The 56269-nt window shown below is 54.4% G+C and carries 57 protein-coding genes and 2 pseudogenes (1 of these 59 cut by a window edge); 29 read left to right on the forward strand and 30 right to left on the reverse strand.

Features of this window, described 5'->3' with window-relative positions; translation table 11 throughout:
* Positions 1–125: 125 nt before the first annotated feature.
* A pseudogene (locus IXC47_RS13130) lies at positions 126–434 on the reverse strand (MFS transporter); the annotation flags it as partial.
* A gap of 579 nt (positions 435–1013) precedes the next feature.
* On the opposite strand from IXC47_RS13130, the gene IXC47_RS13135 reads away from it, so the two are divergent.
* A complete protein-coding gene (locus IXC47_RS13135; RefSeq protein ID WP_195875902.1) occupies positions 1014–2066 on the forward strand; it encodes a porin in 1053 nt (350 codons plus the stop codon).
* A 10-nt stretch (positions 2067–2076) separates the two neighbouring features.
* On the opposite strand, the gene IXC47_RS13140 is transcribed toward IXC47_RS13135, so the two are convergent.
* Positions 2077–2712: a TetR family transcriptional regulator gene (locus IXC47_RS13140; protein WP_230089553.1), complete on the reverse strand. Its 636-nt coding sequence runs from the start codon at positions 2710–2712 to the stop codon at positions 2077–2079.
* A 238-nt stretch (positions 2713–2950) separates the two neighbouring features.
* Here IXC47_RS13140 and IXC47_RS13145 point away from each other — a divergent pair, with 238 nt between their 5' ends.
* From IXC47_RS13145 to IXC47_RS13160, 4 genes are read left to right on the forward strand one after another with little or no spacing between them, the layout of a single operon-like run.
* A complete protein-coding gene (locus IXC47_RS13145; protein WP_195875904.1) occupies positions 2951–3979 on the forward strand; it encodes an aromatic ring-hydroxylating dioxygenase subunit alpha in 1029 nt (342 codons plus the stop codon).
* Positions 3976–5028 (forward strand): xylose isomerase, encoded by a 1053-nt coding sequence (locus IXC47_RS13150; RefSeq protein ID WP_195875905.1) that lies wholly within the window; start codon positions 3976–3978, stop codon positions 5026–5028. The genes IXC47_RS13145 and IXC47_RS13150 overlap by 4 nt, the downstream gene beginning before the upstream one ends.
* 37 nt (positions 5029–5065) lie before the next feature.
* Positions 5066–6295, forward strand: coding sequence for an NAD(P)/FAD-dependent oxidoreductase (locus tag IXC47_RS13155; RefSeq protein WP_195875906.1), 1230 nt, complete (start codon positions 5066–5068; stop codon positions 6293–6295).
* Between the two features lie 18 nt (positions 6296–6313).
* Entirely contained in the window at positions 6314–6634 is a 321-nt protein-coding gene (locus IXC47_RS13160; protein ID WP_195875907.1) for a 2Fe-2S iron-sulfur cluster-binding protein, read from the forward strand.
* 18 nt (positions 6635–6652) lie between these two features.
* Here IXC47_RS13160 and IXC47_RS13165 read toward each other — a convergent pair whose 3' ends face one another.
* The gene (locus tag IXC47_RS13165; protein ID WP_195875908.1) at positions 6653–7267 is read right to left on the reverse strand and encodes a flavin reductase family protein; all 615 of its coding nucleotides are present in this window, start codon (positions 7265–7267) and stop codon (positions 6653–6655) included.
* A gap of 177 nt (positions 7268–7444) precedes the next feature.
* Between IXC47_RS13165 and IXC47_RS13170 the strand changes: the two genes are divergently transcribed.
* A complete protein-coding gene (locus tag IXC47_RS13170; RefSeq protein ID WP_195875909.1) occupies positions 7445–7885 on the forward strand; it encodes a MarR family winged helix-turn-helix transcriptional regulator in 441 nt (146 codons plus the stop codon).
* Between the two features lie 48 nt (positions 7886–7933).
* Here the strand turns inward: IXC47_RS13170 and IXC47_RS13175 are convergent, their stop codons facing one another.
* Genes IXC47_RS13175 through IXC47_RS13190 form a run of 4 tightly spaced genes read right to left on the reverse strand, consistent with a single transcriptional unit; the run spans position 7934 to position 11269 of the window.
* Positions 7934–8566, reverse strand: coding sequence for an isochorismatase family protein (locus IXC47_RS13175; protein WP_195875910.1), 633 nt, complete (start codon positions 8564–8566; stop codon positions 7934–7936).
* 12 nt (positions 8567–8578) lie between these two features.
* Positions 8579–9631, reverse strand: a complete 1053-nt coding sequence (locus IXC47_RS13180) for a 2,5-dihydroxypyridine 5,6-dioxygenase (protein ID WP_195875911.1) — start codon at positions 9629–9631, stop codon at positions 8579–8581.
* Positions 9632–9663: 32 nt separating this feature from the next.
* Entirely contained in the window at positions 9664–10488 is an 825-nt protein-coding gene (locus IXC47_RS13185; RefSeq protein ID WP_195875912.1) for an alpha/beta fold hydrolase, read from the reverse strand.
* A gap of 28 nt (positions 10489–10516) precedes the next feature.
* Positions 10517–11269 (reverse strand): maleate cis-trans isomerase family protein, encoded by a 753-nt coding sequence (locus IXC47_RS13190; RefSeq protein ID WP_195875913.1) that lies wholly within the window; start codon positions 11267–11269, stop codon positions 10517–10519.
* Positions 11270–11576: 307 nt separating this feature from the next.
* Here IXC47_RS13190 and IXC47_RS13195 point away from each other — a divergent pair, with 307 nt between their 5' ends.
* The 5 genes from IXC47_RS13195 (at position 11577) to IXC47_RS13215 (ending at position 16593) form a co-directional block, all read left to right on the forward strand.
* Positions 11577–12731: an FAD-dependent monooxygenase gene (locus IXC47_RS13195; protein ID WP_195875914.1), complete on the forward strand. Its 1155-nt coding sequence runs from the start codon at positions 11577–11579 to the stop codon at positions 12729–12731.
* A 261-nt stretch (positions 12732–12992) separates the two neighbouring features.
* The gene (locus IXC47_RS13200; RefSeq protein WP_195875915.1) at positions 12993–14522 is read left to right on the forward strand and encodes a CYTH and CHAD domain-containing protein; all 1530 of its coding nucleotides are present in this window, start codon (positions 12993–12995) and stop codon (positions 14520–14522) included.
* A 189-nt stretch (positions 14523–14711) separates the two neighbouring features.
* Positions 14712–15245, forward strand: a complete 534-nt coding sequence (locus IXC47_RS13205; protein WP_175625821.1) for a DUF3455 domain-containing protein — start codon at positions 14712–14714, stop codon at positions 15243–15245.
* Positions 15245–15895 (forward strand): sigma-70 family RNA polymerase sigma factor, encoded by a 651-nt coding sequence (locus IXC47_RS13210; RefSeq protein WP_195875916.1) that lies wholly within the window; start codon positions 15245–15247, stop codon positions 15893–15895. The genes IXC47_RS13205 and IXC47_RS13210 overlap by 1 nt, the downstream gene beginning before the upstream one ends.
* The gene (locus IXC47_RS13215; RefSeq protein WP_195875917.1) at positions 15892–16593 is read left to right on the forward strand and encodes an anti-sigma factor; all 702 of its coding nucleotides are present in this window, start codon (positions 15892–15894) and stop codon (positions 16591–16593) included. Before IXC47_RS13210 ends, IXC47_RS13215 begins: the two co-directional genes overlap by 4 nt.
* A gap of 39 nt (positions 16594–16632) precedes the next feature.
* Here the strand turns inward: IXC47_RS13215 and IXC47_RS13220 are convergent, their stop codons facing one another.
* On the reverse strand, positions 16633–17574 hold the full coding sequence (locus IXC47_RS13220; protein WP_195875918.1) for a DMT family transporter: 942 nt from the start codon (positions 17572–17574) through the stop codon (positions 16633–16635).
* 100 nt (positions 17575–17674) lie between these two features.
* Between IXC47_RS13220 and IXC47_RS13225 the strand changes: the two genes are divergently transcribed.
* Positions 17675–18442 (forward strand): AraC family transcriptional regulator, encoded by a 768-nt coding sequence (locus IXC47_RS13225; RefSeq protein ID WP_195875919.1) that lies wholly within the window; start codon positions 17675–17677, stop codon positions 18440–18442.
* A 13-nt stretch (positions 18443–18455) separates the two neighbouring features.
* Here the strand turns inward: IXC47_RS13225 and IXC47_RS13230 are convergent, their stop codons facing one another.
* Genes IXC47_RS13230 through imuA form a run of 3 tightly spaced genes read right to left on the reverse strand, consistent with a single transcriptional unit; the run spans position 18456 to position 23850 of the window.
* Complete coding sequence (locus IXC47_RS13230) at positions 18456–21587, reverse strand: error-prone DNA polymerase (RefSeq protein ID WP_195875920.1); 3132 nt, start codon at positions 21585–21587, stop codon at positions 18456–18458.
* Positions 21588–21605: 18 nt separating this feature from the next.
* Positions 21606–23120, reverse strand: coding sequence for a Y-family DNA polymerase (locus IXC47_RS13235; protein WP_195875921.1), 1515 nt, complete (start codon positions 23118–23120; stop codon positions 21606–21608).
* Positions 23056–23850: a translesion DNA synthesis-associated protein ImuA gene (imuA, locus tag IXC47_RS13240; protein WP_175625828.1), complete on the reverse strand. Its 795-nt coding sequence runs from the start codon at positions 23848–23850 to the stop codon at positions 23056–23058. The genes IXC47_RS13235 and imuA overlap by 65 nt, the downstream gene beginning before the upstream one ends.
* A gap of 250 nt (positions 23851–24100) precedes the next feature.
* On the opposite strand from imuA, the gene IXC47_RS13245 reads away from it, so the two are divergent.
* Positions 24101–24691, forward strand: coding sequence for a GNAT family N-acetyltransferase (locus IXC47_RS13245; RefSeq protein WP_175625829.1), 591 nt, complete (start codon positions 24101–24103; stop codon positions 24689–24691).
* A gap of 11 nt (positions 24692–24702) precedes the next feature.
* On the opposite strand, the gene IXC47_RS13250 is transcribed toward IXC47_RS13245, so the two are convergent.
* Positions 24703–25455, reverse strand: coding sequence for a sulfite exporter TauE/SafE family protein (locus IXC47_RS13250; protein ID WP_195875922.1), 753 nt, complete (start codon positions 25453–25455; stop codon positions 24703–24705).
* Positions 25456–25645: 190 nt separating this feature from the next.
* Here IXC47_RS13250 and IXC47_RS13255 point away from each other — a divergent pair, with 190 nt between their 5' ends.
* The gene (locus tag IXC47_RS13255; RefSeq protein ID WP_175625831.1) at positions 25646–26626 is read left to right on the forward strand and encodes a formylglycine-generating enzyme family protein; all 981 of its coding nucleotides are present in this window, start codon (positions 25646–25648) and stop codon (positions 26624–26626) included.
* 18 nt (positions 26627–26644) lie between these two features.
* On the opposite strand, the gene IXC47_RS13260 is transcribed toward IXC47_RS13255, so the two are convergent.
* From IXC47_RS13260 to IXC47_RS13280, 5 genes are all read right to left on the reverse strand, one after another.
* Positions 26645–27559, reverse strand: coding sequence for an NAD(P)/FAD-dependent oxidoreductase (locus IXC47_RS13260; protein WP_195875923.1), 915 nt, complete (start codon positions 27557–27559; stop codon positions 26645–26647).
* A complete protein-coding gene (locus IXC47_RS13265; RefSeq protein WP_175625833.1) occupies positions 27556–27999 on the reverse strand; it encodes an Rrf2 family transcriptional regulator in 444 nt (147 codons plus the stop codon). Before IXC47_RS13265 ends, IXC47_RS13260 begins: the two co-directional genes overlap by 4 nt.
* 81 nt (positions 28000–28080) lie before the next feature.
* The gene (locus tag IXC47_RS13270) at positions 28081–28395 is read right to left on the reverse strand and encodes a chaperone modulator CbpM (RefSeq protein ID WP_195875924.1); all 315 of its coding nucleotides are present in this window, start codon (positions 28393–28395) and stop codon (positions 28081–28083) included.
* Between the two features lie 12 nt (positions 28396–28407).
* Positions 28408–29352 carry a DnaJ C-terminal domain-containing protein gene (locus IXC47_RS13275; protein ID WP_175625835.1) on the reverse strand — a complete coding sequence of 315 codons (945 nt, stop codon included), beginning with the start codon at positions 29350–29352 and terminating at the stop codon, positions 28408–28410.
* Between the two features lie 68 nt (positions 29353–29420).
* Entirely contained in the window at positions 29421–30116 is a 696-nt protein-coding gene (locus IXC47_RS13280) for a VIT1/CCC1 transporter family protein (RefSeq protein WP_175625836.1), read from the reverse strand.
* Positions 30117–30311: 195 nt separating this feature from the next.
* Between IXC47_RS13280 and IXC47_RS13285 the strand changes: the two genes are divergently transcribed.
* The 4 genes from IXC47_RS13285 to asd all read left to right on the forward strand — a co-directional run bounded on the left by IXC47_RS13285 (position 30312) and on the right by asd (position 34795).
* Positions 30312–31484 (forward strand): NAD(P)H-dependent flavin oxidoreductase, encoded by a 1173-nt coding sequence (locus tag IXC47_RS13285; RefSeq protein ID WP_195875925.1) that lies wholly within the window; start codon positions 30312–30314, stop codon positions 31482–31484.
* Between the two features lie 122 nt (positions 31485–31606).
* Positions 31607–33526, forward strand: a complete 1920-nt coding sequence (locus IXC47_RS13290; RefSeq protein WP_195875926.1) for an AsmA family protein — start codon at positions 31607–31609, stop codon at positions 33524–33526.
* Positions 33527–33631: 105 nt separating this feature from the next.
* Positions 33632–33859, forward strand: a complete 228-nt coding sequence (locus tag IXC47_RS13295) for a hypothetical protein (protein WP_175625839.1) — start codon at positions 33632–33634, stop codon at positions 33857–33859.
* A 60-nt stretch (positions 33860–33919) separates the two neighbouring features.
* Positions 33920–34795 carry an archaetidylserine decarboxylase gene (asd, locus tag IXC47_RS13300; RefSeq protein WP_195875927.1) on the forward strand — a complete coding sequence of 292 codons (876 nt, stop codon included), beginning with the start codon at positions 33920–33922 and terminating at the stop codon, positions 34793–34795.
* A 41-nt stretch (positions 34796–34836) separates the two neighbouring features.
* On the opposite strand, the gene IXC47_RS13305 is transcribed toward asd, so the two are convergent.
* Positions 34837–35022 (reverse strand): hypothetical protein, encoded by a 186-nt coding sequence (locus tag IXC47_RS13305; protein ID WP_124572397.1) that lies wholly within the window; start codon positions 35020–35022, stop codon positions 34837–34839.
* 149 nt (positions 35023–35171) lie between these two features.
* Between IXC47_RS13305 and IXC47_RS13310 the strand changes: the two genes are divergently transcribed.
* Both IXC47_RS13310 and IXC47_RS13315 read left to right on the forward strand, forming a co-directional pair.
* Positions 35172–36101: a DedA family protein/thiosulfate sulfurtransferase GlpE gene (locus tag IXC47_RS13310; protein ID WP_175625841.1), complete on the forward strand. Its 930-nt coding sequence runs from the start codon at positions 35172–35174 to the stop codon at positions 36099–36101.
* 21 nt (positions 36102–36122) lie between these two features.
* The gene (locus IXC47_RS13315; RefSeq protein ID WP_175625842.1) at positions 36123–36803 is read left to right on the forward strand and encodes a MarC family protein; all 681 of its coding nucleotides are present in this window, start codon (positions 36123–36125) and stop codon (positions 36801–36803) included.
* A gap of 25 nt (positions 36804–36828) precedes the next feature.
* Here the strand turns inward: IXC47_RS13315 and IXC47_RS13320 are convergent, their stop codons facing one another.
* The 5 genes from IXC47_RS13320 to fmdA all read right to left on the reverse strand — a co-directional run bounded on the left by IXC47_RS13320 (position 36829) and on the right by fmdA (position 40119).
* Positions 36829–37365 carry an SRPBCC family protein gene (locus IXC47_RS13320; RefSeq protein WP_195875928.1) on the reverse strand — a complete coding sequence of 179 codons (537 nt, stop codon included), beginning with the start codon at positions 37363–37365 and terminating at the stop codon, positions 36829–36831.
* Positions 37365–37703 carry an ArsR/SmtB family transcription factor gene (locus IXC47_RS13325; RefSeq protein WP_175625844.1) on the reverse strand — a complete coding sequence of 113 codons (339 nt, stop codon included), beginning with the start codon at positions 37701–37703 and terminating at the stop codon, positions 37365–37367. Before IXC47_RS13325 ends, IXC47_RS13320 begins: the two co-directional genes overlap by 1 nt.
* A 144-nt stretch (positions 37704–37847) precedes the next feature.
* Positions 37848–38363 carry an AmiS/UreI family transporter gene (locus tag IXC47_RS13330; RefSeq protein ID WP_175625845.1) on the reverse strand — a complete coding sequence of 172 codons (516 nt, stop codon included), beginning with the start codon at positions 38361–38363 and terminating at the stop codon, positions 37848–37850.
* Positions 38364–38526: 163 nt separating this feature from the next.
* Positions 38527–38874, reverse strand: coding sequence for a zinc ribbon domain-containing protein (locus IXC47_RS13335; RefSeq protein ID WP_175625846.1), 348 nt, complete (start codon positions 38872–38874; stop codon positions 38527–38529).
* Between the two features lie 12 nt (positions 38875–38886).
* Positions 38887–40119, reverse strand: coding sequence for a formamidase (fmdA, locus tag IXC47_RS13340; protein ID WP_124572390.1), 1233 nt, complete (start codon positions 40117–40119; stop codon positions 38887–38889).
* Between the two features lie 373 nt (positions 40120–40492).
* Here fmdA and IXC47_RS13345 point away from each other — a divergent pair, with 373 nt between their 5' ends.
* Positions 40493–43870 (forward strand): hybrid sensor histidine kinase/response regulator, encoded by a 3378-nt coding sequence (locus IXC47_RS13345; RefSeq protein ID WP_195875929.1) that lies wholly within the window; start codon positions 40493–40495, stop codon positions 43868–43870.
* Positions 43845–44792 carry a response regulator gene (locus IXC47_RS13350; RefSeq protein WP_175625848.1) on the forward strand — a complete coding sequence of 316 codons (948 nt, stop codon included), beginning with the start codon at positions 43845–43847 and terminating at the stop codon, positions 44790–44792. Before IXC47_RS13345 ends, IXC47_RS13350 begins: the two co-directional genes overlap by 26 nt.
* 217 nt (positions 44793–45009) lie before the next feature.
* On the opposite strand, the gene IXC47_RS13355 is transcribed toward IXC47_RS13350, so the two are convergent.
* The 3 genes from IXC47_RS13355 to IXC47_RS13365 form a co-directional block, all read right to left on the reverse strand.
* The gene (locus tag IXC47_RS13355) at positions 45010–45429 is read right to left on the reverse strand and encodes a GreA/GreB family elongation factor (RefSeq protein WP_175625849.1); all 420 of its coding nucleotides are present in this window, start codon (positions 45427–45429) and stop codon (positions 45010–45012) included.
* A gap of 156 nt (positions 45430–45585) precedes the next feature.
* Positions 45586–45750, reverse strand: a complete 165-nt coding sequence (locus IXC47_RS13360) for a hypothetical protein (protein ID WP_175625850.1) — start codon at positions 45748–45750, stop codon at positions 45586–45588.
* 87 nt (positions 45751–45837) lie between these two features.
* Positions 45838–46632, reverse strand: coding sequence for an aminoglycoside phosphotransferase family protein (locus IXC47_RS13365; protein ID WP_195875930.1), 795 nt, complete (start codon positions 46630–46632; stop codon positions 45838–45840).
* A 96-nt stretch (positions 46633–46728) separates the two neighbouring features.
* Between IXC47_RS13365 and IXC47_RS13370 the strand changes: the two genes are divergently transcribed.
* Positions 46729–47184: an NUDIX hydrolase gene (locus IXC47_RS13370; protein WP_175625852.1), complete on the forward strand. Its 456-nt coding sequence runs from the start codon at positions 46729–46731 to the stop codon at positions 47182–47184.
* On the opposite strand, the gene IXC47_RS13375 is transcribed toward IXC47_RS13370, so the two are convergent.
* A complete protein-coding gene (locus tag IXC47_RS13375; RefSeq protein ID WP_175625853.1) occupies positions 47177–47902 on the reverse strand; it encodes a sulfite exporter TauE/SafE family protein in 726 nt (241 codons plus the stop codon). The genes IXC47_RS13370 and IXC47_RS13375 overlap by 8 nt on opposite strands.
* Before the next feature lie 149 nt (positions 47903–48051).
* Here IXC47_RS13375 and smpB point away from each other — a divergent pair, with 149 nt between their 5' ends.
* The 4 genes from smpB to IXC47_RS13395 all read left to right on the forward strand — a co-directional run bounded on the left by smpB (position 48052) and on the right by IXC47_RS13395 (position 50762).
* The gene (gene smpB, locus IXC47_RS13380) at positions 48052–48501 is read left to right on the forward strand and encodes an SsrA-binding protein SmpB (RefSeq protein WP_124572385.1); all 450 of its coding nucleotides are present in this window, start codon (positions 48052–48054) and stop codon (positions 48499–48501) included.
* 23 nt (positions 48502–48524) lie between these two features.
* The gene (locus IXC47_RS13385; protein WP_195875931.1) at positions 48525–48980 is read left to right on the forward strand and encodes a VOC family protein; all 456 of its coding nucleotides are present in this window, start codon (positions 48525–48527) and stop codon (positions 48978–48980) included.
* Between the two features lie 195 nt (positions 48981–49175).
* A complete protein-coding gene (locus IXC47_RS13390) occupies positions 49176–49673 on the forward strand; it encodes a hypothetical protein (RefSeq protein ID WP_195875932.1) in 498 nt (165 codons plus the stop codon).
* A gap of 24 nt (positions 49674–49697) precedes the next feature.
* Positions 49698–50762 (forward strand): hypothetical protein, encoded by a 1065-nt coding sequence (locus IXC47_RS13395; protein WP_195875933.1) that lies wholly within the window; start codon positions 49698–49700, stop codon positions 50760–50762.
* Positions 50763–50778: 16 nt separating this feature from the next.
* Here IXC47_RS13395 and IXC47_RS13400 read toward each other — a convergent pair whose 3' ends face one another.
* Positions 50779–51396, reverse strand: coding sequence for an FMN-dependent NADH-azoreductase (locus tag IXC47_RS13400; protein ID WP_195875934.1), 618 nt, complete (start codon positions 51394–51396; stop codon positions 50779–50781).
* A 32-nt stretch (positions 51397–51428) separates the two neighbouring features.
* Entirely contained in the window at positions 51429–54101 is a 2673-nt protein-coding gene (gene aceE, locus IXC47_RS13405; RefSeq protein ID WP_195875935.1) for a pyruvate dehydrogenase (acetyl-transferring), homodimeric type, read from the reverse strand.
* Positions 54102–54276: 175 nt separating this feature from the next.
* Here aceE and IXC47_RS13410 point away from each other — a divergent pair, with 175 nt between their 5' ends.
* Complete coding sequence (locus IXC47_RS13410; RefSeq protein WP_195875936.1) at positions 54277–54720, forward strand: MarR family winged helix-turn-helix transcriptional regulator; 444 nt, start codon at positions 54277–54279, stop codon at positions 54718–54720.
* 26 nt (positions 54721–54746) lie between these two features.
* On the opposite strand, the pseudogene IXC47_RS13415 reads toward IXC47_RS13410, so the two are convergent.
* A pseudogene (locus tag IXC47_RS13415) lies at positions 54747–55726 on the reverse strand (AraC family transcriptional regulator).
* Between the two features lie 100 nt (positions 55727–55826).
* On the opposite strand from IXC47_RS13415, the gene IXC47_RS13420 reads away from it, so the two are divergent.
* On the forward strand, positions 55827–56269 hold the 5' end (the start) of the coding sequence (locus tag IXC47_RS13420) for an MFS transporter (protein WP_195875937.1). 790 nt of this gene lie beyond the right edge of the window; only the first 443 of its 1233 coding nucleotides appear in the window; its start codon is at positions 55827–55829; its stop codon lies beyond the right edge, outside the window.

A 56269-nucleotide genomic window follows, 5' to 3' on the forward strand; every position in this document is an offset into this window, starting at 1 on the left:
GGCATCATTTGCCGCAGAATGGCTTCCTTGCGTTCAGCTGAGTAGCGCTTCACTATCTGTCTTTTGCTCCGCCCCCTCTATGATTTCAATAAATCAGATGACGCGACAACTATCCTGACACAGGGGGTAATCATGATGCGGGCTATCCACAGGCGCGCGCCCATTTTTTGCAAAATGATATTGCTGGGTACTTCAAACATGATGTAGCCGATAAAAAACAGGCCGGCACCCAGTGCATATATTTCCTCGCTGAAGTTGAGGTCGCCCAACATTTGCAGCTTCGCCAGGCCGACGTTGATTCGATCCAGATAGGCTGCCAGATAGCACAGGCAGAAAAATGGCACGATGCGCCAGGTTACTTTGCGATAAACATCGGCCGTCTTTTCTGAATCTGCTACCGATGTTGGTAAACCTTCCTTGTATTGGTATGACATCTCCGCTCCTCATCATTCTTGTACTTGCATAGCATTAGATTTCTTGATGTCCAAGTGTACGTTCGTTTTTACGTTAATTTTGGACTGACTTTTTTCTTGCTTCGGTGCGTCTCCTCCATCATCCCAATCAACGATTCCCCGGTTTTTCAAGGTCAGCAGATTAGGCGATTTAATTAGTGTACACACCATAAATAATAAAATAAAGAATCTTCGTTTAAATTAATTGAGTATTCGCTCAACTAATATATAAATGTATTTATGCCTTTTATACATGTGGAAATGTTGTGTATTTGTGTATGTGTGATGATGCCGCTAAAAATATAAAAGAATTCTTGCTTTGCACTTTGTTTTGATTAAATATAGCGTATACGCTATAAATTGATGTGGTTCGAAGTAGTGGGTTAGGTTCGTTCCGTGTCAGGTTCGTGCCATGGAAATGGTCTGTCGGCGTTGTTGTTTTATGGATGTGTTGAGCTTTGAGGAGTGATGTGGAAAATAATTTGGGCTAGATGCCTTAACTAAATCGCCTGGGCCTACTGTGCCTGGTCGATTCTGTTTCGCGTAAGGAGGAGGATGACTATGACTAATAAAAATATATATCGTCAATTTGTGGCGAGTGGTTTGTGTGTCGGAGCTTTGTTGCTATCCGGTAATGTGGTGGCGCAATCAGGTATTACCCTTTACGGTCAGGTTGATACCTATGTGGGTAGTGTGCAAGCGATAGGGCAGCAGAACAGGACCTCGCTGCTCGGTGGTAGTGGCGGTATGCAAACTCCGTACTGGGGTATTAAGGGGACGGAAGACCTGGGTGGTTCGCTTAAGGCTATCTTTGCACTTGAATCCTGGTACCGGCCGGATACCGGTGCCTCTGCGCGCTACAACGGCGACAATTTCTTTTCCCGTAGTGCCTATGTAGGTTTGCAGGGCAGTATGGGTACCATCAAGTTTGGACGGAATACGACGCCTTACTGGATTTCGACCGTTACTTTCAATCCCTTTGCCGGTTCCTTTGCGTTTTCACCGGCGATCTATCAAAGCTATTTCTCCAATGGGAGCGTAGCTGCACCTTTGCTGGGTGACTCCGGCTGGTCTAATTCGGTGGTGTACACCACGCCCAATATGGCGGGTTTGGTGGCGAATGCCATTTATTCCTTTGGTGAAGTGCCTGGCGATATGGGCAAGAACAAGGTAGGCGGCAACCTGTTGTATAAAAATGGTGAGCTAGGTGCCACGCTGGCATATCAACAGGTTGATTATTCCCAGGTTCCCGGCGATCTGGGAGTCGCCTTTGCCAAGCAAAAAGCACTGTTTGCAGGCCTGAGTTATGACTTCAAGGTCGTGAAATTGTTTGGTTATCTACAGCGCCTGGACAATAAGGTCAGTACCGGTGATTTGAAGCGTAATAGTGCGCAAATAGGTATTTCTGCACCGCTCGGAACAGGTTCTGTGCTGGCTTCATATGCCTATATGAAAACCAAAGGGACTATGGAAAACAACCGCAATTCCTGGGCTATAGGTTATGACTACCCACTGTCCAAGCGCACCGATTTGTATTCGGCTTATTACCGGGATTCGGTCAGTGGAATTGGCAAGGGTGACACGCTCGGTTTTGGTATTCGCCATTATTTCTGACGCGGTGCCTTCATTTGCGTACCGATTTGAAGACGATGTCGACTATGTGTTCACCCCACTGGCTGCATTCTTCGGGTGCCATCAGATTTTTATCGAGGAAGGCACTCAGGGTATAGCGATTGGAGACGTAAAAATAGCCGAGGCTCATGATTGAAATATAGAGATTCACCACATCGATATCGGCGCGGAAGAGTTTTTTTCTGACGCCGCTATTGATAGTGGTTTGGAGGATTTCGATGGCGGGTGAAAAAAGTTGATTTAGTGACTGGATTTTCTTTAGGTGTTTGCCTTTGTGCAGGTTTTCGGTGTTGAGCAGGATGATGAGTTCGGGATGGTTTTGGTAATAGTCCCAGATGAACAGGATGATGGCGCGCAAGGCTTCTTCCGGTTTGTCGAAGTTGAGTTCCAGCGCCTGTTCTGCTTCGATCAGTTTGCGATAGGCGTTTTCCAGTACCAGCGAGAAGAGTTTGTCTTTGCTGCCGAAGTGGTAGTAGATCAGGCTTTCGTAACATTTCGCCTGTTTGGAGATGCGTTCAACCGTGGCCCCGGTATAGCCTTTTTGTGCAAAGGTGAGTTCGGCGGCCTCGAGAATCGCGTCTCGTGTTGTTTGGGTTTTTCTGGGCCGTGGCTTGCGTGTGGAGGGCATGCTTTCTTCGGCCGATCGTGAAGAGGCTGAATGAATTTTTTTCATTGAAAGTCCGTTGATTGCGGTGCCCGGAAAGGGCGTATGCATTTCACATGATTTTGTATTTTGCCATCATACCCCAGATAAATGTTTGCTTCGTGTAAGGCTTTTTACACTCTGGGGATGTTTTCAAATTTTATTGAAATTGAGTGTTTGCTCAATTAATATTGAGCAAACACTCAAATATGAGGAGACAACAATGAGTAACTACGTATTGGATACCTGGTACCCGATTGCCTGGTCGCGGGATATTTCGCGAACACTGAGTGCACGCAAGATCGTGGAACAGGAAGTGGTGCTGTTTCGCACCGAGGCAGGCGGCGTGGTGGCAATGGAAGATGCCTGCCCACATCGTCTTTTGCCTTTGTCCATGGGCAAGCTCAAGGGTGATGCTATTGAATGCGGTTACCACGGCATGACCTATGACTGCTCAGGCAAATGCGTGCGCGTACCCGGACAGGAGATTGTTCCGCCCAGTGCAATCGTAAAAACATATCCGACCCATGAAAACATGGGCCTGGTATGGATCTGGATGGGCAATCCGACCCTGGCAGATAAAAGCAAGGTCTTCGACCTGCCGCAATATCATGATCCGGCCTGGAGCAGCGCCGAAGGCGACGCACTGGAGATCAAGGCGAATTACCTGAGCCTGGCCGACAATCTGTGCGATCCGGCACACGTCAGCTTCGTGCATCTCAGTACCTTGGGCAATGCGGCCAGTGAAGACATTCCTGTCATGCACGAAGAGCAGGATGGAAAAATGCTGACCTGGCGCTGGATTATCGACGCACCGCCGATTCCGATTTTCAAAAAGTATGGCAATTTCAAGGGCAATGTCGATCGCTGGCACTACTACCATTACTACGCGCCCAGCATAGCGATTATCGATTTCGGCAGTGCCGATACAGGCACCGGTGCACCTGAAGGGCGCCGCGATAACTGCATGCAAATTTATGCCTGTCACTTCATGACGCCGGTCGACCAGGAAACGTCTATCGATCATTGGCTGCATGTCAAAAACTTTCCGGCCGACAGCACCTTGAATGCCGCCTTGTCAGCCGAGTTCCGGATTGCCTTTGCCGAGGATAAGGCAATTCTGGAGGCGATCCAGCGTAATGAAACGAGGCTGGCTACTCGCAAGACAATCAAGATTGCGATTGATGCAGCGCCGCGTCGCATGCGTCGTATGGTAGATGGCATGGTGGAAAAAGAGGTGCCTGCAACATGAACGCTGTAAGTCCAAAAATGCCATTCCTGCTGGGCTGTAATGGGCGCGGGGTGCAGCGTTCTTCGCTGCAGCAGCCGATTTCGTTGAATGAGTTGCCGATCCATGAGCAATTCAGATTGGTCAAGGAGTCCGGAGTTTTTGATTACTTTGATCGCATTCCGCTGCGTAGCAATTTTGACGATTACGTTCGGGCCATTGAAGAATTTTCCTTGCCGGTGCATAGCGCGAGCTGGTTCTATCGCCTGGGTGCGGATGAGGGTTTATTGATCGATAACCTGAAAATCTGCAAGGAAATCGGTGCGGCATGTCACAACATCATGACCTTTACACATCATCAGGATGGCCATGTGCTGACAGATGGTGAAATCGTGGATCACTACCTGCAGGTGTATGACCTTGGGATGGCTTTGGGTGTAGAGCCGAGCTTTGAGCTGCACGTGAATATGTGGACCGAAGAATTTCTTCGTGTCGCGACAATTGCCGGAATGGTGAAGGAGCGCGGGATTCCATTCAATTTCACGCTGGATTACAGTCACGTCAATTTCAAAATCAATCAGCCGGCGGAGCTGGCATTGTCCGGCGTACAGGAATTGGTTGAGCAAGGAAGATTGATTCTGGATCCGTTCGAGCCGGGTTCACTCTGCGAGCAATGGCTGAATATGAATATCGTCAAATGGACGCAATTGCGCACGGTGGCACCGAATCAACCGGCAAATTTATGGCATCGTAATGAAGATGGCAGTTTCGCCCGAGGTATTCAATATCCGATCATTAAGCCGCAAACCGGTGAATGGCATTCACCGTGGAATGCCTACTTGCTGGAGCCTTCGAAAGAAGCGATCCGCAAGGTCTTGCGCTATCACATTACGCATCCGGAAAGTCCGCTCAAGTACATTACCACCGAGATGATTAATCTGCCCGATTACGGCTTGGGCGCGAAGTACGACCTGTTCGAACAAAACGTTGCAGCGGCTCGTTTCATTCGTGCCGCCTGGGATGAGACCGTGGCCTTGCACAAGGCCGGCTTATTGGTTGGCTCCGGCATCTGAGCCGCAAAACAAATAAAAAATCCTGAGGATGCGAGAGATGCAGAACACATCGCAACATGTAGTGATTATCGGGGCCGGTCATGGTGGCGGCAATATGGCCGCCTTGTTGCGCCAATATGGGCATACGGGGCCAATTACCCTGGTTGGCGAAGAATCCGTGCCACCTTACCAGCGACCACCATTGTCCAAGGCCTGGCTGAAAGAACAGCTGGAAATGGAAGACCTTTTCCTCAAATCGGAAAAATTCTATAGCGACAATCAGATCACATTGCGACTCAATAGCAAGGTGACAGAAATCATGCATGAGCAAAAAGCGATTCGGCTGGCTCATGATGAAGTGCTGACTTATGAGCATTTGATTATCGCCACCGGCGCCCGTGCCCGCATGTTGCAAATACCAGGGCATGAACTGGATGGCATTCTGTATCTACGCGATGTCGGGCATGCGCATCGTTTGAAACAGGCATTGGCTTCCGCCCGTCGCATAGGCATCATCGGTGGCGGTTATGTCGGACTGGAAGTGGCTGCCTCGGCGCGTGCACTGGGCGTGGAAGTGACAGTGATAGAACGCGAATCCAGGTTGCTGGCGCGCGTCGCATCCAGGGAAATCGCCGGCTTCTATAAGGAGCTGCATGAGAAGCAAGGCGTGGAATTTCACTTTGATAAAGAGATCACTGCCTTTGACGGAAAAGCCGGCAAGGTCAGCGGCGTGGTTCTGGCCGACGCTACGGTTGTGGATTGCGATTTGCTGCTGGTAGGGATAGGTGCCATTCCAAATGATGATCTGGCGCGTGCCGCCGGTATCAAATGCCAGAATGGCGTGCTGGTCGACCTGGATGGCAGGACCAGTGTGCCGGATGTCTTTGCGATTGGTGATGTCACCATGCGTCCTTTGCCGTTCTATGACCGTTTGTGTCGCCTCGAAAGTATTCCGAATGCGATGGAACAAGCCAAACGAGCAGCTGGTGCAATCAGCGGCCGTCCGGCCCCGGCCGATGAATTACCATGGTTCTGGTCTGATCAGTACGACGTCAAGCTGCAGATCGCCGGCATGCCTTTTGATGTTGATCAGGTGGTGATGCGTGGCAGCCTGGAGTCGGGACGCTGCACAGTATTTCATTTGTGCGGTGATCGCATACGGGCAGCGGAAGTATTAAATTCCCCATCCGATTTTCTGGCCGCGAAAAAGCTGATTGCGGCAGGCAGTGTTATCAAAGTCAGCCAGCTAAGCGATCCCGGTATTCCTGTGATGTCGGCGATTGCTTAATGATTATTGGGAGGGAAAATGGCGAACATTACATACATAGAGCATAGTGGTGCCAGTCACGTGGTTGAAGTTGAGGCTGGCTGGAGCGTCATGAAAGGTGCAGTACGCAATGGCATACCGGGGATTGAGGCGGAGTGCGGCGGCGCACTCGTTTGCGGTACCTGTCATGTCTATGTCGACGAACAGTGGCTGGCGCGGACCACGCCGCCGGAAGATGCAGAAAAAGAATTGCTGGAATCGGTCAGCGCACCTTGCGGCAATTCACGCCTGTCTTGTCAGATGCTTGTTAGTCCTGAATTGGATGGCTTGATTGTGCGTATGCCCGAAGCTCAGGGTTGATTCTCTGCTGTGGTTACATTATTCAGGTCGGTACAATTCGAAATTGCCACTGGAGATGGTTTGCCCGTACCAGTCGCCACCCAAACGGGAAATCAGGTTCAGTTTGTCGTTTGCCAGCTTGCCATCCATCGCGATGAGTTCTTCTTCGATATGCATGGCAAGCACCTGGCCCAGAATGATATGACAGGATGGCGCGTCCGGTGGATAAGGGTGCATAGCCGTCATCCTGCATTCAAAACTGACCGGCGAGTTGGCCACGCGCTTGGGCTTGACCAAAACACTGTTTGTGTTTGCAATATCGCAAAGCGCAAACTCGTCAATTTCCGCAGCAAAGCTTCCTGATGTCTGGTTCATCGAGACAGCTTGTTCCAGGCTGACCAGGTTCACTACAAATTCTCCCGTAGCCTGAATATTGTTAACGGTATCCTTCAGACGGCCATCCCTTTGCACTAGTGGGGAAATCATCAGCGTCGGCGGCTTGCCCGTGATCATTTGAAAGAAGCTGAATGGAGCCAGATTGGCCGCGCCGTCTTTATTAAGAGTAGAGACCCAGGCAATCGGGCGCGGTGTAATCGTGGACGACATCCAGCGATAAGCGTCGCTTGCCGTCAATTTGGCGAAATCGAGGAACATGGTTTGCTTTCGTTCTGTGGTGAAGACGCTCCGTTGTTGGCTGCTACGGCCAAATTGCCGAATAGCGTAGACTAGGGCGTGCCGGGTCTTTCAAATCATCAGTACTTGCATCATACTTTGACATTGCTTTTCACAACTGTCACTTTCAACCACGAAGCAAAAGATCGATATCGCATAATGGATCAAACCAAAGCCACTTCTGACTATCACTTTGCAGACCAGATCGGTCATCTGCTGCGGCGCGCTTACCAGCGCCATACGGCGATTTTCCAACAGCATATTTCAGATTCACAACTTACGGCTGCACAGTTTGTCAGCTTGTGTGCTATCAGGGATCATGGCACATGCTCGCTGAGTGACATCGTGAAGGTGACGGCAATCGATCAGGCCACCATACGCGGCATTATTGAACGCCTGAAGGCCAGGAAGTTGATTGTGTTATCGCACGATACGGAAGACCGCAGGAAGGTATTGGTCACATTGAGTGCAAGTGGCGCGAGCCTGGTCGGTGCGTCGGTTGCGCTGGCCGCCGATATTACAGAGGCGACTTACGGCAAGTTGAATGCGGCAGAACGTGTGGCGCTGACCTTTCTGTTGCGGAAGATGATAGACGAATGAGGTGAAACAGGGCGGCCATGCCGCCCTGTTGTATTTGCATTGAAAATATCAGCTGCACAGGCCGGCGGTAGTAGCTTGCAGGGCGGCTTTGAGCGGCATCACTGAAGCATATTTCTGCGCCATATCGAACAGGTTTGCATCATGCGGTGCAATCGCCCTGTCACCCACGCAATCCGAGACTACCAGTGGTCGAAAGCCCCATGACATGGCATCGACGACACTGGCGCGCACGCAACCGCTGGTGACGGCACCGGCCACCAGCAGTGTCTGTACGCCATGCTGCGTCAACCAGGGTGCAAGTGAGGTGCCGAAGAAGGCCGAGGGGACGGTCTTGCGCACTATTAGTTCACCAGCTGTCGGTTTCAGTTCAGGAACGATGGCGCTGGCAGGTGCGTCTTCGGTCAGACTTACCAGACTGGGTACCTTGAGTCCAAAAATATTGTTATCCGCTGCATCGTCGGAAAATACAATGCGGCTATGCGCGACCGGCCAGCCTTGTTGGCGCGCATGGGCAAGTAAGTCTTTAGTTTGTTTAATGGCGGACTGGATATTGCCACCTCCGAATACCTGCGGGTCGGCGAAGCCGTTCACAAAATCGACAATCAATAAGCCGAACGGGGCCTTGATTTCCAAAGCCTGGCCAAAGCCCTGTCGTTCGTAAGTCGTGATTTCCTTATGCATGATGACTCCTGTTCAAGCCAGCGTGTATTGAAAGTTATCCAGCACTTTTCCCTCTTGTACGACGGGCTTGCCGTCCAGCATGACGGTGCAGTGGCGTAATGGGATATCGATGTGGCAGGCGGTCGCGCGCTTACCGCCAGCTTCGTTGTTCGGGCCAAACGAAAACAGGAAATTGCCTTCATAGGCGCGTGCATCCATACCTATCGTGGCTTCCCTGTCATACATTGCCAGCGTGGACCAATGTGCCCGCGGCTGCAGTCCCCAGCCTATATGCGACATGGCGTAGGCATCAGGATCCTTGAATGACGCCATATATTCATTCAGCAGTTCGGCATCCAGCGCGCCGTCTATCTTGGTGACGAAGCCGTCCTTTACCGTCACATGTATCGCTTCCTGCACATAGCTCTTCATCGGCAACAAGATATCGCCGCGAGCTATGACGATCGTGCCTTGGGTGGCAAGCTCATTCGGCCAGGTCAGGACAAAGCCGCTGGGCCAGTGATCCCAGCGTCCGGGCTGATCGACGAAACCGTATTCTTGAATGACAGGAAAATCGCCGAGAGGGCAACGCAAGTCTGTTCCTGCATCCGAGACGATATGCATTTCCCTGGCTTGTGTCATGAGCGCCGCTGCGGCGGCCACCCGTTTTTTGTCGTCCGGCTTCGGTGTCAGGCGTACCAATACTTCGGGCGGTTCCACTGCCAGCAGGATCTTGGCACCGGATTTGAGTATGTCGTGCTGTTCCGGAGAAAAGAGCAGGGTCATCAAGTCCAGGACCAAATCACTTTCCTTCAAAGCGGCGATGGCTGCCTTGTTGCCGGTCAGTGGCGTTGTCCCGAGGTAAGCGAGCGAATCTCGACTCAAGGCTTTTTCACCGTTGACGGGTGGCAGGTCAAGGCGGTTGACTACCGCCCCCAGCATGCCGGCCGCGATGAGTGCGGTCGATAAGGTTTGCGGGTGTGTTGTTGCACTGGTCAATACGGTTACGGTCTGGCCGGGTTCCAGTTTCGAGAGCGTAAGGACTTTCTTCCATGCCTCGATTAAATCGTGATCACTGACTGCCATGGCATTTCCTTTGCAATGATGAGTGTAGGTGCTTAAAACCTGGTGCCGAGAAAGTCGCCAAATGCTGCGTAGAAACCGCTTTCGTCATCCCACGGAATCATGTGGCCGGCATTCTGTACGTGGGCGACCTTGACTTGTGGCATGAGGCTGCAGATTTCTTCGATGTCCTGCGGCATCAGGACATTGCCGCGACCCGCGACGATGAGTAAGGACGGTATCTTGATATGCGGAAGGTCCTGGTGGATGTCATCAGAATGAAAGCCATTAAAGCTTTCAATGACGGCGCGTTCATCGCAGGTATGCAGCCATTCGGCGCGCAGCTGTAATTGCTCCTGGCTCCAGCTGGGACAAAAAGTGCGCATCTGTTCGACTGAACATCCTTCGCGCGCGTAGCGCATCGAGTCGACATACCAGGCCAGTTGCGACGGGTAGGCGCGCCGGCCGGGACCGGATACCGGTGGGTCTATCATGACCAGTGACGTCAGTCCTGTTGCTTGGGTGCGCGCGGCGCGTATGCCGATGCGGCCGCCCATCGAATGGCCGACTATCGCATAGTTCCGAAGCCCGAGTGCCTTCGCAAATTCAATCACGTCTGTGGCCTGGGTCTCGAGGCTGTAATCCAGCTCTGCATTGGCCGAAGAGAGCCCGCGTCCCCTGACATCCAGGATGTAAGTATCAAAGTATTGACCCAAGCGCTCGCCGACAAAGCCCCAGGTGATGGCGGGACTGGTAATGCCGGGAATGATGATGATTGCATCGCGCTCGGCGCGTGCTCCCAGCTTGCCGCCATATCGGAGATAGTGTTGCCGTATGCCGTTGGCCTGGATATGGGCACCGTATAAAAAGGTAGTCGTCATGATGTCTGATGTCGCCTGGATAAGTGGTTTAGTAAGCGCCGGAGAGTAGGGCGCCGGCACCGGGCACGATAGGTTCGAGGTTCAGACGCTTGAGCATTGCGTAAGTCGTTGCCACCGCAGCTGTAATGACAGGTTTGCCGGTCATGGCTTCGACTTGTGCGATCACTGGTAACGATGGCATTTGCACGCATGCGGATAAAACAATCGCATCGACATTCGAGGTATCCATCTGGGCCACGATGGCGGGAAGGAGGGCGGGGTCGTGGCGTCCGACTTCCAGGTTGTCCGGGATTTCGAGGGCGCGATAATCAGCCACTTCATAGCCTTCATGGCGGATATAGTCGACGACCAGTTCGGTCAATGGCTTCATGTAAGGTGCAACCACGACGATCTTCTTTGCGCCGATTACTTTCAACGCATCAATCAAGGCGCCGGCACTGGTAACGACAGGCGCATCCGCGCCATTGGCTGCAGTGTGTGCGGTCAGTCTTTGCTCGGATTGACGGTGGTAGCCACGCCCCATTGCCATGATCGCCACCAGGCAGGCATATCCCAGTACATCCACGCGCGCATCGCTTAGCTCAAGCGCGCAACGATCAGACTCGGCGTCCATTGCTGCGAGCTCCTCTTTTACTACCTTCTTCATGCGCATACGGCTGGAATGAAAGGTGAATTTTTCTGGCCGTATCATTTGGCGTGCCATCAGCATCGCCGGTATTTCAGTCTCCATCGTGGTGTTTGAGCTGGGCACGATTTGTCCGATACGAAATTTATTTTGCATTTTTATGATCTCCAAGGTATTTGAAAGTGCTGCTGATTGATGCGGATTAAATAGCGTGTACATTATAATTAATCATTTCAATCCACTTTGCAAGTTCAGAATTTATCCAGCGGAAAATTATTGGAATGATCGTTTTATTTCAGTACTTATATAGGATAGATGTATTTATTAATGCTTTTATATATTTCCTTTGTGCAATGTATTTGAATTATTAAAAATCGTGTTTACATCCAATAATACAGTGTATACACTATTTATGGCTGGGGCGTTTTACTTCGGTCAACAGAACACAACAAGGAGAGAGATCGTGCAAAAGAAGCCGAGAATTGCTGTTATTGGTGCGGGTTTGGGTGGCGCTGCTGCAGCCGCGTTATTGGAACAGGCTGGATTCAATGTGCGCGTATATGAGCAAGCTCCGGCATTCTCGCGTTTGGGCGCGGGTATTCATTTGGGGCCAAACGTAATGAAGGTGATGCGTAGTATCGGCATCGAAGATGAGCTCAACAGAACCGGTTCACATCCGGATTACTGGTATAGCCGTGACTGGAAGACCGGCGAAATCATTGCGCAGATTCCCTTGGGGGATTACGCCTTGTCGCACTATGGATCCAGTTATTTAACGGTCCATCGCGGCGATTTCCATAGCCTGATGATAGATGCGATACCGGATCACATCCTCTCGTTCAATAAGCGCTTGAACAAAGTGGAAGATCTGGGCGATGTGGTGCGCCTGCATTTCACGGATGGTACAAGCGAAGAGGCGGATATCGTGATTGGTGCGGATGGCGTCAATTCGAAGATCCGTGATCATCTGCTCAGTGCGGAACCGCCCAAGTACACCGGCTATGTTGGTCATCGTGCCGTATTCCCGATCAGCGCGGTCAAGGGTTTCACCCATGATTTATGTACCAAGTGGTGGTCGGATGACCGGCATATGATGGTGTACTTTGTGACACAAAAGAAAGATGAAATCTATTACGTGACAGGTGTGCCCGAGGCGAGTTGGGATATGTCCAAGAGCTGGGTACCAAGCAGCAGGGAAGAAATGCTGGGCGCGTTTGATGGCTGGCATACAGGTGTGCAATCGCTGATAGAAGCGAGCGAAAACGTCACTAAATGGCCGTTGCTGGAGCGCGATCCCTTGCCTTTGTGGAGTCGCGGACGTCTGGTCTTGTTGGGGGATGCATGTCACCCGATGAAACCGCATATGGCACAAGGTGCAGCGATGGCAATTGAAGATGCCGCCATGCTGGTGCGCTGTTTCAAGGAAGTCGGAATAGACGATCATCAAACGGCGTTTGCCCTGTATGAAGCAAACCGTACTGCGCGCGCCAGCAAGGTGCAACTGGTGTCGCACAATAACACCTGGCTGCGGACCAATGAAAATCCGGACTGGTGCTTTGCTTATGATGTCTTTAATGTGCCGCTGGTCGAGCCTTCATCGGTTCTTGGTGCTGCGTAGTCAGTCATTCACAAATTTTCATGTGTTAGCGAAAAAGGGGCAGCCGAAAAGGTGCCCCTTTTTTCTTGCCGACGGCTCTTTGCGTTCCTATTTGTAGCTTGAATATGACAGTTCGATGACGCAATGCCGGGGTCGATTGATGATTTCATTCAGTTGCACAAAAATTTGAACTATTTATGCTGTGTACTTACCTAATTCATCCGCCGGAAAAAATCGAAACGCTTAATATAGTCATTAAGTAGCGAACGAAAGTGGGATGAGATGGAAGTCGAACTGAAATTATTGATACGGCCGCAAGATATCCAGTCTTTCAAGAAGCATGTCTTGATCAGGAAATACGCGCAGGGCGCTCCGGTCGAGCAGAATCAGCTGGATATTTATTTCGATACCGATGATCACGATTTGAAACAATGCGCTGCGGGTCTACGGGTACGGCAAGTCGGTAAAGCCTGGACGCAAACATTGAAGGCCGGTGGGAGCGTCGTCAACGGCTTGCATCAGCGGCATGAATGGGAATCGGTGGTGCATCGTGCCGAACCGGATCTGTATGCATTGCGCAAGATGATAGACGTGCGTGGTGCATGGGATCACTTGCTTGCATCACCGAAATTCGCAGCACGCTTGCGTCCCATCTTTACGACCACGGTGAGCAGGACGATCTGGCAATTGCAGCTGTCCAACGGCAGCGAAATCGAGTGCGTGCTGGACCAGGGCAATATCAGCCATGCAGATCGCAATGACGCGGTCAGCGAAGTTGAGCTGGAACTGAAGTCGGGCAAAGCATCGCATCTGTTCGGGTTTGCTCTGGAGTTGCTGAAGAAAGTACCGTTACGCATAGAGAATCTCAGTAAGGCCGAGCGCGGATATATTTTGCACGCGCAGGAGAAGCCGGGTGCGGTGAAAGCTGAGAGTTTGCGGTTGTCGAAGAATATGACGATGAACCAGGCTTTCGCCACTATCGTCGAAAATTGTTTGCGTCAGGTGCAGGCAAATGCGCCCGGTGTGATCGCAGCAGATAGCATGGAAAGCCTGCATCAGATGCGCATAGGGCTGCGCAGATTGCGCTCCGCTCTGAAGCTATTCCAGGAATTGATTACGCTGCCGGAAGACCTAAAGGAGGAGCTGGAATGGTTGTCCGATGCCATCAGTGCCGCGCGTGACTGGGATGTGCTGGCGACGAAGACGCTGGCAACGATCAGGACTGATGCGGTGGATGACGAGCTGGACGAGGTCAGGCAGGCGGCTTTGGCAAAAGCAGTGCTGCTGCATCAGGTTGCCGCCTCGGCCGTTGACTCGGTACGCTACACACGTCTGATACTGAGTCTTGCGCATTGGTTGCAAGATGGGGCATGGCGTGAATCGCTGCCACCGCTCAAGGGTAAGGATTTGCGTAAACGCCTGAAAATGTTTTCGCAGGACATGCTGGAGAAAGACCAGCAGCGCCTGAAGAAGCGTGGCCGCCAGTTGAAAGATGCAGATGCGAAAACACGCCACCGAGTACGTATAGCGGCGAAGAAGATGCGTTACGACACCGAATTCTTTCAGTCGCTGTATCCATCGCGTGAAACGAAAGAATACGTCGCTGCATTGGCTGATTTGCAGGATGGTTTGGGCAGCCTGAATGATATCGCGGTAGGTGATGAGTTGTTGTCGCAGATCGAGAAAGATCAATCTGAACTGACCGGCATCACCGGCTTTATCCGTGGCTATCTTGCCGCTCGTGCGGCGGAAGACGAGTGCAAGGTCAAGAAGTTGTGGAAGAAGTTTAAGGCCAAGCAGTTTCCTGAGTGAAATGCGGCAGCGTGCATGGCCTGATCTGGCCACGAGACGTCAGATTGGGTAACTAAAATAATTAAAAATATATTTTTCTGAACCTGCCTCCAAAACGGTTTCCCGTGGGTAGTACCTGTATCAACCGGATTATTGCAGTGGCGATAGTTCCTGTTGGTCACACTTATCCACTACAAAAAGGAAACCATCATGAATAAGCTCCATTCCGTTGTCGTCCTGGCCGGTTTTGCCGCATTCTCCAGTGCATGGGCAGCCCCATTTACGCAAGATGCACTCCCTGCCGCAGTGCAGGTTCCTGCTGGTAATCATGTAGCGATGGAAACCGTCGGTGCCGGTACCATCACCTATGAATGCAAAGTTAAAAAAGACACGATGGACCAGCATGAATGGGTATTTGTCGGTCCTGATGCCGTGTTGTCCGATCGCAGCGGCAAAGCAGTAGGCAAATACTTCGGTCCACCAGCAACCTGGGAAAGCAATGATGGTTCGAAAATCACCGCAACCCAGCTGGCAGTCGCACCAGGCGGCACTGGCAACATCCCGCTGCAACTGGTCAAGGCCAACCCTGCCATGGGTAACGGCGCGATGAACGGCGTGACCTTCATCCAGCGCGTAGCGACCAAAGGCGGTGTGGCACCAGCTTCGGCTTGCGCAGCAGGCAACCTGGGCGCGAAGGAAATCGTCAAGTACCAGGCTGACTACATCTTCTGGAAAGCTATGTAATGACAAGCTTGCCCGTCACAATTGTCGGCGGGCAAGCTTGCAGCAGTTATAATCGGCTGACACGACTGTTAGCAGCCGATTACTTACTGGCGTATCTATCCTTGAACGAAGACTCCTTTGATTACGATGCCGCCTTGCGGGCTTGTGCCCGCGGTGAGCAAGAGGCACTACAACAGATCTACCGGCAGGACGGACCACGTCTGCTGGGTGTCGCGTTGCGCATAGTGCGGCAACGTGCATTGGCTGAAGATGTGTTGCATGACGCCTTCGTCAATATCTGGCGCAAGGCCGGCAGCTTTGATGCAGCACGCGGTGCCGGGCGTGGCTGGATACACAGCATAGTGCGACACCAAGCATTGAATCTGATGCGTGATCGCCAGCAGGAGATATATACCGATGAAGATACGGTAGAAGCACTGGATGCGCAGCAGGGTGAGCATGCACATGATTCGTTTGAAACGCATGTCAATCTCGGCAAGCTGGATGACTGCCTGTCGCATCTGGATCACGCCAAACGCAGCAGCCTCTTGTATGCCTATGTTGACGGCTGTAGTCATCGCGAAATTGCAGAGCGGATGAAGTCGCCGGTAGGTTCAGTCAAGGCGTGGATTAAACGGGGTTTGTTGGCCTTACGGGAGTGCATGGGATGAATGAATCGGATGAGGAGTTGCAGCAGCTCGCCGGTGAATACGTACTCGGCACGCTGAATGCTGCGCAACGCAGGGATGTCGAAGCTCGTCTGTCACGGGACGACGCATTGCGTCACGCCGTCGAACAATGGGAGCGACGTCTGATGCCACTCACCGCGATCCCTGAACCACAGGAATTACCACCACAGCTATGGCCGCGTATCGCAGCCAGCATCCGTCCCGCGACACGCGCGCTGGAATCCGGCTGGGCCGGTTTATGGAATAACGTACGTTTGTGGCGCTTCCTGAGTGCCGGCAGCATGGCCGCTGCCGTTTTGTTGGCAGTGCTAATGGTGACGCGTCCGGTTGCGACTGAAACCAAATTCATGGTGGTGCTGGTCGATCCGAAAGCACAGACACCGGGCTGGATCGTACAAGCCAAGCTGGGACAACAATTACAGTTGCAACCATTGGGCAAGGAAGAAGTTCCGGCTAACAAGTCGCTGCAATTCTGGACCAAGGGTGATGGCTGGAATGGCCCGGTCTCGCTGGGTCTGGTCAGCCCGGGCAAGGATGCGACTTATACATTGGATCATTTGCCGCCTATGCAGGAGAACCAGCTGTTTGAAATCACACTGGAACCGGAAGCCGGTTCACCTATCGGTCGTCCGACCGGACCTATCCTCTACATAGGTCGCGCCGTCAAACTGACGACTTAAAAAAAACAGGCGGCCTGCTTATGGCCGCCTGTCTTCATATCAAGCTTGGGCTTGCATCCTGTTTCCAAACAAAGGCTTCTGCACAGTCTGTGTCAGCAACACGCCTATCAATGTCACGCCGCCACCGATTACATGGTAGGCATGCATCGCATCGCGCAGCCAGATCACAGCAAACAAGGCAGTCAAGACCGGCAGCAGGTTGATAAAAATGCTGCAGCGATTCGGCCCTAATTGTTTGACGCCTTCTATCCACAGGAAGGACAAGATAATCGACGAACCTATGCCCGCGTAGCCTATCAGCGGCAGGGTACGTGCATCCAGTTCAGCCGCGCCCGGCGGCAACATCACAAACATGGGCAGCATGAACAACAAGGCTGCGCAGGCTTGTATATAAATCGCCTGCCAGGCCGGTACGTTCATTTTCCAGTGCTTCAGCAAGACGCCATACAGCGCATACGAAGCTGCTGCGAGTAACATCAGCAAGTCACCGAGATGCACGCCCGAGCTGAGTGCGGCGGATAGACTGCCTTGCCCGACCAGGTAGAGGATGCCGCCAAACGAAAGTATCCCGCCGCCCAACATGCCCAAAGTGATGGCTTCACCCAGCACCATCACGCTGAGGATGGCGGTCAGCAATGGAATCAGTGCGGTCACGATTGCCATATTGGTCGCGGTCGTACTTTCGGCAGCGCGGTAAGACAGGCTCTGGAACAAGGCCATCGCCAGCAAGCCGGACAAAGCCAGTTTCCAGAGATGACGACGGATCATCGCGCGGTTGCGCCACAAAGGCCCGAGCATGACCGGGCTCATCAGCAACAGTACCAGCACCAGGCGATAAAACGTGATCGCAGTCGGCGAGATCGCAGAGGCGGCGAGTTTGGAAACGATCACATTTCCGGCCCACAGCACGATGGCAAAGAACGGATAAAGAAAGGCGGAAAACGCAGGCGTATGCGCGTTGCTACTAGGAGATGCAGACATAAGACACTCTCAACATTCTTGATAACGGGAGTAAATTTTGCCCTGATCTGGCTAGTCGTTCGCGTGCTAATATGACTCAACTTATCGCAAAACTGACACTATGGCTGACGCTACTCCCTATCAGGATCTGGTCGGTTCGGATGCTCCTGCCGCCGCACTGGCCATCGATTACCCGCACGGACATGTGATTCCGCCGCACCGGCATGCTTATGCGCAGTTGCTGTATGCACTGGAAGGGGTGTTGACGGTTGAAACGCAGGATGGACGCTGGGTGGTGCCGCCTACGCGTGGCGTCTGGTTGCAGCCGGATGTCGATCATCAGGTCAGCATGCGCGGCGACGTCAAGATGCGTACCGTGTTCGTGAATCCGACTTTCCTGCCCAATCTGCCGCAGCACAGCTGTGTGCTCGATATTCCGGTTTTGCTGCGCGAACTGATCGTATCGGCGATAGGCATTACGCCGGATCTGCAAGTCGGCACACGCGACTGGCATTTGCTGCATTTGCTGGTGATGGAATTGCGTTCGGTACCGGTCTTGCCGCTGTATTTACCTCTGCCAGCGGATAGTCGCTTGCGTGAGATTTGTCAGCAGACCATGCTGTATCCGGATGAGCAAAATACCGTGCAGCAGCAGGCTGAGTTACTCGGTATTTCCACGCGTACCTTCCACCGCTTGTTCCTGCGTGAAACCGGCATGCGCTACGGGCACTGGCGACAGCAGGCTCGGCTGTTGCTGGCGCTGGAAAGCCTGGCACGCGGCGACAAGGTGATCGATGTGGCACTTGAACATGGCTACAGTAGCCAGAGTGCGTTTGCGGCGATGTTCAAGAAACACTTCGATATTTCACCGAGTCGTTTTTTCAGCTGATGCTATTTGCTGCTTACTGGAAGTCGCGGCTGGAGATGGAGAGCTCGCCGAGCAGCTCCGAGTGATCGACGATGCGTTTGGCGACCAGGTGACGCACATCGTCTTTCGATTGCCAGATGCCGTAGACAGTCATCAATTGCGCATTCAGGATTTCCTTGCGTTGTTTGTCGACCAGGTCGGGCCAGATGATGACGTTGGTGATGCCGGTTTCATCTTCCAGTGTAACGAACATGGTGCCTTTGGCGGTCGGTGGCCGTTGCCGCATGGTGACGATGCCGGTGGTGCGTGCCAGCTTGCGGTTGGCGAAGCCTTTCATTTCCAGTGCCGTTGATAAGTTCATTTGCTTGAGTCGTGGGCGCAGCAAAGCGAGTGGATGGCGCTGCAGGGTCAGGCCGGTACTGGCATAGTCGGCGATGATTTCCTGACCTTCACTGGCCGGTGGCAGAATTAATGGCGCTTCCACTATAGGTGCGTCGCGCAAAAGGGCTGGTGGTGGCAGCATGCCAGCAACTTCCCATTTGGCCTGGCGCCGATGTCCGGTCAGCGCGAGCAGTGCATTGGCGCGTGCCAGTGCGCCCAGTTCATGCTGATCCAGTGCGGCGCGGCGTGCCAGGTCATCGGTATTGCTGAAGCTGCGATGGGTACGCGCCTCGACTATGCGTTCCGCCGCAGCCAGCGATAATCCTTTGACCATATGCAGGCCCAGTCGTACTGCCGGATATTGCGCGTGTAGGTCTTCCATCGTGGAGTCAGTCTCGCTGATCATGATGTCGACCGGACGGACCGGTACACCATGACGTTTCGCATCCTGTACCAGCTGCGACGCGGAATAAAAGCCCATTGGTTGCGAGTTCAGCAGTGCGGCGAGGAAGGCGGCTGGTTCGTGGCACTTGATCCATGCCGAGACATAAACCAGCAGCGCGAAGCTGGCGGCATGCGATTCGGGGAAGCCGTATTCGCCGAAGCCCTTGATTTGTTCGAACAGGCGATCGGCGAAATCAGAGTCGTAACCATTCCGGGCGAGACCTGCCTTTAGTTTTTCGCCGTCTTTTTCCAGATTGCCTTTGCGTTTCCATGCTGCCATGGAACGGCGCAAATCATCGGCTTCACCGGGAGTGAAATCTGCTGCGAGTACTGCAATTTGCATTACTTGTTCCTGGAAAATAGGAACCCCACAAGTGCGGGATAGCGCTTCTTTGATTTTTTCGCCGGGGTAAGGTACATCCTCTTTCTTCATGCGCCGGTTCTTCAGATAAGGATGCACCATGCCACCCTGTATCGGTCCCGGCCTGACGATGGCGACCTGTATCACCAGGTCGTAATAACAGGTAGGACGCAGGCGCGGCAACATGGACATTTGCGCGCGCGATTCGATCTGGAAGACGCCTATGGTATCGGCGGCGCAAATCATTTCGTAGGTGGCGGCATCATCATCATGGATGTCTTGCAGTTCGAAGTCACAGCCACGCCGCTGGCTTATCATTTTCAGTGCACGCTGTATCGCCGATAACATACCCAGTGCGAGCACGTCGACTTTCAAAAAGCCGAGTGCATCCAGATCATCCTTGTCCCATTCAATGACGTTACGATTTTCCATCGCGGCGTTTTCTATCGGTACCAGTCGCGCCAGACTGTCGTGCGCGATGACAAAGCCGCCGGTGTGCTGCGATAGATGGCGTGGAAAGCCGATCAGCGTTTGCGTTAGCTCGACCAGCTTTTGCACTATGGGCGAGTCCGGATCAAAACCGTTTTCCTGCAGGCGATCTGCGCCTATTTGTTTACCGTCCCACCATTTATGCGATTGCGACAGGCGATTGACCTGCTCAAAGTCCAGCCCCAGTGCCTTGCCGACATCCTTCATCGCCGAGCGTGGCCGATAGGTGATGAGGGCGGCAGTTAATGCGGCACGATGGCGGCCGTATTTGTCGTAAATGTATTGCATGACTTCTTCACGTCGTTGATGTTCGAAGTCGACATCGATGTCCGGCGGTTCATTGCGCTCACGGGAAATGAAACGTTCAAACAGGACACTGCTGCGTGACGGATCGACCTCGGTGATGCCGAGGCAATAGCAGACGATGGAGTTGGCCGCCGAGCCACGTCCCTGGCACAGGATTTTTTTGCTGCGCGCGAATTTGACGATGTCGTATACCGTGAGGAAGTAAGGTTCATAGCGCAGTTCGTGGATCAGGCTGAGCTCATGTTCTATCTGCTTCTGGAATTTCTCCGGGATGCCATTCTTGTAGCGTTTTTGCGTCGCGCCTTCATAGGTCAGGCGACGCAGATAGGCTGACATGGTTTCCCCGGCAGGAACGATTTCTTTTGGATATTGATAGCGCAATTCTTCCAGCGAAAATTCACAGAGTGCAGCCAGCTTCAGTGTTTCTTCCAGCAAGGCAGCCGGATAAACCTGCGACAGCCGTAAACGTGAACGCAGATGCTGTTCGGCATTAGGTTGCAAATCCATCCCGCATTCGGCTATCGATTTGCTGAGCCGTACCGCGGTCAACGTGTCTTGCAGAGGTTTGCGCGAACGCACATGCATGAGCACATCACCCATCGCGACCAAAGGCAACGTATGTTGCACAGCCAGTTCTTTTAATTGTGCATGCCAGTGCTCATCACCTGACCAGTGCAGCAGCTCAAGCGCTATCCATGCATGTTTGCTGAATGTTTGCCTGAACCATGCGGCTTGTTCGCTTAATTCGTCGTAACTGGCGCAGCGTTGTGGCAGCAGGATGGCGAGGCAATCCGGTAAGTGCATCAGATGTGCAGCGCTGGCATCAAGCTGGGCGTCCAGGTCGCTGCGATACAAGGTATAGCTGCCTTTCACCGCACGCCGTCGTGCCAGCGTAATCAGTTCGGATAAATTGCCATAGCCTTCCTTGTTCTGTGCCAGGAAGAGCAGTTTCGTGCCACAAGCCAGTTTGATTTCGCTGCCTATGATCAGATGCAGTTCGCGCTTTTTTGCTTCCACATGTGCGCGGACTACGCCCGCGAGCGAACATTCATCGGTAATCGCGAGGCTGCTGTAGCCGAGGTCGCAGGCGCGTTCTACCAGCTCTTCCGGATGCGAAGCACCGTGCAGGAAAGTGAAGTTGGAGCGGCAATGCAATTCCGCATAGGAGGGCAGGCTGGGCAGCATGATGTTCTGTGTCGCATGTCAGGCGAATAAGCCATGCAGGAACCAGCCCGAGCCATGGGTGCTGCTGGTAGTGCGCAAGCGGAAAATCCAGAGCAATACATGTTGTTCGTTTTGCGCAATGAAGTAATCGCGTGTGGCCAACGCGTCATCCCACCAACCGGACTCTATGCGCTCGGGGCCGGTCAGCAAGGTCAGCGGGCTTTGGTAAAAAGGTTTGTGTTGATGCGTGTGCAAGGCCAGTGGCTGTGGCAAGAGCCAGGTCGGTCGTACGCAATGCGGATGTGTATCGGCTACTGCATCGCGTGTATTACGGCGTGCCGCCTGTTGATAGCTGAGTACGCTGCTCATCACGCTTTTCTCCGGCCTGTGATCGGCAAAGACCGAGAGCTGGCGCACGGCCTCGTTGCCAAGTCGGCTTTGCAGACGCTCGACCAGACGTCCGGTATTTTCTGCATCCGAGCTCGGGGTCGGGAATAATTCGGTATTCGGCGCCGCCTGTGCGGTGATCTGATCTGCCTTCAGGCTGATCTCGATAACAGGTGCAATCAAGTCCAGCTGCCCCATGCGTTCACGCAACAGCAGCGCCAGGTGATCGATGTCGCGACTCGGCATGCCGAGCTGGATGTTGACCGCGGTGCTGCGATGATCGCGCTGTCGTGTGGATTCATGATGCAGATAAAGTGTGATGCCAGTGACGGCGGCATGGCGTGCACTGAGCCAGCCTGTCAGTTGCAGCAGCAGGCGGCGTGCGGCAAACAGCAGGGCTTCGGTATGCTCGACACGCGCTGGTAATTCCAGTTTGACGTCGAAAATGGCGGGCGCTTCAAACCACTGGTGTGCTTCTGCTTCGGTGCCGTAAGCCCGATCCAGTTCACTCAGCAGCGCCTGGCCGAAGCGACGCGCGACACCGGCGCGCGGCAATTGACGCAAGTCACCGAGACGGCGACAGCCTATGCCAGCCAGCGTATCCAGATGCGCTTGCGCATGGTCCAGCACATGCAGTGGCAAGGAATCGAGCGCTGCGCTGATATCGCCATCATGGGCAAACACTTGTGTGATGCCTGCTGTTTGCGCGCGTAACCAGGCCCCGCCTGCAGTCGCGGCACTGGCCAGGCGTGCGTGCAGGCCGAGTTCCAGCAAACCGCTGAGTAATTGCGTGGCGATGCGTTGATGACCGCCAAACAGGCGCAGGCTGGCACCGACTTCGAGCAACAAACCATCAGGACGTAATACGACATGTGGTGTGAAGTGCAGACTCCACAGCGCGGCTTCTTCCAGTGCCTTGCTTTCCTGCGCCGGATCGCGCGGCAACGCCTGCAAGTCAGCGGCCAGCGCGCGTGCACTGGCTTCCGAGTTGCCCGCACATATGCCTGCGTCATCCGCCAGTTGATTGCACCAGCCTACGACGTTCCGTTCGCATATGACGATGGGGACATGGTCATATGGATCCGGCTCGCAGGAGATATGCCTAAGCCGGCAACGGAGCGCGGCGTCGAGCGGCAGTTGCGGCAAGTGTAGGGCGATCCACAGCATAGGTAGGAATATCGGAAATGGTTGTGCCTGACATGCGATTCGTGAGTGGCTGCCGCAGGATTTCAGGTATGGCGAGCGGCAGGATTAATGGTGCGGCGTGGACTGGCCCACGTCGTTTGATGAGTTCGACTGACATGCGGCCTGCTTTTGCAGGTTGGCAGACGATACGCAGCGGTGCGGGTGACGAAGTGTCTTGTGTATTGAGTGGACGAAAGACAAAGCTCAGGCCTTCACCACCAGCGGCTGCCAGTTGCAGGCGACGCAGATGATCGGTGCGTGCTTGCGGCAGCCAGCACAGCAGCGCACCGAAGCTGGCGCTTTTCAAGGTTTGTTCTATCGCCCAGATACGATCGGCGGGCTTGTCGGTTTCGATCAGGATCAGTTTCTTTAAGCGTATGCCTAACTCTTCCAGCGCAGCCGGATAAGGGATGTGCGGTGGCCCCAGCAGGATCACGGTTTTATCGGTTTGCGTGAGACGTGCGAGAGTCGGTGCGAGCAAGCGCAGCTCGCCTATGCCGGGTTGCGCCATGAGTAATTCAATCAATACGGAGGGTGGCCAACCGCCGTTCGGCAATTCACGGTCCAGTGCCTGGTAGCCGGATGGCACCGGCGTCGAACGGTAAGAACCCATTTGGTCGGCACGCCAGACGGCATCCGGCAACGATGGCGGAATTTCGGGGGCGGCGACAGGAGGGGCTAAGGATCGGGATAAGTGCAGGGCGGCAGCCATACGACCTCCAAAGTATTGCTTGGCGATAAAGCTTCAGTTGATTTACATGTGTCAATATACTGTATGTATGTACAGTATAAAAGCTTTGTTTGAAAAGGTGCGGATTTATTTGCTGAGGCTTGCCGGAATGCTATCGATGCTGTTGCCGCATCCAGTTTGTGGATTCCACTTAGCAATATTTTTGCATCCGTTTTGCTGCTCGTTTTATGATGAGAGTCCGGCAACGTAACGACACGCGCGCAGACCATCAATGAAACAACAGCTCATCCAGCCTGTGCTGACAGGCCCGACCGTAGAACTCCGTCCTTTGCAAAAAGAAGATGCCGCACAGTTGGTACAGGCTGCAGCCGATGGCGACTTATGGAATCTAAAAGTAACCGTGATCCCGGGACCGGATAGCGTGGATAAGTACATAGGCATCGCACTGGAAGGACGTGAGCAAGGCACCGTCATGCCTTACGTCATCATCCGTCGCGATACCGGACAGATCGTCGGCAGCACCCGTTTCTGGAAGGTCGACCTGGCGAACCGCAAGATGGAAATCGGTCATACCTGGCTCGGCAGTTCTATCCAGCGTTCCGGCATCAATACTGAAGCCAAGTATTTGTTGCTGACGCATGCGTTTGAAACCATGCAGGCGATACGCGTGCAATTCACCACCGATGAATTGAATGAGAAATCACGCGCCGCGATTTTGCGCATAGGTGCGAAGCAGGAAGGCATAGTCAGGCATGAACGCATCATGCCGGATGGCCGCAAGCGCAATTCGGTACGCTTTAGCATCATCGATACAGAGTGGAATGATGTGAAGGCGATGCTGGAACAAAAGATGGCGCGCTAAACGGTGATACGTTAAGACCCGCGCAGCAAGAGCCAGCCAAACCACAAGCCAACTGCCAGCAAGAGCAGCGCTACCATGCGCTGCAGTTGCGCCACATTCAGGGCAGCCGCCGCACGTTGTCCGGCGAAGGAACCGAGCAGCATCAGCACGCCACAGATCAGCGCAAGTTTGATATCGAGTCGTCCTTCCAGCGCATGCACGGTGCTACTCGCGATTGCAATCGGAAACTGTATGGCCTGCGCTGCGACGACGGCGAAAGGCAGCGGCTGACGCATCAACATCAATAGCGGCAGGATCAGCACCGGGCCACCGGTACCAGTCAGGGCCGAACCAAAGCCGATTACAGCACCCAGCATAAACAGGCTGTGCGTGCTGAGGAAAGCAGCCGGAGTCGCCGCCACATCGAGCGGACGCAAACCGCGCCAGCCGGCAAATAAAACCAGCAGCATCACACCCAACATCAGACTACCTGCAGATAGCCAGTGCACGGTCAGCGCGCCACCGGCAGCACCCAGCAAAGCACCACCCAGCAGCGGCAGGCAGCGTTGCAGCAACTCGGGCTGGCGTCGCATCGGACGCACAGCGGCGAGGGCGGGCAGGGCAAAACTAAGGGACGCAGCGGCGATTGCTTGTGGCAGCGGTATGCCACCCAGATGTGTCAGGATAGGAACCAGCAGCACGCCGCCGATACCGCACGCACCGATCAGTGCACCAGTCAGCAGGATGGCTGGCAGCATCAGGGCCGCGCTGGCCATGCTCAGCATGTGCTGCTGGCTTTCAGGTGGGGTGCTGCTTTTGTCTGTGAAATCATCCCTGTGATTATGCCAGAGATGAGTGACTGCACATGGCGTGTGGCTGATATTGCGCTGCTGATTTTTTCATGTCAGCATGCGTGAACTATCCCCATTCAAGAAGTATCGGGGCTGTGCATTTTTTCTTATTTTTTAAGTGTTTATGCGGACGATACTTTTTCTTGGGCTGAGCCTTGCAGCTTCCTGCGCGTGGTCGCTGGACAGCAATATCCAGAATTCATTGGGCATGAAATTCGTGCTGATTCCGTCAGGTGAATTTGTCATGGGCAGCGATGAATCAGCGGAAGTGCTGGCGCAACAGTATCCGCAATACGATCACAAACGTTTCGTCGAGTTGAGCGACGAAGGTCCGGCGCACAAGGTGCGCATTACCCATCCTTTTTATTTAGGCCAGTACGAAGTGACGGTCGGCGAGTTCCGTCGTTTTGTCGAGGCTTCCGGCTATCAACCCGAATCAGAAGCTGATGGCACCGGCGGCTATGGCTATAACCCGGATTACGATCCGGCCAAATCAAGTCGCGGCGATGCCTTTGAAGGACGCAATCAAAAGTACTCGTGGCGCAATCCCGGTTTCCCGCAAGATGAACGGCATCCAGTCGTGAATGTGACGTGGAATGATGCGGTGGCAATGTGCAAATGGCTGAGCAAGACGGAAGGGCGCACCTATCGTTTGCCGACTGAAGCCGAATGGGAATACGCCGGACGCGCTGGTACCCGTACCCGTTATTACAGCGGTGATGATCCGCAATCATTGCTGAGTGCCGCGAATGTATTCGATGTCGATGCGGCGAGGAACTGGCAGCAATGGAAGAAGTTTGCGCTGGATGGGCCGGATGGTTTTGCCTTCACCGCACCGGTTGGCAGCTTCGCACCGAATGCTTTCGGCCTGTACGACATACACGGCAATGCCTGGGAGTGGACTGCTGACTGGCATGATGATCGTTACTACAGCTATTCACCGGTCGATGACCCGCAAGGACCCGCCAACGGCACGGTACGCGTGCGGCGTGGCGGTTCCTGGCATACCTGGTCGTTCTATGCGCGCTCGTCGTATCGCAACTGGAATTCGCAGGATACGCGTTACACGCTGGTGGGCATGCGTCTGTTGCGTGAGGCGGATTAGCTGCTTGTCTGTTCAGTCTTATGCATGCGCGACTTCCGCTGCGATCAGCGACTGATGTACGCCCATCGCCGCCATCACACCATCTGCCATCGCCAGCGTGATGTTGTGCGGCACACGTGCCGCATCGCCGGCGGCGTACACACCTGTCACGCTGGTGAGTTTCACGTTACTGGTGCGCACGATTAAACCCATAGGTGTTTCATCGAAGTCGCAGCCGAGCTGCGCTGTGAGCGGGCTGCTTTGCTCTGCCTGCACCGCCACGAAGAGTGCATCCAACTGAATTTTCCGACCATCGGCCAGGCGTAGTCCATCCAGCGCCGGGGATGCACCTTCTATGCTGATGACAGGTGTGGTCTCTATCTGCACCTTGCGTTTTCGCAGCAGGTTCAGTGCTTCATCATCCAGCTCGATTTTGCCATTGGTAAAGAGCGTGACATCACCCCAGTCGGCGACGATGGAGGCCTGGTGTACCGACATCGGTACGCTGGCCAGCACGCCTATCTTGCCCTGATTGATTTCATAGCCATGACAGTAAGGGCAATGCAATACGGTCTTGCCCCAGCGTTCCGCCAGACCTGCCAGATCCGGCAGGCGATCACTGAGACCAGTCGCCAGCAGCAAGCGTTTGCCTGCGTAGGTTTTACCGCTTTCGGTACGTATGCTGAAGTGGTCGCCGCGGTCTTCCGCCTGTGTCGCGTAGTCACTGACGAAAGACACCGTCGGATAAGCAGCGAGTTGTGCGCGTGCCTGCTCCAGCAATTCATTGCCCGGTGCGCCATCATGTGTAAACACACCATGTGAATGTGCGGCAAAGCGATTGCGCGGCTGGCCGCCATCGATGATGAGGATAGGGCGACGTGCGCGTGCCAGTTGCATGGCGGCAGAGAGTCCGGCAAAGCTGCCGCCTATGATGATGGCGTCGTAGGTATTCATTTGTGCTCCTTTCCATGTGCGGCGTAATGCGGTGGCAATTTGATGCCCTTGAATAAATCCGCCAGCGTGATATTGGCCAGGCTGTTTGCGAACTGCGCTTCTGCTTCTGCGTAGGCATCATTCAATGCATTGCTGACCGCACGTTCGAGCTGGCACACCGGCGCATCTGCTTCCAGTTGCAGCGGGACGGGTTCATTTAATGCGATATACACATCGCGCAAGGTGATCTCGGTGATGGGGCGCGCCAGTGTCCAGCCACCGCCGTGTCCGCGTCCGGATTGCACCAGTCCGTTTTCTCGCAGGCCAGCCATGGTGCGCCTGACCACGACCGGATTGGTTTGCAGGCACAGTCCCAATGCCTCGGAAGTCATGGGGTCGGCCTGGTGTGCCATGTGCATGAGCGCATGCAGGGAAGCGGATAATTTGCTGTTCTTTTTCATGTAACTATAATAGTTACAATATCGGATGCAAGTCAAGCAGGGAAAGTAAGTGAGGGAAATAGGGCGGGGTTTTGCTGGCTGTCAGCGGCTTCTGCACTTGAGCTGCGCTTCCAGCGCGTCTATACGTTCGAGCAAGTCCAGCGCCAGTGCGACACCCGGCGTATTGACCTCGAGGTCTTGCGCCAGGTGCTGCGCGACCCGCGCACGGCGTACGGCCGCACCGCTGAAACGCCATTCCTGTGGTTGCTGTCCGGCTGGTTCCAGTACGCCTTCCACCACCCAGGCGGTGATCAGTTCTTGCGGTGCATTGCAGGCATGCGACAGTTCGATCAGGGTCAGCGTCACATCATCATCAAGCAGCTGGCTTTCGCAGTAAATACTTGTGGTCTGGTTCATGATGCAGCCTCCTTACAGCGATGCGCGTGGATTGAAGTCAAAGGCTTGCTGCAGCGTGCGATAAGCTTCTTTCGCTGCTTCGCTGTCGGCTGGCGGCAAGGCAATGTTCAGTACGACATACAAGTCCCCAGCTTCCTTGCCCGGGATGCCTTTGCCTTTGAGACGCAATTTGCGCCCCGAACTCGAGTTGGCCGGGATCGTCAATTCTACCGAGCCTTCCGGCGTCGGTACCTTGACGCTGGCACCGAGCGCGGCTTCCCACGGTGCGAGGGGCAGGTCGAGATACACATCGCGGCCGTCAACACGGTAGCGTGGATGCGGACGGAAGGCGATTTCGAGGTAGAGGTCGCCCGCTTTGCCTTCGCCTATACCGGCGCCGCCCTGGCCAGCGAGGCGCAAGGTTTGTCCGGCACGTATGCCTTTCGGGATGGTGACGCTGAGTGTGCGTTCGCGCGTGGTGACGTGACCGTTTTCATCGACTACCGGCAGGCGCAGCGAGATGCTGCGCTCGGCGCCACGATAGGCGTCTTCGAGGTCGATCTGGACCTTGGCGTGGTGGTCTTCGCCTTGCGCATGCATAGCACGTCTGTGGCTGCGACCCCAGCCGGTTTGCTGGCCGAACATTTGCTCGAAATAGTCACCAAAGTCGCTGCTGTCGCCGAAGCCGGGATGGCCACCGCGACCGCTGAATTCAAAACCGGCATCGCCATTTGGTGGTGGCTGGAAGTCCTGGCCGTTTTGCCAGTTGGCACCGAGCTGATCGTAGGATGCGCGTTTCTCCGGATCTTTCAGGACTTTGTAGGCTTCACCCATTTCCTTGAAGCGCGCTTCCGCATCCGCTTCCTTGCTGACATCGGGGTGGAATTTGCGTGCGAGCTTGCGATACGCATTTTTGATCTCATCTTGCGTCGCGTCGCGTTTTACGCCCAGCGTTTCGTAGTAATCCTTGAATTTCATGGTTACGACCTCGCAACTTGTTCAGGGAAAAAACTGTGTCTGCTTTCCAGGTAATCTCTATAACGTTTTTAAACTATCGTGCCGAAAAAGTCGCCGATAACAGATGTCACTATCATCGCCAGTGCACCCCAGAAGCCGACCCGCAAGGCAGCAGGAAGTAATGGCGCACCACCGACTTTGGCCGCCAGCGTACCAAGGCCGACCAGGAATAGCAGGGAGGTCAGGCCGAGTGCCGGTATCAGGATCGTACCGGGCACCAGCAAGGCCGTCAGTAGCGGCAGTGCTGAACCCAGCGAGAAGGTAAGCGCTGAAGTAATCGCTGCCTGTACCGGACGTGCAGCAGATGCTTCATGTATACCCAGTTCGTCACGCGCATGTGCACTGAGCGCATCGTGCGCCATGAGTTGCTGTGCTACCTGTTTGGCCAGATCAGGGGTCAGGCCACGCGCGACATAAATCGATGCGAGTTCACGGTGTTCGGCATCCGGTTTGTCCAATAGTTCCTGTTGTTCGCGATCCAGCTCTGCCTGCTCGGTATCGGCTTGTGAGCTGACGGATACATATTCACCCGCAGCCATAGACATGGCACCTGCGACCAGTGCGGCGATGCCGGTCAACAGCATTTCATTGCGCGCCAGATTGGCGGAAGCGACCCCCAATAACAGGCAGGAGGTAGAGATAATGCCGTCGTTCGCGCCGAGCACTGCCGCACGTAACCAACCTATGCGGCCATTGAAGTGTTTTTCGGAACGATGATCAGGCATGGACTAGCTCCCTGTTGAATAGTTGTTATGCATGGTAACGGGCGTAACAGCAGGGCGCAACAGCGTTCTGACAGGAATCATGATGGTGGCGACCCGCGGCTGCTTCAAGTCCTGCAGACTCGCGCATTTTTGATCCACATCAATCCATTCTCATTTCGCTTTGCTACAGTCAGCCATCACTATGAAAAGCGAAGGATGATTGTGCTGGATACCGACTTTCCCAAATTGAAACTGAAGAATAAATTGCTGCTGCCTATCGTGCAGGGCGGCATGGGCGTTGGTATTTCTGCACATAAGCTGGCTGGTAGCGTCGCCAGGCTGGGTGCTATCGGCACCATTTCCAGTGTTGACCTGCGTCGTCATCATCCCGACCTGATGGCGCGCACTGATAAGACCCGCGACAAGGCATTAATCAATGAAGCCAACCTGATAGCACTGGATCGTGAGATACGTGCGGCGAAAGAGATCGCAGCAGGCAATGGCGTGATCGCCGTGAATGTGATGCGCGCGGTTGCCGAGTATGCCGCCTATGTACGGCAGTCTTGCGAGAGTGGCGCTGATGCGATCGTGGTGGGTGCAGGTCTGCCTATGGATTTGCCGGAGCTGACAGCTGAGTTCCCCGATGTCGCCTTGATACCAATTTTGTCCGATGCACGTGGTATCTCCCTGATCCTGAAAAAATGGATGCGCCGCAAACGTTTGCCGGACGCTATCGTGATCGAGAATCCGCAATACGCCGCTGGTCACCTCGGTGCTGCCGGACTGGATAGTGTGAACGATCCGCACTTCGCATTCTCGGTGGTACTGGAAGAAACGCTGCAGCTATTCAAGCAGCTCGGCCTGGAGAATGAAAACATTCCGTTGATTACTGCTGGTGGCATACACAACCCGGAACAGGTGCGAGAGTTGTTTGCACTGGGTGCCAGCGCGGTACAACTCGGCACACCGTTTGCGGTGAGTACGGAAGGTGATGCGCATATCAATTTCAAGAAAGTGCTGACGCAGGCGCAGCCTGAAGACATCGTCACCTTTATGAGTTGTGCCGGTTTGCCCGCGCGCGCGGTGAAGACGCAATGGCTGACGAACTATCTCGACAAGGAAGCGAAGCTGCAAGGCAAGGCTGGTCCCAAGGAATGTACGGTCGGTTTTGATTGCCTGCATCAGTGCGGTTTGCGCGACGGCATTGCGAAAGCCGGGCAATTCTGTATTGATACCCAGCTCGGTTTTGCGTTGAAGGGCGACGTCAAGCGCGGCTTGTTTTTCCGTGGCTCGGAACGTTTGCCTTTCGGTAGCGAGATCCGGCCTGTGCGCGAACTGGTCGATTACCTTTTGAATGGCGTCCTGCCTGCACCGCTGCCGAGCGTGTAAATTTTGCATGCTCATCCCGTTCGTATAACGGGGTGACGTGTGCTGACATCTGTTATATCCTCGTCCACAGGCTATCAAGCCAGTCCGCAGCCCAATGTTGGTTCCAGACAAGGATGGAGAGCATGCGCAGGTGGCATAAGGTATTACTGTCGGTTGTAGTACTGCTGCTTGTGCTGGCGGCGGCCGGCGGCTATGCGCTGCAAAGACTGACCGATAGTACGCATCTCACTGAATTGGCGCGCAGCAGTCTCAAACAAAACTGGAATCGGGATCTGACCATAGGCGGCTTGTCGCTCGACTTGCTGCCATACCCGCGTTTGCGTGCCAGTGATGTCCGCATCTCGAATCCGGATTGGGCGCAAGACAAATATGCACTGCAGGCCGAAGACATACGGGCGCGCCTGGCACTCGCTCCTTTATTGCGCGGCGATGTGGTGGTCGAAGGTTTACTCATCAATGGCCTGACCCTCAATCTCGAAGTCGCAGCAGACGGCCGTCGCAGCTGGGACTTGCCTGTCACACGAAAATTGCGCACCTCCCAATTCGATCTGCTGGCCTTGCGTGCCGATGTCAGCAAGATCAATTTCCGCTCAGCTCATCAGGAAAGTAAAAGCTGGCAACTCGATACCTTGCGTGCGAAAGGTAGCAGCGGCCTGCGCAATCTGGTTTTCAATGGACGTCTGGTACGCGCACAGTACACGGTGCAGTTCAATGGTCAGCTCGATGATTTATCCGGTATGGGAACACCAGGCGCTGTCAGCAAGGGTGTACTGACTGTGCAGTCCGGACAGGCGCAAGCGACGGTGACAGGGCAGTTGCCGCTCGATAGTGCGTTACAGGCATACGATGTTGCGCTGGCAGTGGAAGCCGAGTCGCTCAAGGAGTTGTATGGTTACCTGCAGATAGATCGCACCTCTCCGGTACCGCTGCAAGCAAGTGTCAAGCTGCAGGCCAGCGAACAGCAGCATGTCTTTAAAGACTTGAAACTGCAGTTGGGCAAGCTGAATTTGAGCGGCGCAGGGCAGTGGAGTAAACAGAATGGCAGAACCAAGCTGAACGCCAGCCTGCATGCTGATCATATCGATATGAAGCAAACCTTTCTCGATATAGGGCAGCCGCCATTAGCGGAGAAAAAAGAAGGAGAGTTGTTTCGTGATAAGCCTCTGGCCTGGCCCTTGTTGGCCCAGGCAAATAATATCGATGCCAGGGTGGCGGCCGCGATAGACAATCTGAAGTTGCGTTCCGGCGTTGAGGTCGAAGGCGCCCAGGCAGATTTGCGCTTGCATGACGATACGCTGACCTTGCCCGAGTTCTCCGGCAAATTGCTGGGCGGTAGCGTGCATGGCGATATCGTGTTGGAAGGCAAGAAGCAGGCAGTCAAACTGAATCTGCAACTCAACGATACCTCGCTGGGTGCGATGCTAAAAGCCAGCGGCAAGGAATTGGTCGTCAATGGCGGTGCCATGAAAGTTGATGCGAAGGTCACGACGCATGGTAGTTCGATGAAGGATCTGGCCGCAGGCTTGAACGGCCCGGTCGAGATACGCATAGGCAGTGCGCAGATACTTTCTCCTGCGGCTGGACAGGCTGAGTTCTGGTTGACCGGATTGTTTTCCTCCAAGGATTCCAAGCGCATAGATATGGCTTGTGCCAGTGGCCGTCTGCCGTTTGTAGCAGGCGTGGCTAAAGGAGTGGGCATAGTCGGTGCCCGCAGCGATGCCAGCCAGTTGCTGACCAGCGGACAGGTGAATTTGCAAAACCAGACCGTGGATTTGCGTGGCAAGGTCAGGGTGCGCTCAGGCTTTAGTCTGGGTATCTCCAATTTCTCCGATGAAGTAAAGATAGTCGGTGCACTCGGCAAGCCGGAGCTGAAGCTGGATGAATCCGGTGCGCTGGGTGCGATTGCGCGTATAGGTGCGGCTATTCTTACAAGTGGTGTAAGCATAGTCGCGACTTCGATCTGGGATGGTGCGAATCCCAAGTCAGATCCTTGTCAGGTCGTATTTTCCTCGCGCGCGGCCAAAAAGCAGCAAAGTCGCTGACCTTGGCCATAGTCCAAAAGTAAAAGAAAAAAAGCTTAATAAATGGAATTGCAGCGCAACAAAAGCTATGATGGCGGCAGTTTTTGTTTCGTAATGGGGATGGCGATGGCTACAATCGACGATATCGTCAGCAAGCAGAAGGAGGGCGCGCAGTTTGTCGTGTCGGCCCAGATGCTGCGACTGGAACCTGAAGAATTCGATACCCTGGTGCAGGTCTGGCTGGAAGATGGCCCGCCTGGATTCGAGCTGGCAGGTGTGCCACACCGTTGCTGCCGTGATGGCGAGTTCTATATCGACCGGATTACTGTCAGGAAAACCACCTCAGAAGAATAAGGCGGAACAACCGCTACAATCACGCTTTTTTCCCGTTTATACCTAATCACACTATTTATCGTGTCCAATCGCTTGCCTGTACTACCGCAATACCTACTGCCAAAAAAGGCCCTGACTGCCTTTGCCGGGCTGGTCGCGGGCGCCAAAGCGGGACGCCTGACGACTGCGCTGATACGCTGGTTCGTCGGCAAATACAATGTGAACATGACCGAAGCGGCGAATCCGAATATCGCCAGCTACGCCAGCTTTAACGAATTCTTTACACGCGCCTTGCGTTCCGGTGCGCGTCCATTGGCCGATGCCGATTTCATTTGTCCGGTCGATGGTGCGATCAGCCAGTTCGGCAAGATCGAGCAAGACCAGATCTTCCAGGCCAAAGGCCATAGTTACTCAACCACTGCGCTGGTCGGCGGCAATGCCGAACTCGCTGCGCAGTTCGAGAATGGCAGCTTCGCCACGCTCTACCTGAGCCCGCGCGATTATCACCGTATCCATATGCCGTGCGATGGTCGCTTGCTGCGCATGATTTATGTGCCGGGTACTTTGTTTTCGGTGAACCCGACTACAGCGCGTGGCGTGCCGGGTTTGTTTGCCCGTAACGAACGCGTGGTGTGCTTGTTTGAAGGGCAGTCCGGCCCGTTTGTGCTGACCCTGGTCGGTGCGACTATCGTCGGCAGCATGCAAACCGTATGGCATGGTGTCGTCAATCCGCCGCGCCTGGATGCGGTGCGTGAGTGGCATTACGACAAACAGTATTTACAGCTGAAAAAAGGCGAGGAAATGGGGCGCTTCCTGCTCGGCTCTACCGTCGTGATGCTGTTCCCCAAGGATACGCTGACCTTTACGGACAAGTGGCAGCCAGCCGCTGCAGTCCGCCTCGGCGAAGTGATGGGAAACGGCGTGCAGCCTGTGCCTGATCAGACTGGGCAGCAATAAGAAAATAGCCGCTCGTTACACGCGTTTACCGGGTTGGTGGCTCAGTTGCCTTTGGAGGGGAAGGGATGGTCTTCATCCACCAGCCCCTTCAGTTTCTCTTCATTCTTGACTTCATCCGATAGCAAGCTGTGATCCGGATGCTTGACCTTACGCAGTTCTTCTACACTACTCAGTTTGCCGCTTTGCTTTTCCTCATCCTTGCTTTCGGTATTCCATGGCTGTGACATAAGAAACTCCTGATCAGGGTAAACGCTAATGGTAGTGGCCGGTGCGACTAACAGCTGTCGACAGGCCGATGCGAAACTTGCATGGAAACGACCTCTGCCTGCTATGCTAGGCAGACCATAAACTGAACGATCAATTGTACTGCAACAACATGAGCTTCCTGCTGAATCTGATAGAACAATATGGACTGCTCTTTGTTTTTGGCAACGTCTTGCTGGAACAACTGGGTGCACCAATACCGGCTTATCCAACGCTGGTGATTACCGGCGCCTTGCTCGGGCGTGGTGAGTATTCGGCTGTTACGCTGTTGGTAGTGGCAGTGGTCGCGGCACTGATCGCTGACTTCGCCTGGTATATGGCCGGGCGTCGTTACGGCGGACGCGTGATGGCGCGTCTGTGCAAAATTTCACTGTCGCCGGATTCGTGCGTGCGGCAAACCGAAGCCATGTATGTGCGCTATGGTCCGGCGTCCTTATTGGTGGCCAAATTCATACCCGGCTTTGCCTCGGTCGCCAGTGCGCTGGCAGGCGCGATCGGCACACGTCCGGCCAAGTTCATTATTTATGATGGCCTGGGTGCTGCACTGTGGTCGGGCTCGGCCATCTTCCTTGGTTCCTTATTCAGTTCTGCGGTCGCAGACTTACTGGATATCCTGGCGAGCCTCGGCAAATGGGGCATCCTGCTGGTGGCACTGGCATTTGCTGTCTATCTTGCAAAAAAATGGTGGCAACGGCATAGTTTCCTGAAGGATTTGCGCATGGCGCGCATTACGGTCGATGAGCTGGACCAATTGTTGAAGAATGGCAAGCCACCGACCATCATCGATGTGCGTTCCGGCCTGGCGCAGCAAAGCGGGAAAATCCCTGGTGCGATGGTGCTATCAGATGATGACATCAGCGCGCTGGTCGTGAATACTGAGCTGGACTCGGAAGTCATTGTCTACTGTGCCTGTCCGAATGAGGCTTCTGCTGCACGTGTTGCGAAGAAACTGATGGCACGTGGTTATCGGCGGGTACGGCCGTTGACAGGCGGCATAGATGCATGGGTCGCAGCCGGATATAACATAGACGAATTCGTCTGATTTCAGAATGGGAATCCCTACATGCTGATTCTTTTCTTCAAGGCGGCGATCCTGGTGCCCATCACCATGCTGCCCATCATCAATCCCTTCGGTAATGCGCCGGTGTTCGCCAGCCTGCTGGGCAATGTCAGTCGCGATGTAGAAAAGAAACTGGCACGCCAGGTCGCTATCAACTGCTTCTTCCTCCTGCTCGGTGCCATGTTCATCGGCTCGCATGTGCTGATGTTCTTTGGTATCTCGATTCCTATCGTGCGTATCAGCGGCGGTTTGCTGGTTGCGTTCACCGCATGGAAGCTGCTCAACGATAACGGGCAGGATGCGATACGTACGCAGGTTGCGACCAATCCGATGGAGGCGTGGTCGGATGAAGAATTCAAGGTGCGCAGCTTTTATCCGATTAGTTTCCCGCTGACGGTCGGGCCGGGTGCGATTGCAGCATCGATTACGTTGGGTGCGAGTACACCGGCGCGTCTGCTGGATCAGGTGATTTCACTCGGTAGTGCTGCGGTGGGTGCCGCGATGACGGCATTCGTGATCTGGCTTTGCTATAACTCAGCCAACAAGATGGTGAAGATGTTGGGCCGACTCGGCACCATGGTCATGCTGCGTTTGTCGGCCTTCATCCTGCTGTGTATCGGTGTCGAAATCTTTTGGACTGGTGTGGTCGGCCTCCTGGTCGAGGCCGGGGTCGCGGTCAAGTAAGCGATACCAGAGTCTTTTTTATCACTCAGAAGGTAGCGGGAATTCGTTTTTCATATTCCGCTTCCAGCCGCGCATGCGTGGCCCAGAACTGGCGCGGTTGCTGCTGATTCAGGCGGTCCTCCAATATGCCCAGATGGATATGCCAGCCGCTGGAAACACTGACCATCTCTTTGCGATTCGGCAGGCGACTATGGGTTAGCGTGAGCAGGGTTTTATCGCCTTGCGCCTTGAGTTCAAAGCGTACTTCTGACGAGCGGCCATCGCGTTCATTCCATGTGAAGCTAAGCAGGTAGGGCGGTTCACAGGCGGTGACATGACCGTGCTGCCGGTGATTCGATTCATAAGGCAGGAAACGTTCCGGCGTGGTTTCGCTGGTCAGGTTCTTGAAGTTGAAACAGAGGTCGGCCGGGCCGCCTACGTGCAAGCCCATGTCGCCGGAAGCCAGCCAGGTCGCACGTTTGTCTGATTGCGTAAGGTATTCCCATACGACATCGACACTGGCCGGTAATAGCTTGTTCATGTGTACGGTTGTGTTGTCTGTTGCTACGCCATATTCGTCCATTACTTTCTCCTTTTTTTCGCCAGTAATTCCTGTTCCAGCGCATCCAGGCGCTCGGTCCAGAATCCTTGATAAAAGCGCAGCCAGTCTTCGGCGGCGGCTAGTGGTGCAGCTTCCAATGTGCAGATATGCGAGCGACCTTGTACGGTACGACTGACCAGTCCCGCATGTTCCAGTGCCTTGACATGCTTGGACGCGCCAGCGAACGACATTTCGAAAGGCGCAGCCAGCTCGCCTATCGTGCGTTCACCGTCGGCCAGCAGGCGCAGCATCTGGCGTCGTGTCGGATCGCTCAGCGCATTGAAGACGGCATCGAGTTTTGAGGAATTTAATTCAACCATGTGGTTGAATATAGCACGGCAAAATTAAAAGTAAACCATTTGGTTTAATTATTTTTGTGCGGGGGTGAAGGGAGGTGCAGATCAGACAGCTTGGGCGGGATGGAAAAACTGCTCGCGTGCATGGCACACGCAAGCAGTGCAGTCTTACTTCAGTACGCCGTTAAGCAGCAGGAAGCCAGGCAGCCAGCCGGTGAAGATGCCGCACAGCAAGGCAACCACACCAGTGATTTTGGCGATTTGCTTTTCTGCCACCAGCAGCAGGAAGAACATAAACCACAATACCGCCCATGCCGCCCAACTCAGGCCGAACCAGGTGCCCCAGGTCGTGGTTGCGGTTTGCAGGGTTTCGATTGCGACCGGAATCGCCGTGATGGCTACGAACAGGCTGAACCAGCCGAGGCCGCGTCCATCAGCACCGTTAAAGCGATTGAAGGCGACCCAGAGGTAGGTGAAAGAAAACAGCAGGGTGAGTGCCGCGCCCTTGATAGATCCGGCATCGGCATTGGCACCGAACGCCATTTGCAGCGAAATCAGCAGCGTGACGCCGCCGGAAAATACATTGATGACCCAGATTTCCTTGTCGCCTATGCGACCGAGTAGCCACAGGCCGTTGAGGCACAGGACTGCGCCTACGTAGAGTAGTGAAAGACCTAATAGCATGACATCTCCTTGCTGAACGAGGCAGCGATTTTAATTATTTGACGTGCAAAAAGATAATAGGAAACTCATATACGCTCCATATCGATAGCCGTATGCGGAGCGGCGGGTTGGTGCCGGCGAACCTTACGGATTCGCCGGCGTCCCGTTCATGCCAGATCTGACCTCAGTGGCTGATCATCCATGGTCGCTTACCGGCGAAAGCCTTGTTGCCATTCGGCGCGACGATGGTGGATTTACTCTTCTTGCCAGATGAAGAGCAGCAACTGCATCCGGAAGGATGCGCTTTGGATGCGTAGTTCTTGGAACTCATCGGTTCATGCGATGCTCTTTCGTTGGTGCTCATCGCATGTCGACGGGTTTCCGGCATCAGCGCCAGGCTCGGCGCGGACGACCAGGTACGGTCAGCCTTGGCCGCGCAGTGCGGGCAATCGATAGGATCGTTGCGCGCAGCGATAGTGCGCACCGCTTCGAAGAAACCGCAGTCCTTGCAGACGTAATCGTAGGTTGGCATGACTTTCTCCTATTACTTGAGATCGCGCGACAGAGGCATACCCATGCTTTTGAATTTCTGCACCACAGGGCCGGCAGAACTCGGGTTGATATCAAAGTCAAAGATCTGCGTTGGTAACCACAAGGTAGCGCAGGAGTTAGGAATATCAACCACGCCGCTGATGTGGCCTTGCACTGGTGCCGTACCCAGAATCGAATAAGCCTGTGCACCGGAGTAACCGAATTTTTTCAGGTACTCAATGGCGTTCAGGCAAGCCTGGCGGTAAGCGACGTTGACGTCGAGGTAATGCTGCTTGCCGTGTTCATCCACCGAGATACCTTCAAAGATCAGGTAGTCGTTGTAATGCGGTGTGATAGGGCTAGGTTTGAAGATAGGATTCTTGATGCCATAGGTGGCCATGCCGCCTTTGATCACCGTGACCTTCATGTGTACCCAGCCAGCCATTTCAATCGCGCCGCAGAAGGTGATTTCACCATCGCCCTGGCTGAAGTGCAAATCGCCGACCGACAGGCCTGCGCCTTTGACATAGACCGGGAAGAAAATTTTTGAACCGCGCGACAAATCCTTGATGTCGCAGTTACCGCCGTGTTCACGTGGTGGCACGGTGCGTGCGCCTTCGGCTGCTGCCTTGTCGCGTGCTGCACCTTTCATTTTGCCCATGTGCGCAGTCGGTGCGAATGGCGCATTGGCCAGTGGCGGGACGCGATCAGGTTCGGTTGCGATCAGGCCGGTTTCACGCTTGTTCCATTCAGCCAGCAGCTTAGGATCTGGCAGGCAGCCGATCAGGCCAGGGTGGATAAGGCCTGCGTAGTTCACGCCTGGTACGTGGCGTGATGAGGTGAACATACCTTTGATGTCCCAGATCGATTTTTGCGCTTCAGGGAAGTGGTCGGTCAGGAAGCCGCCGCCGTTCTTCTTCGAGAAGAAACCGTTGAAGCCCCACATCGATTCCTGCTTGGCACCGATGTCGAGCAATTCGACGACCAGCAAATCACCTGGTTCTGCAGTGTGTACGCCGACCGGTCCGGTCAGGAAGTGGACGGTGGTGAGGTCAACGTCGCGGACGTCGTCGGCACTATCATTGTTCTTGATGTAGCCGCCGGTCCAGTCATATGTTTCGAGGATGAAGTCGTCGCCCGGGTTGACCCAGGTCGCCATCGGAATGTCCGAATGCCAGCGGTTATGGACATTCTCATTATCGTAGGGTGATTGATCCAGATCTACTTTAATCAGGGTTTCAGCCATGATGTCTACCTCTCAAAGTTATGTTTGTATGGATGGAACCCGGATTTCCCCGATGCTGACTATCCAGCGCGCGCGCACCTGGAGACTGCGATCCGAGCATTCCGAACCAGATAATGTATGGACTGTGCGTATATCCCAATACGTCAAACGGCGTACATGCAAAACTGCTGATGCTGCTTGCGGGATGGAAACTCACCTTGTGAAATATTTTCAATTCCTGTAATTTGAAAAAGCAGGCAGAATTTGCAGGAGACTATCGTTGACGATGTATGCGATATAAAAATCAAATAACGCGCATGAACGTGACGACAATTAAGAACCGGCTTGTATTGCGACGCAGCATTTGCAGCCTATCCAATTCTTCATCTAGCTGATGGCCCAACAAAAAATCTTTCGCATACGTCGCGAGTACAACCGATGGGTCGCCAACGAGTCGATTGAAGATTACGCATTGCGCTATACGCCGCGCCATTTCCGCAAATGGTCGGAGTGGCAGTTGGGCAATGCCGCATTCGGTGCGGCATCCTTCCTCGCGCTGGAAGCAATCGGTGGGGCGATTGCACTGAACTACGGCTTCGCCAATGCCGTCACTGCGATCCTGACGGTGATGCTGATTACTTTCCTGACTGGCCTGCCTATCAGTTACTACGCAGCACGTTACGGCATCGATATGGATTTGCTGACGCGTGGTGCCGGATTTGGCTACATGGGTTCAACCATCAGTTCGCTGATTTATGCCAGCTTCACCATCATCTTCTTTGCACTGGAGGCGGCGATACTCGCCGTCGCCTTGCAGATGTGGATACCGTGGCCGCTGTGGATCTGGTATGTGATTTGCGCGCTGTTTATCGTGCCGCTGGTGGCGCGCGGGATTACTTTGATTTCGCGTTTGCAGATGTGGACGCAGCCGCTATGGCTGATACTGCTGGTCACGCCGTATATCGCGATCTACTGGAAGAAGCCGGAGGCCTACACCGAGTTTGCACAATTCGTCGGTGCGATTTCCAAAAGCAATAGCCTGGATCCCGTCATGTTTGGCGTGGCGGCGACGGTCGCGTTTTCACTGGTGGCGCAGATAGGCGAGCAGGTCGACTTCCTGCGCTTCCTGCCCGAGCGTACACCTGAAAACAAACGGCGCTGGTGGACTGCCATCATCGTGGCCGGTGCTGGCTGGATCATCCCGGGTGGTTTGAAAATGTTGGGCGGTGCCTTCCTCGCTTACCTGGTATTCCAGAGTGGCGTGCCTGCAGAGAATGCGATGGAACCAACACGCATGTACCTGCTTGGTTTTTCTTATCTGTTCAGTGATCCGCTGTGGATACTGGCAATCACTTTGTTGTTTGTCGTGGTGTCGCAGGTCAAGATCAACCTGACGAATGCCTATGCCGGTTCGCTGGCCTGGTCGAATTTCTTCGCGCGCCTGACACATAGTCATCCGGGGCGGGTGGTGTGGCTGGTCTTCAATTGCCTGCTGGCTTTGCTACTGATGAACCTCGGTGTTTTCGCCGCACTGGAAAACGTACTCGGTTTGTATAGCAATGTGGCAGTGGCATGGGTAGGTGCATTGGTCGCCGATCTGGTCATCAATAAACCGCTCGGCTGGAGTCCGAAAGGGATCGAATTCAAGCGCGCGCATCTATATGACATCAATCCGGTTGGACTCGGCACCATGCTCTTGTCCGCCAGTATAGGGATAGCTGCTTTCTCCGGCGTATGGGGGCACAAGGTTGCAGCCTTCTCGCCGTTCGTTACGCTGGGCATGGCCTTTATTGTTTCGCCTGTGCTGGCGTGGCTCACTCGTGGTCGTTACTATCTGGCGCGGCGTCCGACTGCAGTCGGTATGCCGGGACAAGCGGTGAAATGTGGCGTTTGCGATAACAGCTTTGAATCAGAAGACATGGCGCATTGTCCGGCATATGGCGCGCCTATCTGCTCGCTCTGCTGCACACTGGAATCGCGTTGCCATGACTTGTGCAAAAAGGAATCGCGTACTGCCGAGCAGGCGCAGCAACTATTGTCCGCCTTGCTGCCGAACGCCTTGTCGCATCTGGTCAACCGTCGCGTCGGCAACTACATGGTGGTGGTGTTGTCTTTATGCGCAGTCGGTGCTGCAGCGCTCGGACTGGTCTATGCACAGGAAATTTCTACACTCACTTCATTGAGTGATCGTGTACTGCTCGACAGTATCTTCCTCAAGATATCTGCCGTGTTGTTGATCATCGTCGCTGTTTCCAGCTGGTGGGTGGTGCTTGGCAGTGAAGGGCGGCATCTGGCGCAGGATGATTTGAACCGGCAAAACGAATTGCTGACGCAAGAGATAGACGCGCACCAACGCACCGATGCCGCCTTGCAAAGTGCGAAGGAAGCTGCCGAGTCGGCAAACCAGGCGAAGACGCGTTACGTTGCCGGTATCTCGCATGAGTTGCGCTCGCCATTGAACAGCATCCTCGGCTATTCGCAAATCCTGCTGAAGAATGAACAGTTGGATGCCGCACCGCGTACCGCAATCCAGACCATACAGCGCAGCGGTGAACACTTGCTCGGGCTGGTGGATGAGTTGCTGGATCTGGCACGCATAGAAGCGGATCGCATGCGGCTGGAACCGACACCGATTTTATTTGCGGCCTTCCTCGATGATTTGCTCAGCATGGTGCGGCCACAGGCAGAAGCCAAGGGCTTGCGTTTGCAATACACGCATGGCGGCGACTTGCCGCATTACGTGCTGGCGGATGGCAAACGTTTGCGGCAGATATTGATTAATCTGCTGACGAATGCGTTGCGCTTTACCGATACTGGTTCCGTTACGCTGCACGTCGAATGCACCAGTGCATCCATGCGCTTCGATGTGATCGATACCGGCATCGGGATTGCAGTGCAGGACAGGCAACGTATCTTCCAGCCGTTTGAACGTGGCGCTGCCGGACGCTTGCGTGGCGAGCCGGGTGCAGGGCTGGGACTGGCGATTACCGAGAAGCTGATCCTGATGATGAATGGCAGCCTCAACCTGATCAGTACGCAGGGACAGGGCAGTACCTTCGTCGTGCGTTTGCCACTGATGGAAATCAATGCTTTCGAAGCCTTGCCGCAACGCGATGTGATCGGCCATACCGGTGCCACGCGTACCTTGCTGGTGGTGGATGACCAGCCGGTGCAAAGACATATGCTGAGTGGCATGCTGATACCGCTGGGTTTCAATGTGCGCGAAGCTGCCAGCGGCCATGAGTGCCTCGATTTGCTACGTGATTTTGTGCCGGTTGTGATCCTGCTGGATATCGGCATGGATGGTATGGACGGTTGGGAAACGGCGCGTCATGTACGTGCATTCAGCGGAACCGATGTGCCGATTATCTTTGTGTCGGCTGATTTGTTTGAGAACGATCAGGAAAAATTACGCGCTGCAGGATGCCAGGACTTTGTCGGCAAACCGGTGCTGGAGTCGGAGCTGATGCTGGCCTTGCAAAGACAGCTGGGACTGGAATGGATTTATGCCAGCACACCGCCGCTCGTGCCTGTTACCGAAGCGGTACCGGAAAGCTTGAGCTTCAGGCAACCTGCGATAGGGCAATTATTACAACTCACACGCATGGGCCACGTCGCCGGTTTGCGTCGTGCGCTGGATCGTCTGTCGTTGACAGAAGACGCGACAGTCGTGGCATCCTGCAACGTAGTAAGATCATTGCTGGACCGTTTTGAGTTGGGCGCATTGGAGAACGCATTAATGGAGAATGAACGTGTCGCATCACCTGATTGATAATCCTGATGACCGTCCGGTGGTATTGCTGGTCGACGATGCTCCGAGCAGCCTCGGCGTACTGTGCGAAACACTGGAAGACGCCGGTTATACCGTGCTGGTGGCCTGCGATGGCGATACCGCCTTGCGTCGCCTGAGCCTGGTGACGCCGGACGTGATCCTGATGGATGCGGTGATGCCGGGTATCTCCGGTTTTGACGCCTGTCGACGCATCAAGGCGGATCTGGCGACCAAACATATCCCGATTATTTTCATGACTGGCTTGTCGGATACCTCGCATGTACTCGAAGGCTTTGCTGCCGGTGGTGTCGACTACGTGGTTAAACCGGTGCGCGCACCGGAAGTGCTGGCACGTCTGCATACGCATTTGGGCAATGCCCGTATGGCGCGCTTCGCGCTGGATGCGATTGATGTGTCCGGCCTCGGCGTCATTATGTTGAACAACGAAGGCAGTATCTCCTGGTGCTCGCCATGTGCGCGTCAGTTGCTGACACAGTTTGGTATCAATCCGGATGCATTGACCGTACCGCAATCGTGGTGGAAAGGCAGCAGCGGCATGGAGCTCGTGGCATCTGTCACCGAACCGGCCGGAGCCAGCCTGCTGGTGCGGAATATGGGTGCGGCAGGTATGGATGAAATCATGTTGCTGATCGAGCTGAGCGGCAGTCACGCATTGCCGACCGGACGCCTGGCCAGTGCGGCGCTCACGCCACGCGAAACAGAAGTACTGTCGTGGCTGGCCAAAGGCAAGACCAATCGCGACATCGGTGAAATCCTCAAGATGAGCCCACGCACTGTGAGCAAGCATCTCGAACACATATTTGAAAAGCTGGGTGTGGAAACACGCTCTGCTGCAGCAGCGATGGCCAGTGCACAGGAAAGTGCCGACACACGCCTCGGCTCACCGAAGTGGCCGCATTAGCAAGCAACTAGTGTTGGACGGGCAGAGGCCTGCATATTGCATGCAGGCTCTCCTTCAGATCATCCGCGTAAAACGCTGCCCTTATCATCAACACTCCTGCATATTTAATCGACGGCCATGACCAGCATGGCCAGCGTGATGCTGACCGCGATACCTGCGGCAAACCATTTTTTCAGCCGTTTGCCTCGCTCTACCAGCTGTATGGCTGTTACGCGTTTCATGAGAGTGCGAGTTCTCCAATATTTGTATCCAGTGGCAAGACCTCAAGAATCTTGAGTTTCTCGACACGGTTGGATGGCAGGTTAACTTCGACTGTGCTCAATGCCTTGCGTCCGAGCAAAGCCAGGCCGATAGGCGTCAATGCGGAGATCAGTGCCAGTTGCGGATTCGCATCTTGCGGACAGACGATGGTCAGCTTGCGTACTTCTTCGCTGCCGACCGGGCTGTACGAGATGGTCGAGTACAGGGTGACATAGCCTTTGCGCTGTACATCAACCGGCAGGATGATAGAAGTCGAGATGATGTCGAGCAATTGCTCGCCTGCATTGACTTCAACTTCACCCATGCGCAGCAGGTGTTCGGCAATGCGGCTCAGGGTGGCGGCATCGTTTTGGGTCAGGTAACGTTCGTTTTTCATTTTAGTAATAGCTCCGGGCCGATACGATAGATCGACCAAAAAATGGCAATTCAGTGCGGATGCCGACGGCATCAACACAGCGTGGAATTTACGAGAGGGTGGCTCGGGAGCGATGTGGGTGGAACGAAGCTTCGTTCCTGTGGACACTCACCGAGCCTAAGGGAGGCAGGCGAGGTCTCTTACAAAAGATGACTGTGTGTACATCTTTGCGACTGCATGCACGGTGGTCGAAGCGCGAGCCGCGAGCAAAGTACGCACGCGCAACTCTTCCTTGTTCGGCGCAGAACTGATGCGTTTCGACAGGAAGGTTGAGGTGGTCATTGCAAGCTGTGTATGCAAGTTGGGGATAGGGTGAGTATAGCCATTTAGAATATTCCGTCAACCCGGTGCCGTTTTACCAAGTAAAGATCATTTGCCCAGTTCATGCATGGCCAGCTCGGCAACGCCAAGTGCGCAGTCTGGCTGCATGCCGTCTTCCAGCGACCAGGCGGCGGACAGTCCAGCGTAAGCCAGTATCCACTGCAGCAGGCGCTTGCGTTCGAGGGAGGTGGCCGTACTCACGACTTCCAGTTGGCGCCGGAAACGTACGGGCTGCACCGCGGTAGATGGATCGGGATTGCAAAAGATATTTGCGTAATCAAAGCCACGCTCTCCCAGCAACCCCTTGGGATCGATAGCAAGCCAGCCGCGCGCGCCAAAATCGAGGATGTTGCCGTGATGGATATCGCCGTGCAGCACCACAGTATTCTGTGGTCGGCTCAGTATTTCACGTGCGACAGCCGCACTATGCGCATAAATCCCGCCATGCCTGGCAGCTGCTGGTTCCAGTGCCTGGAACCAATGTGCCAATGGCACCAGTTCAGGTAAAGGCTGCGGACGCGGTGCATGCAAGTGTGCTGCCACTTTGCACATGATCCGGCTGGCTTCATCGTCCTGGCCATGCATGGCCATCTCCGTCAGCGTGGTATTGCTTATTGCACGTTCCAGCAGAATGGCGTTGTCTTCACGTGCCAGCACACGCGCTGCGCCATCGCCGTTCCACCATTCCATCAGCAGGCCGCCGTTTTTCTCTTCACTAACTGTAGAGATCTTCAGCATGGCAGGCATGCCCGCCATGCGTACCGGCAGCAAGCTGCTGCTATGGGTGACGATCGCAGGGCCGTCGGAGATGAGCTGCCAGCGCTTTAAATATGGCTCGAACATGGATATAAAGTGCAAGGAGATAAGCGCTGATTATGGCACGACAGATAGTCGCTACAATGATGGCTTCGTCCGCTGTAGCGTTAACTCCATCCGACTATGCAAGCACCCGTAAGTACCGATAGCAGTAAACCAATCCCCATCGCAGCCGTGATTGCCGTGCTGATACGTGGCGATGAAATCCTGTTGGTCAGCCGCAAGAACCCGCCTGATGTTGGCTTGTGGGGTTTTCCCGGTGGGAAAATGGAATTCGGTGAATCGCTCGAACAGGCAGCAGTGCGCGAGCTGTTTGAGGAGACCGGTGTGCGCGGCGTCGCGCAACAGGTGCTGACAGCTTTAAATGCCTACGATCGTGATGCACAGGGTGAGTTGCGGCAGCACTTCATACTGGTCGCCGTGCAGTGTGCCTGGCAATCAGGTGAGCCGGTAGCGGCAGATGATGCAGAAGAAGCAGGCTGGTTCCGTTTGCAGACTCTGACGGATGGCACACTTGCCCTGAGTCAGGATGTGCTGGAAGTGGCGCAGATGGCGCTACAGGCGCAAATAATTAACTAAACGCAGCCCACAGCAGGGAAATGCCGGAACACAGCAGCAAGGCATCGAGCAAGTGCTGGAAGGCCTGATTGCTTAGCTTTAACACCACGGCTTTGCCGATGAACGTACCGGCCATCAGCGATGCGCCGACCAGCAAGCCTTTGATGAATATATCCAGCGGCATCGCACCAAATTCACGGAAGGTAATCACCTTGGCGACATACAGCATCAGCGAGCTGGCTGCTTCGGTGGAGAGGAAGGCACCTTTCACCAAACCGTAAGCGGTGAAGGCAGGGACGCTGAGCGGGCCGGTAGACAAGACCAGGCCAGTCAGGAAACCGATGAGACCGCCTATGATGGAGAGCTGCCAGAGCTTGATCTTATAGTCGCGTGCCACCAGCCAGCGCCGCGCCGGTATCATCAGGATAAAGAAGATGCCGAGGCAGGTTTCGATCAGATGCGGTGGCAAGGCCAGCAGGGTGCGCGCACCGATTGCTGCAGCCGGGATGCCGGTGATGGAGTAAGCGGCAAAGGCGCGCCAGTCAACCAGCTTCCACCAGGCCATGACGCGGGATAGATTGGCCATGACAGCGGCGACGGCCATGATGGGTACTGCCTGTTTGGGCCCGAAGGTGTAGACCAGTACCGGCAGCAGCATGATGGAGGAGCCGGTACCGATAACGCCACTAATCGCGCCAGCCAGCAATCCGACCATCAGGACAAAAATGTAGGAGCTCATGTTTTATATGGGTGGCATTCGTGAACGCTATGCGTTTCTTGTCGAATGTGTCCGTTATAGTAATGCAAGGCGGAAGTTTTAGCTGGGATGGTTGCTGCTGCAGAAGGCGGCACACAGGGTTAAACTCTCGCTACCTTAAAGAGATCGTCATGAGCATAGTAGATAACAGAAAAGCATTTCACGATTACTTCATAGAAGATCGTTACGAAGCAGGCGTCGTGCTGGACGGCTGGGAAGTCAAAGCCATCCGCGCAGGCCGGGTGCAACTGAAGGAAGCCTACGTCATCGCGCGCAACAATGAAATCTTCCTGTTCGGTGCACACGTCAGTGCATTGAACAGCACATCATCGTTCTCACATCCGGAAGCGGTACGCACGCGTAAACTCTTGCTGCACGCAGCAGAAATCAAAAAATTGCTGAGCAAGGTCGACCAATCCGGTTTCACCATGGTGCCGCTCAACCTGCACTGGGTACGCGGTCGCGTGAAATGCGACATTGCGCTGGCCAAAGGCAAAAAAGAATACGACAAGCGCAACACGGAAAAAGACCGCGACTGGATGCGCGAACATCAAAAAATCATGAAGATACATCGTCGTTAAGACGGGTCATCGCGAACAAAACCATGAAGCTGAGATTCAGTCACATCGATATCCTGGTCGGCAATCTGGAAGAAGCCTGCGCCTATTACGCACGGCTATTCAATGCGCAGATTTCAAAGACACTGGTCTGGCAACGCGACGGTTTGCATGTGCGCTACGCAGTCGTCCGTTGGGATGATGAACGTTTCATGCTGGTCCAGCCCATCAGCGGCAACCTCAAGGAATTGATGGATAGCAAAGGCGAGGGCACGATCTACCGGCATTGTTATACGACGCCGGATATAGAAGCTGCTTATGATGAATTAGTCGCGATGGGCGTACAGCCGGAAAATGAAAACGGCAAAGCCCTGGCGCGTGACAATCTGAGTTCACCTAGCGGGACGCGCATTATCTGGTTGCCCAAGAAGTTTGGGAATTTCTCCATAGAGCTGCTGGAAGAGCAGGAGCTGGAAAAGTTTTTGGTGGAGGCGTTTGCGTAGGCTGGCAATGATTTCAGCTGTAATCAGATGTAGGTATGGCTCCAGGTAATTCAAGTTTCCGCCAACCCAGTCGTTATACAAGTCATCCTCTATTCAATGTATGGATACATACATTAGATAAGCCAGCGAGATGATGTTGAGCCCTAGGTATAACGATCTGATGATAAAAATGACAAAAACAGCGGAGTCACCTTTATGACATCCATGTCTGCATTGCAGTCTACGGTGTCGCGTTCCACGGCGTCGTCGACCACTACACAATATGCCGGTTCTTCCCGGGCATCGTCTGGCACGACTCAAGCGCAATCAGCCTCGACGCCACAGCAGTCGACGATCGTCACACTAGGCACCAACTATCAGAATCTCGCAATAGATCCGACTTATTCGGTATCTGCTCCTATCTGGAAAGTGCGCTCGAACGACGCCGTATCCACCCTCATGGGAGGGAATTTTTTCTCCTCATCTGTTAACAATCGCCTCAACGGCCTGGGCAGTGCATTGCTGGGCATGTTGAAGGATGGTGTGGATGGTTTTACGCAATCCGTCTCGCTTGCAAGCAGTGAGGCGGGGGCGATCACGTCTACCGGTACACAGCAGACTTCCTATCCGGCAGCCGAGATAAAGCTGCAGATCCGGACGCAAAGCGGTATCGACGTCGAGATCGTCTTGGGTAGCGAGAATGATCGTCTGTAAGTCCAGATGCAAAGCAGTGGCGATTTGAGCGAAGCAGAACGTACTGCGCTGGGCGATATGGCCGCTGGATTTCAGAATGCTATCGATGGTCTGACAGCTAAGCCGCCGGTACTTAATCTTTCCGGCCTGACGAAGTTCGATACCAAGGTTCTGTCTTCGGTAGATTTTCAGTCCAGCGTCACGCTGGATAAGGATGGACCACAAAAGCTGGCCTTCCATGCAGACAGCACGACCAGGACTTTGAATGTTGATGGACCGGCGGGCTCCATGAACGTCAGCGTTGATATGCGTGATTCGTCGATCTGGGGAAATGGCAAACAGAGAGCCGCCGCCATCGATAGCTATCTGAAGCAGTTTGATAAAGCGGCATCGCGCGGCAATGCCGACAAGGCTCTGGTGGGCATGTTCAAGGATGCTTTCTCGCAGATGAATAGCGACTATGTCGCGCCAACCCAGCAACCCAAGATTTCATTGGCAGACATCGATCATGCGATGTTGACCGGTCTGGCTGATTTCAAGGCATCAGTCAAAGAAGTGACGACGTCGCCGAATCCGAAGAATTTGAGTGAAGTCGATTCTTTTGCTTATGATGCATCGCAGACTACGCAGGTAGGCGGCATCAACCAGTTCAATCGCAGCATCTCGCAACAGCAACAATCGAATCTGAAGGCGAGTTATCATATGTCACTGGTGCCGGATGTGCCGCTGATACTCACCACCGACAACAAGTCGCAAAATTATTATTACAAGCAGATAGACGATACGGCTCAGAGCAAGGTAGGGATTTCCTATACCAAAGGCGTATTGAGCGAGGCGTATGCAGAGCAATCAGCAAAACAATCAACCCGCACCACCAAGTATGAATTGGGCGTGTTGACGGATGATTCCACTACGCCATTCAATGCATCACAGAAACGCGACATACTGGAATCACTGAAGCCGCTGCTGGACGATTTGAAGAATGAAAAACCGTCGGCGCTGTATAACTGGCAGCAAAAATTACTCGAAGTGCACAGCGAGATACTGCTGAAATCTGATCCTGCCGATCTGAAAGACAAGGGCTGGAGTATTCCTGTTCCGCAAGCGTAAGGCGTTCGTAATAGTTTCAGAAAGCGGAAGCCAGTGCGATTGCCTCGGCTTTTGCTTGTTCCAGCGTTTCTTGCGCATGTCCATCCCAGGTGTGCTCGACCTCTATGCTGAAGACTTCTGCTACGCCTATGAACTTCAGCCAGAAATCCATATAAGCAGCCTGGTGCTCGAATCCAGGATTCATTACGTCCTTGCCCTGGCTTTGACCACGGACGTGTATCACCAGCGCGCGTGCGATGTTCAGCAAGGGGCCGTATTGCGTGCCATCGAAGCTGAATAGCATATTGCGCTGGCTGACCAGGTCTATCAACTGCTTCAGCTTATACGGATAAGAAAAATTCCACATCGGTATGCCCAGCACGATGCGATCGGCCTGGCGGAAACGTTGTACCAATTTCTCTATACTGGTCCACGCAGCGTGCTCGGCGTCATTCAGCGCTTCATGCGCCACGCGTTTGTACTTGGCACCTATCGCCTGGCTGTCAAAGTCGGGTAGATGTTCTTCCCACACATTTAGCGTATCGACTTCCATCCCGGGAAATCTCTGGCCATATGCCTGGATGAAAGCATGGTTGATAGAGATGGACGCTGACTGCTCCCCGCGTGGAGAGCAGACTATATTTAACAAGCGCATGGTGCATGTTCCCGATACAAGTTCAGTATGCTTTACACAGCAGCAGGATCAACTTTGTTGATGTCTATGCCGTAACGCTGTATTGCCTCTGTCAGCTTGGCGCGCGGTATAGTGCCGTCGTCCGCCAGTACTTTCAGTGCCGCCAGTACGACGAAATGCCTGTCGACCTCAAAGAAAGTGCGCAGGGACTCCCTGGTATCCGAACGGCCGAAGCCATCAGTGCCCAATGCTATGTATCGCCTGTCGGTGATGAAGGGGCGGATCTGATCGCCGACTATCTTCATATAATCGGTTGCGATCACAACCGGGCCGCGACGGCTGGCCAGGCATTGCTGTACATATGGGATGCGCATTTCTTCGTCCGGATGCAGCATGTTCCAGCGTTCCGCAGCGAGACCATCACGCCTTACTTCGGTCAGGCTGGTTGCGCTCCAGATATCGCTGCTGACGCCGAAATCCTGTTCCAGTAAATCTGCCGCGGCGATTACCTCACGCAGGATGGAGCCGCTGCCCATTAGTTGTACATGCGGAGCTTTCGCTTGCGGGTTCGCGTGTTCGCGCAACAGATACAGGCCTTTAAGTATGCCGGCCTCCGATCCTTCCGGCATGGCCGGATGTTGATAGGCTTCGTTGAGTAGCGTGATGTAGTAGTAGATGTCTTCCTGCTCTACGTACATGCGCCGCAAACCATCCTGAATGATGACTGCCAGCTCGTAAGAGTAGGTCGGATCATAGGAAATGCAGCTTGGGATGACAGATGACAGCACATGGCTGTGACCATCATCATGCTGCAAGCCTTCACCCATGAGAGTGGTGCGACCAGCGGTCGCGCCCAGCAGAAATCCGCGCGTGCGTGCATCCGCTGCGGCCCAGGCCAGGTCACCCACCCGTTGCAGCCCGAACATTGAGTAGAAGATGTAAAACGGTATCGTCGCCAATCCATGATTGGCGTAGGCCGTGCCCGCGGCTATCCACGATGAGATGGCGCCGGATTCATTGATGCCTTCCTGCAGGATTTGTCCATCCTTGGCTTCCTTGTAGTAACTCAGTTGCCCGGCATCCTGCGGTGTGTAGAGCTGACCGACATAGGAATGAATGCCGATCTGGCGGAACAATCCTTCCATGCCAAAAGTTCTGGATTCATCCGGCACGATAGGAATGATGAGTTTGCCAAGATGCTCATCCTTTAGCAGCGCGGTCAGGATGCGAACGAAGGACATGGTGGTCGAGACGCCGCGTTCGCCGCTACTTTGTAATTGACTGGCGAAGGCAGACAGCGGCGGTACTGGCAGCGCTTCGACCTGGCTGAAGCGAGCCGGGATGTAGCCGCCCAGTGCCTTTCTTCTTGCCGCGAGATAGTGTGCTTCCGCACTATCCGGCGCTGGTCGCAGGTAGGGCATGTCTTCCAGTTCTGCATCGCTGACGGGGAGGGCGAAGCGATCGCGGAAAGCGCGCACTGAGTCTGCGCTCATTTTTTTCAGTTGATGATTGATGTTTTGACCTTCTCCGGCTTCACCCATGCCAAAGCCTTTCACGGTCTTGGCCAGTATGACGGTCGGTTGTCCCGTGGTGCGCATCGCCTGATCGTAGGCGGCGTAGACTTTTTTCGGATCATGGCCGCCGCGCGCCAGTTTCCAGATTTCGTCGTCAGTCATATCAGTGACCAGTGCCAGCAACTCCGGATATTTGCCGAAGAAGTGCTGGCGTACATAAGCGCCATTTTGTGATTTAAAGGTCTGGTAGTCGCCGTCGACGCATTCCATCATGCGTCGCTGCAGCAGGCCGCTGCTGTCTTTCTCCAGCAATCTGTCCCACTCGCTGCCCCAGATGACTTTGATCACATTCCAGCCTGCCGCACGGAAGGTCGCTTCCAGTTCCTGTATCACCTTGCTGTTGCCACGCACCGGACCATCGAGGCGTTGCAGATTGCAATTGACCACGAAAATGAGGTTGTCCAGGCGCTCGCGTCCACCGAGGGAAATGGCGGCCAACGATTCCGGTTGGTCCATCTCGCCATCGCCGAGGAAGGCCCAGACCTTGCGTCCTTGCGGCTTTTTCAATCCGCGATATTCCAGATAGCGCATATAGCGCGCCTGGTAAGCAGCTGTAAGCGGGCCAAGTCCCATCGACACGGTAGGAAATTGCCAGAAGTCTGGCATCAGGCGCGGATGTGGATACGATGACAGGCCGACGCGGTCCGATTCGCGCCGGAAATTGTCCATCCGGGCTTCGTCTATACGTCCCTCTATGTAGGCGCGGCCATAAATGCCAGGTGCGGAATGGCCCTGGATGTAAACCATGTCACCATCAAACTCTTCGGTGCGACCACGGAAAAAGTGATCGAATCCGACGTCATACATGACTGCTGCCGATTGATAGGTCGCAATATGGCCGCCGACGTTGGAATGTTTGCCAGCACGCAACACCATGACCATCGCATTCCAGCGCACGTAGGCGTTCAGGCGACGTTCGATGCCAGTATCACCAGGGTAGGCTGGCTGGCGCTGCCAGGTGATGGTATTGACGTATGGCGTCGTCACACGTCCATGCAAGTCGCCGTGCCGTGCCAGGTCGAGATCAGCCAGCTTGTCAAACAGATAGTGAGCGCGAGGGCGTCCTTCCACATCGATCACGGCATTCAGTGCGTCCAGCCATTCCTGCGTTTCTTGCGGATCGATATCGACTTCGGCTAACGGTTGATTCATGAAGCTCTCCCAGAAAATTTCAGACATACAGAGGCAGCTCGCAACGAGGCGAACGCGGCTTATTGGCGATGGCAGAAAATGAGTTGCAATTGCAATCGTATGGATGGCAATCCTACAGTGGTATCATTTCAATTGCAAATGCAATCGATATAAAAATAAATCATTAAGGAGCCCAATGAATACGAACGAACCGGATCTGTGGTTCTCTTTTGTGCGTACTCATCGCGTACTCATCAAGGAGATAGAACGTCGTCTGGCGGACGTGGGGCTGCCGACGTATGCGTGGTATGACGTGCTGTGGGGACTGGAGAGCGGCAAGAACGGTACGCGGCGCATGCATGAATTGGCAGAGGCGCTTGCGATAGAGCGCTACAACCTCACACGTCTGATAGATAGGCTCGAACAGGAAGGATTGGTCACGCGTGCACGCTCGGCAGAAGATGGCAGGGCGGCTTACGCTACCATCACCACCGAAGGACGCGCGCTACGCAAGAAGATGTGGAAGGTATACGAAGCGACTGTCGCAGAACTTTTCCTTGCGCAGTTCAGTGATGAACAGCAGCGCTCCCTCGCGCATGGGCTGGATCAGGCAGCGCTTGCCGCGCGCGCCGCTGATTGATGTAAAGCTGAACGCAGTTCCTGCGATTATCCGATCCGTGCTTCGCTAGGTGGATGACCGATGATGCGTTTGAAGGCGCGGCTGAAGGAGGCTTCCGAATCGTAGCCGAGGCGACTGGCAACGGTCGCCATGCGCATGCCTTCATGTGCAATCCAGTAGCGCGCCTGGAACATCTTTACGCGCGCGACATACTTGGCTGGCGTATCGCCGACCGCATTGGAAATTTTTCCACGAAGCTGGAACGCGAAGCACCCATGACGCTGGCCAGTTCCGCGACCGACCATTCGCGTTCAGGCTGATTGTGTATCGCAGCCAGCACACGCCCGATCTGCGGACAACGCACGGCGGCAATCCAGCCGCTGGCACCGCTGGATGCACATTCAACCCATGCGCGTATGATGCTGGCTGCCAGCACATCGGCCAGGCGTGCCAGGATGCCGCAAGCACCAATACGATCGAGTGCCATTTCGCGCTCCATCATTTCCAGCATGACGAGGACAGCAGGATCGCGTTGCGCCAGGTCGCAGGCACGCATGACATCCGGCATCATCGCCAGCAGTGGATGCAAGGGGTCGAGATTGAAGCGCATGACACCGCCGAACAGGATGTGTGCCTTCGTCTCATCCTCTGTCGTGATCTGATGCGTGGGCTTATCGTCATTCAGCAGAAAAAGATTTTCTGAGACGACGGTGCGGGCCAGCGCATCGATGTCGATAGTCGGGACTTCCGGCGAACTCGCCAGTACATGAAACATGCCACGCGGCAGGAGCAGGGCGTCGCCCGGATTCAGGCGCATCCAGTCTGTGCTCTGGGTGCGTATCCAGCAATTACCTTGCGCGATGAAGTGAAAACTGGCTTCCCGGCGCGACGGAAAGGCAATTGCCCAAGGCTCATGCATGACGCAGCGGCCGTATTCAACGCCATCGAGGCGTAGGCCGAGCAGGATTTCAGTCAGGGTGTCGCGTGTGTCTTGCGCAGCGTTATTTGCATCCTTCATGCTCTTCATTCCTTTTTGGACGAATAGTCATGATATAGGATTTTAATGACATGGAAAGTCCAGGGCCTTAATCGTAAGCTGTGCACTCTACAACTTTCCGAGTACCGCAATGAATGAAGCAACTTGCGCTGAATGCCCTGATTCTCAATACGTCAGCAGCAACAGTGAGACCTGCAGCACCGCTGTGAGTAGCAGCGCCAATTGGGCAGGCATAGCCAGCTTGGCACTCGGTGTCTTTGGCCTGGTGACGGCGGAATTCCTGCCTGCCAGTTTGCTGACCGCAATGGCCAATGATCTGGGTGTGTCCGACGGGGCGGCTGGTCAGGCGGTAACGGCGACTGCGCTGGTCGCGGCGGGTGCTGCATTGACGATTCCGCTTTTCACCCGCAATTTTGACCGCAAGCGCGTGATCCTGGCGCTGACTACCTTGTTGTTGCTGTCGAATGTGCTGGCCGTCACGGCGGATACACTTTCCGTCTTGCTGGTCTCGCGCGTGCTGCTCGGCATAGGTCTTGGTGGTTTCTGGTCGATGGCGGCAGCGCTGGCAATGCG

Origin of the sequence: Herminiimonas contaminans, assembly GCF_015645465.1 — a bacterium.
In the GTDB taxonomy this organism is placed as follows: Bacteria; Pseudomonadota; Gammaproteobacteria; order Burkholderiales; family Burkholderiaceae_D; genus Oxalicibacterium; species Oxalicibacterium contaminans.

Bases quoted from the DNA above. Each gene is read 5' to 3' on its own strand.
- IXC47_RS13315 (WP_175625842.1), top strand. From the start codon at position 36,123: ATGCTGATTCTTTTCTTCAAGGCGGCGATCCTGGTGCCCATCACCATG.
- IXC47_RS13175 (WP_195875910.1), bottom strand. From the start codon at position 8,566: ATGCATAAGGAAATCACGACTTACGAACGACAGGGCTTTGGCCAGGCT.
- IXC47_RS13140 (WP_230089553.1), bottom strand. From the start codon at position 2,712: ATGCCCTCCACACGCAAGCCACGGCCCAGAAAAACCCAAACAACACGA.
- IXC47_RS13410 (WP_195875936.1), top strand. From the start codon at position 54,277: ATGAATACGAACGAACCGGATCTGTGGTTCTCTTTTGTGCGTACTCAT.
- IXC47_RS13375 (WP_175625853.1), bottom strand. From the start codon at position 47,902: ATGAGCTCCTACATTTTTGTCCTGATGGTCGGATTGCTGGCTGGCGCG.
- IXC47_RS13255 (WP_175625831.1), top strand. From the start codon at position 25,646: ATGCGGACGATACTTTTTCTTGGGCTGAGCCTTGCAGCTTCCTGCGCG.
- IXC47_RS13295 (WP_175625839.1), top strand. From the start codon at position 33,632: ATGGCTACAATCGACGATATCGTCAGCAAGCAGAAGGAGGGCGCGCAG.
- imuA (WP_175625828.1), bottom strand. From the start codon at position 23,850: ATGGCTGCCGCCCTGCACTTATCCCGATCCTTAGCCCCTCCTGTCGCC.
- IXC47_RS13180 (WP_195875911.1), bottom strand. From the start codon at position 9,631: ATGGCAGTCAGTGATCACGATTTAATCGAGGCATGGAAGAAAGTCCTT.
- IXC47_RS13145 (WP_195875904.1), top strand. From the start codon at position 2,951: ATGAGTAACTACGTATTGGATACCTGGTACCCGATTGCCTGGTCGCGG.
- IXC47_RS13265 (WP_175625833.1), bottom strand. From the start codon at position 27,999: ATGAAAAAGAACAGCAAATTATCCGCTTCCCTGCATGCGCTCATGCAC.
- IXC47_RS13385 (WP_195875931.1), top strand. From the start codon at position 48,525: ATGAAGCTGAGATTCAGTCACATCGATATCCTGGTCGGCAATCTGGAA.
- IXC47_RS13250 (WP_195875922.1), bottom strand. From the start codon at position 25,455: ATGCTGAGCATGGCCAGCGCGGCCCTGATGCTGCCAGCCATCCTGCTG.
- IXC47_RS13290 (WP_195875926.1), top strand. From the start codon at position 31,607: ATGCGCAGGTGGCATAAGGTATTACTGTCGGTTGTAGTACTGCTGCTT.
- IXC47_RS13330 (WP_175625845.1), bottom strand. From the start codon at position 38,363: ATGCTATTAGGTCTTTCACTACTCTACGTAGGCGCAGTCCTGTGCCTC.
- smpB (WP_124572385.1), top strand. From the start codon at position 48,052: ATGAGCATAGTAGATAACAGAAAAGCATTTCACGATTACTTCATAGAA.
- IXC47_RS13355 (WP_175625849.1), bottom strand. From the start codon at position 45,429: ATGAAAAACGAACGTTACCTGACCCAAAACGATGCCGCCACCCTGAGC.
- IXC47_RS13350 (WP_175625848.1), top strand. From the start codon at position 43,845: ATGAACGTGTCGCATCACCTGATTGATAATCCTGATGACCGTCCGGTG.
- IXC47_RS13245 (WP_175625829.1), top strand. From the start codon at position 24,101: ATGAAACAACAGCTCATCCAGCCTGTGCTGACAGGCCCGACCGTAGAA.
- IXC47_RS13370 (WP_175625852.1), top strand. From the start codon at position 46,729: ATGCAAGCACCCGTAAGTACCGATAGCAGTAAACCAATCCCCATCGCA.
- IXC47_RS13210 (WP_195875916.1), top strand. From the start codon at position 15,245: ATGACAAGCTTGCCCGTCACAATTGTCGGCGGGCAAGCTTGCAGCAGT.
- IXC47_RS13235 (WP_195875921.1), bottom strand. From the start codon at position 23,120: ATGCTGTGGATCGCCCTACACTTGCCGCAACTGCCGCTCGACGCCGCG.
- IXC47_RS13170 (WP_195875909.1), top strand. From the start codon at position 7,445: ATGGATCAAACCAAAGCCACTTCTGACTATCACTTTGCAGACCAGATC.
- IXC47_RS13305 (WP_124572397.1), bottom strand. From the start codon at position 35,022: ATGTCACAGCCATGGAATACCGAAAGCAAGGATGAGGAAAAGCAAAGC.
- IXC47_RS13190 (WP_195875913.1), bottom strand. From the start codon at position 11,269: ATGCAAAATAAATTTCGTATCGGACAAATCGTGCCCAGCTCAAACACC.
- IXC47_RS13155 (WP_195875906.1), top strand. From the start codon at position 5,066: ATGCAGAACACATCGCAACATGTAGTGATTATCGGGGCCGGTCATGGT.
- IXC47_RS13320 (WP_195875928.1), bottom strand. From the start codon at position 37,365: ATGGACGAATATGGCGTAGCAACAGACAACACAACCGTACACATGAAC.
- IXC47_RS13220 (WP_195875918.1), bottom strand. From the start codon at position 17,574: ATGTCTGCATCTCCTAGTAGCAACGCGCATACGCCTGCGTTTTCCGCC.
- IXC47_RS13310 (WP_175625841.1), top strand. From the start codon at position 35,172: ATGAGCTTCCTGCTGAATCTGATAGAACAATATGGACTGCTCTTTGTT.
- IXC47_RS13225 (WP_195875919.1), top strand. From the start codon at position 17,675: ATGGCTGACGCTACTCCCTATCAGGATCTGGTCGGTTCGGATGCTCCT.
- IXC47_RS13400 (WP_195875934.1), bottom strand. From the start codon at position 51,396: ATGCGCTTGTTAAATATAGTCTGCTCTCCACGCGGGGAGCAGTCAGCG.
- IXC47_RS13160 (WP_195875907.1), top strand. From the start codon at position 6,314: ATGGCGAACATTACATACATAGAGCATAGTGGTGCCAGTCACGTGGTT.
- IXC47_RS13325 (WP_175625844.1), bottom strand. From the start codon at position 37,703: ATGGTTGAATTAAATTCCTCAAAACTCGATGCCGTCTTCAATGCGCTG.
- IXC47_RS13365 (WP_195875930.1), bottom strand. From the start codon at position 46,632: ATGTTCGAGCCATATTTAAAGCGCTGGCAGCTCATCTCCGACGGCCCT.
- IXC47_RS13230 (WP_195875920.1), bottom strand. From the start codon at position 21,587: ATGCTGCCCAGCCTGCCCTCCTATGCGGAATTGCATTGCCGCTCCAAC.
- IXC47_RS13390 (WP_195875932.1), top strand. From the start codon at position 49,176: ATGACATCCATGTCTGCATTGCAGTCTACGGTGTCGCGTTCCACGGCG.
- IXC47_RS13285 (WP_195875925.1), top strand. From the start codon at position 30,312: ATGATTGTGCTGGATACCGACTTTCCCAAATTGAAACTGAAGAATAAA.
- IXC47_RS13260 (WP_195875923.1), bottom strand. From the start codon at position 27,559: ATGAATACCTACGACGCCATCATCATAGGCGGCAGCTTTGCCGGACTC.
- IXC47_RS13275 (WP_175625835.1), bottom strand. From the start codon at position 29,352: ATGAAATTCAAGGATTACTACGAAACGCTGGGCGTAAAACGCGACGCG.
- IXC47_RS13165 (WP_195875908.1), bottom strand. From the start codon at position 7,267: ATGTTCCTCGATTTCGCCAAATTGACGGCAAGCGACGCTTATCGCTGG.
- IXC47_RS13185 (WP_195875912.1), bottom strand. From the start codon at position 10,488: ATGACGACTACCTTTTTATACGGTGCCCATATCCAGGCCAACGGCATA.
- IXC47_RS13345 (WP_195875929.1), top strand. From the start codon at position 40,493: ATGGCCCAACAAAAAATCTTTCGCATACGTCGCGAGTACAACCGATGG.
- IXC47_RS13280 (WP_175625836.1), bottom strand. From the start codon at position 30,116: ATGCCTGATCATCGTTCCGAAAAACACTTCAATGGCCGCATAGGTTGG.
- IXC47_RS13200 (WP_195875915.1), top strand. From the start codon at position 12,993: ATGGAAGTCGAACTGAAATTATTGATACGGCCGCAAGATATCCAGTCT.
- IXC47_RS13360 (WP_175625850.1), bottom strand. From the start codon at position 45,750: ATGACCACCTCAACCTTCCTGTCGAAACGCATCAGTTCTGCGCCGAAC.
- aceE (WP_195875935.1), bottom strand. From the start codon at position 54,101: ATGAATCAACCGTTAGCCGAAGTCGATATCGATCCGCAAGAAACGCAG.
- IXC47_RS13215 (WP_195875917.1), top strand. From the start codon at position 15,892: ATGAATGAATCGGATGAGGAGTTGCAGCAGCTCGCCGGTGAATACGTA.
- IXC47_RS13335 (WP_175625846.1), bottom strand. From the start codon at position 38,874: ATGCCAACCTACGATTACGTCTGCAAGGACTGCGGTTTCTTCGAAGCG.
- IXC47_RS13150 (WP_195875905.1), top strand. From the start codon at position 3,976: ATGAACGCTGTAAGTCCAAAAATGCCATTCCTGCTGGGCTGTAATGGG.
- IXC47_RS13270 (WP_195875924.1), bottom strand. From the start codon at position 28,395: ATGAACCAGACCACAAGTATTTACTGCGAAAGCCAGCTGCTTGATGAT.
- IXC47_RS13205 (WP_175625821.1), top strand. From the start codon at position 14,712: ATGAATAAGCTCCATTCCGTTGTCGTCCTGGCCGGTTTTGCCGCATTC.
- fmdA (WP_124572390.1), bottom strand. From the start codon at position 40,119: ATGGCTGAAACCCTGATTAAAGTAGATCTGGATCAATCACCCTACGAT.
- IXC47_RS13135 (WP_195875902.1), top strand. From the start codon at position 1,014: ATGACTAATAAAAATATATATCGTCAATTTGTGGCGAGTGGTTTGTGT.